55 protein-coding genes, 1 tRNA gene and 1 pseudogene (1 of these 57 running past the window's edge) are annotated in these 57,671 nt (G+C 38.1%); 51 read left to right on the top strand and 6 right to left on the bottom strand.

Features of this window, described 5'->3' with window-relative positions; genetic code table 11:
- Nucleotides 1-30: 30 nt before the first annotated feature.
- Nucleotides 31-156: a hypothetical protein gene (locus BM097_RS16795; RefSeq protein WP_255406608.1), complete on the bottom strand. Its 126-nt coding sequence runs from the start codon at nucleotides 154-156 to the stop codon at nucleotides 31-33.
- Nucleotides 157-351: 195 nt separating this feature from the next.
- Between BM097_RS16795 and BM097_RS01875 the strand changes: the two genes are divergently transcribed.
- The 6 genes and pseudogenes from BM097_RS01875 (at nucleotide 352) to BM097_RS01850 (ending at nucleotide 9,103) form a co-directional block, all read left to right on the top strand.
- Nucleotides 352-912 (top strand): TetR/AcrR family transcriptional regulator, encoded by a 561-nt coding sequence (locus BM097_RS01875; protein WP_090545314.1) that lies wholly within the window; start codon nucleotides 352-354, stop codon nucleotides 910-912.
- A complete protein-coding gene (locus BM097_RS01870; RefSeq protein WP_090545312.1) occupies nucleotides 913-3,366 on the top strand; it encodes a glycoside hydrolase family 2 protein in 2,454 nt (817 codons plus the stop codon). It abuts the gene before it with no gap.
- A 25-nt stretch (nucleotides 3,367-3,391) separates the two neighbouring features.
- On the top strand, nucleotides 3,392-4,858 hold the full coding sequence (locus BM097_RS01865) for a DUF6937 domain-containing protein (RefSeq protein ID WP_090545310.1): 1,467 nt from the start codon (nucleotides 3,392-3,394) through the stop codon (nucleotides 4,856-4,858).
- A gap of 16 nt (nucleotides 4,859-4,874) precedes the next feature.
- A pseudogene (locus BM097_RS17000) lies at nucleotides 4,875-5,402 on the top strand (MFS transporter); the annotation flags it as partial.
- On the top strand, nucleotides 5,382-6,722 hold the full coding sequence (locus BM097_RS16600) for an MFS transporter (protein WP_443197880.1): 1,341 nt from the start codon (nucleotides 5,382-5,384) through the stop codon (nucleotides 6,720-6,722). The pseudogene BM097_RS17000 and the gene BM097_RS16600, both read left to right, overlap by 21 nt.
- 44 nt (nucleotides 6,723-6,766) lie before the next feature.
- Entirely contained in the window at nucleotides 6,767-9,103 is a 2,337-nt protein-coding gene (locus BM097_RS01850) for an alpha-galactosidase (RefSeq protein WP_090545306.1), read from the top strand.
- A gap of 55 nt (nucleotides 9,104-9,158) precedes the next feature.
- On the opposite strand, the gene BM097_RS01845 is transcribed toward BM097_RS01850, so the two are convergent.
- Nucleotides 9,159-10,436, bottom strand: a complete 1,278-nt coding sequence (locus tag BM097_RS01845; protein ID WP_242944634.1) for a chloride channel protein — start codon at nucleotides 10,434-10,436, stop codon at nucleotides 9,159-9,161.
- 127 nt (nucleotides 10,437-10,563) lie between these two features.
- On the opposite strand from BM097_RS01845, the gene BM097_RS01840 reads away from it, so the two are divergent.
- From BM097_RS01840 to BM097_RS01775, 15 genes are all read left to right on the top strand, one after another.
- Nucleotides 10,564-11,505 (top strand): diacylglycerol/lipid kinase family protein, encoded by a 942-nt coding sequence (locus tag BM097_RS01840; RefSeq protein WP_090545305.1) that lies wholly within the window; start codon nucleotides 10,564-10,566, stop codon nucleotides 11,503-11,505.
- A gap of 155 nt (nucleotides 11,506-11,660) precedes the next feature.
- Entirely contained in the window at nucleotides 11,661-12,773 is a 1,113-nt protein-coding gene (locus BM097_RS01835; protein ID WP_090545303.1) for a DUF5692 family protein, read from the top strand.
- Nucleotides 12,774-12,852: 79 nt separating this feature from the next.
- Nucleotides 12,853-13,578 carry an MBL fold metallo-hydrolase gene (locus BM097_RS01830; RefSeq protein ID WP_090545301.1) on the top strand — a complete coding sequence of 242 codons (726 nt, stop codon included), beginning with the start codon at nucleotides 12,853-12,855 and terminating at the stop codon, nucleotides 13,576-13,578.
- Between the two features lies 1 nt (nucleotide 13,579).
- Nucleotides 13,580-14,416, top strand: a complete 837-nt coding sequence (locus BM097_RS01825; RefSeq protein ID WP_090545299.1) for a DNA-3-methyladenine glycosylase 2 — start codon at nucleotides 13,580-13,582, stop codon at nucleotides 14,414-14,416.
- 13 nt (nucleotides 14,417-14,429) lie between these two features.
- Entirely contained in the window at nucleotides 14,430-15,344 is a 915-nt protein-coding gene (locus tag BM097_RS01820) for a cobalamin biosynthesis protein CobD/CbiB (protein WP_090545297.1), read from the top strand.
- Nucleotides 15,345-15,442: 98 nt separating this feature from the next.
- Nucleotides 15,443-15,601, top strand: a complete 159-nt coding sequence (locus BM097_RS16240) for a hypothetical protein (protein WP_177197335.1) — start codon at nucleotides 15,443-15,445, stop codon at nucleotides 15,599-15,601.
- Between the two features lie 19 nt (nucleotides 15,602-15,620).
- Nucleotides 15,621-18,272, top strand: a complete 2,652-nt coding sequence (alaS, locus tag BM097_RS01815; RefSeq protein ID WP_330389528.1) for an alanine--tRNA ligase — start codon at nucleotides 15,621-15,623, stop codon at nucleotides 18,270-18,272.
- 97 nt (nucleotides 18,273-18,369) lie between these two features.
- Nucleotides 18,370-19,389 carry an SGNH/GDSL hydrolase family protein gene (locus BM097_RS01810; RefSeq protein ID WP_090545293.1) on the top strand — a complete coding sequence of 340 codons (1,020 nt, stop codon included), beginning with the start codon at nucleotides 18,370-18,372 and terminating at the stop codon, nucleotides 19,387-19,389.
- A gap of 79 nt (nucleotides 19,390-19,468) precedes the next feature.
- Nucleotides 19,469-19,642, top strand: a complete 174-nt coding sequence (gene rpsU / locus BM097_RS01805; protein WP_028236498.1) for a 30S ribosomal protein S21 — start codon at nucleotides 19,469-19,471, stop codon at nucleotides 19,640-19,642.
- Between the two features lie 101 nt (nucleotides 19,643-19,743).
- Nucleotides 19,744-21,333 carry a peptide chain release factor 3 gene (locus BM097_RS01800; RefSeq protein ID WP_090545291.1) on the top strand — a complete coding sequence of 530 codons (1,590 nt, stop codon included), beginning with the start codon at nucleotides 19,744-19,746 and terminating at the stop codon, nucleotides 21,331-21,333.
- A complete protein-coding gene (locus tag BM097_RS01795; RefSeq protein ID WP_090545289.1) occupies nucleotides 21,333-22,400 on the top strand; it encodes an acyltransferase family protein in 1,068 nt (355 codons plus the stop codon). Before BM097_RS01800 ends, BM097_RS01795 begins: the two co-directional genes overlap by 1 nt.
- A gap of 172 nt (nucleotides 22,401-22,572) precedes the next feature.
- A complete protein-coding gene (gene recA / locus BM097_RS01790) occupies nucleotides 22,573-23,625 on the top strand; it encodes a recombinase RecA (RefSeq protein ID WP_090545287.1) in 1,053 nt (350 codons plus the stop codon).
- A 3-nt stretch (nucleotides 23,626-23,628) separates the two neighbouring features.
- Nucleotides 23,629-24,222, top strand: coding sequence for a regulatory protein RecX (locus BM097_RS01785; RefSeq protein ID WP_090545285.1), 594 nt, complete (start codon nucleotides 23,629-23,631; stop codon nucleotides 24,220-24,222).
- 174 nt (nucleotides 24,223-24,396) lie between these two features.
- Nucleotides 24,397-25,917, top strand: coding sequence for a ribonuclease Y (rny, locus tag BM097_RS01780; RefSeq protein WP_334292392.1), 1,521 nt, complete (start codon nucleotides 24,397-24,399; stop codon nucleotides 25,915-25,917).
- Between the two features lie 54 nt (nucleotides 25,918-25,971).
- Nucleotides 25,972-26,508, top strand: coding sequence for an NUDIX hydrolase (locus BM097_RS01775; protein ID WP_090545283.1), 537 nt, complete (start codon nucleotides 25,972-25,974; stop codon nucleotides 26,506-26,508).
- Between the two features lie 163 nt (nucleotides 26,509-26,671).
- Here BM097_RS01775 and BM097_RS01770 read toward each other — a convergent pair whose 3' ends face one another.
- Both BM097_RS01770 and BM097_RS01765 read right to left on the bottom strand, forming a co-directional pair.
- Nucleotides 26,672-27,703: a 3-deoxy-7-phosphoheptulonate synthase gene (locus BM097_RS01770; protein ID WP_090545281.1), complete on the bottom strand. Its 1,032-nt coding sequence runs from the start codon at nucleotides 27,701-27,703 to the stop codon at nucleotides 26,672-26,674.
- Between the two features lie 18 nt (nucleotides 27,704-27,721).
- Complete coding sequence (locus BM097_RS01765; protein ID WP_090545279.1) at nucleotides 27,722-28,579, bottom strand: shikimate dehydrogenase; 858 nt, start codon at nucleotides 28,577-28,579, stop codon at nucleotides 27,722-27,724.
- 159 nt (nucleotides 28,580-28,738) lie between these two features.
- Here BM097_RS01765 and BM097_RS01760 point away from each other — a divergent pair.
- From BM097_RS01760 to BM097_RS01625, 29 genes are all read left to right on the top strand, one after another.
- Nucleotides 28,739-28,812: transfer RNA gene (locus BM097_RS01760), tRNA-Arg, on the top strand.
- A 35-nt stretch (nucleotides 28,813-28,847) separates the two neighbouring features.
- Entirely contained in the window at nucleotides 28,848-30,113 is a 1,266-nt protein-coding gene (locus BM097_RS01755; protein ID WP_090545277.1) for an SH3 domain-containing protein, read from the top strand.
- Between the two features lie 73 nt (nucleotides 30,114-30,186).
- A complete protein-coding gene (locus BM097_RS01750; RefSeq protein ID WP_090545275.1) occupies nucleotides 30,187-30,909 on the top strand; it encodes a pseudouridine synthase in 723 nt (240 codons plus the stop codon).
- 38 nt (nucleotides 30,910-30,947) lie between these two features.
- Nucleotides 30,948-32,951, top strand: coding sequence for an NAD-dependent DNA ligase LigA (gene ligA, locus BM097_RS01745; RefSeq protein WP_177197334.1), 2,004 nt, complete (start codon nucleotides 30,948-30,950; stop codon nucleotides 32,949-32,951).
- Nucleotides 32,952-33,006: 55 nt separating this feature from the next.
- Complete coding sequence (locus BM097_RS01740; protein WP_090545270.1) at nucleotides 33,007-34,710, top strand: GGDEF domain-containing protein; 1,704 nt, start codon at nucleotides 33,007-33,009, stop codon at nucleotides 34,708-34,710.
- The gene (locus BM097_RS01735; RefSeq protein WP_090545268.1) at nucleotides 34,703-36,382 is read left to right on the top strand and encodes a GGDEF domain-containing protein; all 1,680 of its coding nucleotides are present in this window, start codon (nucleotides 34,703-34,705) and stop codon (nucleotides 36,380-36,382) included. The genes BM097_RS01740 and BM097_RS01735 overlap by 8 nt, the downstream gene beginning before the upstream one ends.
- A 67-nt stretch (nucleotides 36,383-36,449) precedes the next feature.
- Entirely contained in the window at nucleotides 36,450-37,373 is a 924-nt protein-coding gene (gene metA, locus BM097_RS01730; protein WP_090545266.1) for a homoserine O-acetyltransferase MetA, read from the top strand.
- 296 nt (nucleotides 37,374-37,669) lie between these two features.
- Nucleotides 37,670-38,743: a DUF5688 family protein gene (locus tag BM097_RS01725; protein WP_090545264.1), complete on the top strand. Its 1,074-nt coding sequence runs from the start codon at nucleotides 37,670-37,672 to the stop codon at nucleotides 38,741-38,743.
- Between the two features lie 33 nt (nucleotides 38,744-38,776).
- Nucleotides 38,777-39,706, top strand: a complete 930-nt coding sequence (locus BM097_RS01720) for a replication initiator protein A (RefSeq protein WP_090545262.1) — start codon at nucleotides 38,777-38,779, stop codon at nucleotides 39,704-39,706.
- Nucleotides 39,699-40,520, top strand: coding sequence for a ParA family protein (locus BM097_RS01715; protein ID WP_090545260.1), 822 nt, complete (start codon nucleotides 39,699-39,701; stop codon nucleotides 40,518-40,520). Before BM097_RS01720 ends, BM097_RS01715 begins: the two co-directional genes overlap by 8 nt.
- Nucleotides 40,480-41,418, top strand: coding sequence for a ParB/RepB/Spo0J family partition protein (locus BM097_RS01710; RefSeq protein WP_090545258.1), 939 nt, complete (start codon nucleotides 40,480-40,482; stop codon nucleotides 41,416-41,418). Before BM097_RS01715 ends, BM097_RS01710 begins: the two co-directional genes overlap by 41 nt.
- Nucleotides 41,419-41,427: 9 nt before the next feature.
- Nucleotides 41,428-41,550 (top strand): hypothetical protein, encoded by a 123-nt coding sequence (locus tag BM097_RS16790; protein WP_255406607.1) that lies wholly within the window; start codon nucleotides 41,428-41,430, stop codon nucleotides 41,548-41,550.
- A 40-nt stretch (nucleotides 41,551-41,590) separates the two neighbouring features.
- The gene (locus BM097_RS01705) at nucleotides 41,591-42,070 is read left to right on the top strand and encodes a PcfB family protein (RefSeq protein WP_090166008.1); all 480 of its coding nucleotides are present in this window, start codon (nucleotides 41,591-41,593) and stop codon (nucleotides 42,068-42,070) included.
- Nucleotides 42,067-43,812, top strand: a complete 1,746-nt coding sequence (locus BM097_RS01700) for a VirD4-like conjugal transfer protein, CD1115 family (protein ID WP_090545256.1) — start codon at nucleotides 42,067-42,069, stop codon at nucleotides 43,810-43,812. Before BM097_RS01705 ends, BM097_RS01700 begins: the two co-directional genes overlap by 4 nt.
- A 64-nt stretch (nucleotides 43,813-43,876) precedes the next feature.
- A complete protein-coding gene (locus BM097_RS01695; protein ID WP_090545254.1) occupies nucleotides 43,877-45,709 on the top strand; it encodes a PIN domain-containing protein in 1,833 nt (610 codons plus the stop codon).
- Nucleotides 45,710-45,938: 229 nt separating this feature from the next.
- Nucleotides 45,939-46,151 (top strand): Maff2 family mobile element protein, encoded by a 213-nt coding sequence (locus tag BM097_RS01690; RefSeq protein WP_072919409.1) that lies wholly within the window; start codon nucleotides 45,939-45,941, stop codon nucleotides 46,149-46,151.
- Between the two features lie 95 nt (nucleotides 46,152-46,246).
- Complete coding sequence (locus BM097_RS01685) at nucleotides 46,247-47,113, top strand: VirB6/TrbL-like conjugal transfer protein, CD1112 family (RefSeq protein WP_090545252.1); 867 nt, start codon at nucleotides 46,247-46,249, stop codon at nucleotides 47,111-47,113.
- A 12-nt stretch (nucleotides 47,114-47,125) separates the two neighbouring features.
- Nucleotides 47,126-49,648 (top strand): VirB4-like conjugal transfer ATPase, CD1110 family, encoded by a 2,523-nt coding sequence (locus BM097_RS01680; RefSeq protein ID WP_090545250.1) that lies wholly within the window; start codon nucleotides 47,126-47,128, stop codon nucleotides 49,646-49,648.
- Entirely contained in the window at nucleotides 49,648-50,976 is a 1,329-nt protein-coding gene (locus tag BM097_RS01675; RefSeq protein ID WP_090545248.1) for a C40 family peptidase, read from the top strand. Before BM097_RS01680 ends, BM097_RS01675 begins: the two co-directional genes overlap by 1 nt.
- Before the next feature lie 11 nt (nucleotides 50,977-50,987).
- Nucleotides 50,988-51,260 (top strand): DUF4315 family protein, encoded by a 273-nt coding sequence (locus tag BM097_RS01670; protein ID WP_072919416.1) that lies wholly within the window; start codon nucleotides 50,988-50,990, stop codon nucleotides 51,258-51,260.
- Nucleotides 51,247-51,921 carry a DUF4366 domain-containing protein gene (locus BM097_RS01665; protein ID WP_177197333.1) on the top strand — a complete coding sequence of 225 codons (675 nt, stop codon included), beginning with the start codon at nucleotides 51,247-51,249 and terminating at the stop codon, nucleotides 51,919-51,921. The genes BM097_RS01670 and BM097_RS01665 overlap by 14 nt, the downstream gene beginning before the upstream one ends.
- A 10-nt stretch (nucleotides 51,922-51,931) precedes the next feature.
- Nucleotides 51,932-52,234: a DUF4316 domain-containing protein gene (locus BM097_RS01660; protein WP_072919420.1), complete on the top strand. Its 303-nt coding sequence runs from the start codon at nucleotides 51,932-51,934 to the stop codon at nucleotides 52,232-52,234.
- Entirely contained in the window at nucleotides 52,191-52,523 is a 333-nt protein-coding gene (locus BM097_RS01655; RefSeq protein ID WP_072919422.1) for a plasmid mobilization protein, read from the top strand. Before BM097_RS01660 ends, BM097_RS01655 begins: the two co-directional genes overlap by 44 nt.
- Before the next feature lie 71 nt (nucleotides 52,524-52,594).
- Nucleotides 52,595-52,879: a hypothetical protein gene (locus BM097_RS01650; protein ID WP_090545242.1), complete on the top strand. Its 285-nt coding sequence runs from the start codon at nucleotides 52,595-52,597 to the stop codon at nucleotides 52,877-52,879.
- A gap of 77 nt (nucleotides 52,880-52,956) precedes the next feature.
- A complete protein-coding gene (locus BM097_RS01645) occupies nucleotides 52,957-54,129 on the top strand; it encodes a relaxase/mobilization nuclease domain-containing protein (protein WP_090545240.1) in 1,173 nt (390 codons plus the stop codon).
- 101 nt (nucleotides 54,130-54,230) lie between these two features.
- Nucleotides 54,231-54,527, top strand: coding sequence for a SpoVG family protein (locus tag BM097_RS01640; RefSeq protein WP_072919429.1), 297 nt, complete (start codon nucleotides 54,231-54,233; stop codon nucleotides 54,525-54,527).
- Complete coding sequence (locus BM097_RS01635; protein ID WP_090545238.1) at nucleotides 54,518-55,744, top strand: LPD16 domain-containing protein; 1,227 nt, start codon at nucleotides 54,518-54,520, stop codon at nucleotides 55,742-55,744. The genes BM097_RS01640 and BM097_RS01635 overlap by 10 nt, the downstream gene beginning before the upstream one ends.
- 9 nt (nucleotides 55,745-55,753) lie before the next feature.
- On the top strand, nucleotides 55,754-55,936 hold the full coding sequence (locus tag BM097_RS01630) for a hypothetical protein (protein WP_090545236.1): 183 nt from the start codon (nucleotides 55,754-55,756) through the stop codon (nucleotides 55,934-55,936).
- 15 nt (nucleotides 55,937-55,951) lie between these two features.
- A complete protein-coding gene (locus tag BM097_RS01625) occupies nucleotides 55,952-56,257 on the top strand; it encodes a hypothetical protein (RefSeq protein WP_090545234.1) in 306 nt (101 codons plus the stop codon).
- Nucleotides 56,258-56,310: 53 nt separating this feature from the next.
- Here BM097_RS01625 and BM097_RS01620 read toward each other — a convergent pair whose 3' ends face one another.
- Nucleotides 56,311-57,072, bottom strand: a complete 762-nt coding sequence (locus tag BM097_RS01620) for a hypothetical protein (protein ID WP_090545232.1) — start codon at nucleotides 57,070-57,072, stop codon at nucleotides 56,311-56,313.
- Nucleotides 57,073-57,256: 184 nt separating this feature from the next.
- Here BM097_RS01620 and BM097_RS01615 point away from each other — a divergent pair, with 184 nt between their 5' ends.
- Nucleotides 57,257-57,445 (top strand): hypothetical protein, encoded by a 189-nt coding sequence (locus BM097_RS01615; RefSeq protein WP_090545230.1) that lies wholly within the window; start codon nucleotides 57,257-57,259, stop codon nucleotides 57,443-57,445.
- A 37-nt stretch (nucleotides 57,446-57,482) separates the two neighbouring features.
- Here the strand turns inward: BM097_RS01615 and BM097_RS01610 are convergent, their stop codons facing one another.
- On the bottom strand, nucleotides 57,483-57,671 hold the 3' portion of the coding sequence (locus BM097_RS01610; RefSeq protein WP_090545228.1) for a hypothetical protein. Its footprint extends 39 nt past the window's final position; only the last 189 of its 228 coding nucleotides appear in the window; its start codon lies off the right edge, out of view — the gene reads right to left on this strand; it ends in the stop codon at nucleotides 57,483-57,485.

Raw genomic sequence — 57,671 nt, 5'->3', positions numbered from 1 at the left:
CTGTTGTTTTTAATGGAATAGTTCTAACTATTAGAACTGACCGAATGCATACTTAAAGAATGAAACTGGCTCCTTGCCTTCCTTCTTCATTTTCTTAGCATACTTCTCATAATCAGCATATACGCTGTACATTGTGAATGATACTTCTTCGAACATTCTTATTACCTCCTATTTTCTCTTTCTCTTCTTTACGGAGATATATTAAACTCTAAATTGTACTTTGTCAACAAAAATATCATGGATAAATTGTGAAAAATGTATAAACGGTTTTTTATTGAGTTAGTTTCCATATTTTGTTACAATTTAGGAGTAGGAAACGCGATATACAAAATCTAGTTTTTGGGAGAAAATATGAACGAACGCATTTTAGAAGGGGCACTTAAGGTATTTAGAGAAAAGGGGCCTAAATTCACAATGGATGATCTTGCCACAGAAATGAAGATGAGCAAGAAAACAATCTACACTATTTTTAGTGATAAAAATGAGCTTATGTGCAACATGATGGACTATGCCTTCGACATGATTAAAGCTGCTGAGGACAAGGTTTACATGAACGAAAATCTTGGCACAGTGGAGCGAATCAGAGGCATACTTGCGGTTTTACCAGAGTCACATTACGGCTTCGATTATACTGCCATGCATCAGCTTGCAACCAAATATCCTATGGCTTATCAAAAGATGAATGACAGACTTGATAGCGGTTGGGAAAAAACAATGGAGCTTTTGCGCAAGGGCATAGCTGAAGGGGAGATTAGAGATATTGATTTGAATATCTTTAAGCTTATGTACGAGGCTTGCGTCGATAGATTATTAATGGGTGATTATCTTAAATCTAGCGGTATGGATTACCCTACAGCGCTAGCTGAGGTTGTTGATGTTATGGTAGATGGTATTATGAAAAAGGAAAAATAAATGGCACAGAGAATATACTTAGATCGAAAGTGGAGATTTAATGAAAAATTTGACGAGGCTATGATTAATGAGCAGATGGAAGAAAGCACATTAATCAATATTCCTCACACAGTTAAGGAAACACCTTTTTCCTATTTTGATGAAGGCATTTATCAGATGGTAAGTGCATATCAAAAGAGCATTTTCGCTCCTATGCAGTGGAGTGATAAATGTGTTTTCCTAACCTTCGAAGCAGTGGGACATAGCTGCGATATTTATATTAATGGAAAGCATGTTAAGCATCATGATTGCGGCTACACAGCCATCACTATCGATGCTACAGAGGTTCTTAAATACGGTGAAGAGAACCTTATCACTGTTAGAGTTGATTCAAGAGAGACTTTAAATCAGCCACCATTTGGTTATGTTATTGATTACATGACCTACGGTGGAATTTACAGAGATGTTTATTTCGAGATAAAAGAAAAGGTACATTTTACAGATGTATTTTTACAGCCTTCCTTATTGGAGCGCATTTCTACAAGCAAGCGCACACCTAAGCAGATTCAGATGATGAAGGTTCAGGGAATGCTTAAGACAGAGTGCTATCTTTCAAAGTCGGTATATGAGCTTGCAGTAGGAGAGCATGTTTTTATTAAGCAATATCTTGGTGAGGATTTAATCCTTTCACAGCCTGTAGGCGGTCTTGAGGCATACGAGGATGGCTATTTGCTCAATCTTACAACAGCTCCTACTACAGTAAAGCTTTGGGATGTTGAAAGTCCATATCTTTATAATGTAAAGACACAGCTTGTTTTAGATGATGAGGTTGTAGATGAATTTGAAGCTTCAATTGGTTTTAGAAGCTCTGAATTTAGAAAGAATGGCTACTACTTAAATGGTAGAAAGCTCAAGCTTAGAGGTCTTAACAGACATCAGTCTTATCCTTATGTTGGGTATGCCATGCCAGAATCTATGCAAAGATTAGATGCAAAGATTCTTAAAGAGGAGCTTGCTCTTAATGCAGTTCGTACTTCTCACTATCCACAGTCACAATACTTTATAGATGAGTGCGATAAGCTAGGACTTTTGGTGTTTACAGAGATGCCAGGCTGGCAGCACATCGGTGGAAAAGAGTGGCAGGACCTTGCAGTACAAAATACAAAGGACATGGTCCTTCAATATAGAAATCATCCTTCAATCATTCTTTGGGGAGTTCGTATAAACGAATCGCAAGATAATGATGAATTCTATACTAGAACCAATGAAATGGCTCATAAGTACGACCCTACTCGTCCAACAGGCGGTGTAAGAGCACATGCTAAGAGCTCATTATTAGAGGATGTTTATACCTACAATGATTTCGTTCACTCAGGTGATAACAAGGGCTGTTCAAAGAAGAGTGACATTACTTCAAACGATGAAAAGCCATATCTCGTAAGTGAGTACAATGGTCACATGTTCCCAACAAAGCCATACGATCCAGAGGAGCATAGACAGGAGCATGCAATCAGACATGCCAATGTACTTAATGCAATTGCAGGAGAGCCTGATATTGCTGGTTCATTCGGCTGGTGCATGTTTGATTACAACACACATAAGGATTTTGGTTCAGGAGATAGAATCTGCTACCACGGTGTAATGGATATGTTCAGAAATCCAAAGCTTGCAGCATCTATTTATTCGGCCTATTCCGAAAACGATACAGTGCTTGATATTACTACAAGCTTCGATATCGGCGAGCACCCAGCCTGCAACAGAGGCAAGTCCTACATCATTACAAATGCAGATTCAGTAAAGATGTATAAGAACGATGTTCTTGTTAAGGAATATTTCCCTACAGATTCTACCTACGAAAATATGAAGCATGGCCCAATCCTTATAGATGATTTTGTTGGCGATGCTGTAGAAACTGATGGTGAATATACAAAGGGTCAGGCAAGACTTATTAAGCAGGCGCTTAATCAGGTTACCTTACGTGGTTTCAAGGTAACACCAAAGCTTGCATGGATTGCCTTTAGATTGGTGGTATTCCATCATGTAAGCCCAAGCAAGGCAGTTCCAATCTACAACAAGTTCATTGGTGACTGGGGTGGAGAATCTCGCGAGTACAAATTCGAAGCTATAAAGGATGGCAAGGTTGTTAAGACTGTTAAAAAGGCAGCCGTAACAAAGGCTCATATTGAGGCAAAGGCTAGCCATACCTTGCTTACAGAGATACATACCTATGATGTATCGCATATACGAATTAAGATAGCAGACCAGAATGATAATCAGCTTTATTTCTTCAATCAGCCTGTTAGCTTTGAGGTGGATGGACCATTCGAAATTATTGGACCAAAGGTTGTTACACCAGTAGGTGGCGCAACTGGAGTATATATTAAATCAATTGGTGAAGATGGCGACGGTAAGCTTACCATTAAGTGTGATGGCTTGGAGCCAGTGCAGGTTGGCCTGTCAGTCGAATGCTTTTAACCAATTCAGGAGGGTGTTATAAATAATGAAAGATAAGAGTAAAGTAATTTTTGGAAATGTAATTTCAAATAGAGATTACAAAAAAGCATGTAATACCAAAAAGAAAAACATCAAGAAATATGGTGATGATTCTAATGTAGATTACAATATCGTAATTTCGAAGAACGAACATATCGGTGATTCTCTTGGGGTATATGATGTGCTTTTAAAGGACGGACAGTCCCCAGAAAAATTCGATACTGAAAAGGGTGTTATTGTAGGAAATATCCGTATGGGCTTTGGCCATTATCGTATTTCCATGGCTATGGCATCAGCTGCAAAGTCTATGGGCTACACACCATATTGGATGGATTTAAATGGATATCCTCAGACTACATGTACTAAGGTTATCAGCGCTCAGAACGATTTATATTCTTTAGGCTCACGCCTTTCAAAGAATAAGCTTTTCAACAAGTTTATCTGGGAACCAGCAAACTACGAATGGTTTAGAAAGCTTTCTTACAATTCTTCAGATCAGAAGAATGCAGAGCTTATGGCTACTGTTTACAAGAATGTTCCAAAGGATATTCCTGTAATCGGAACTCATGCATGGCCTGCACAGGCTGCAGTTCACGCTGGAATGAAGCATGTAGTTAATGCTATTCCTGATAACTGGCCAATGGCACTTCATTTTGCAGAGGGTGCTGTTCATGCAATCCAGTGTAAGAACGCTTATATGGGTTACCGCATCTGCAACGGTATGGCTGGTGATGCAGTATGTAACCCAATGCCAAATGATGAATTGGTTTACACAGGTCACTATATCGACCATGAGCTTGTTTCTAATATCGAGGCTGACTGCCAGGCTCGTATTGATAGAAAAAAGAATGGTAAGCCAATGCGCTTCCTTCTCACCATCGGTGGAGCAGGAGCGCAGAAGGAAATCTTTGCTGCAATCATCAAATATTTATTACCAGAGATTAAGGCTAACAAGGCTACATTATATGTAAATGTTGGTGATTACAAGAATGTTTGGGATGACCTTATCAATGAAATCCCTGAGATGAAATCAGTAGCTACAGAGCACTTCAACGAATATGAAAAGACAACAAAGTTTGCCGAGGATGCATTAACTGGTGATGTTACTGGTATTCATGGCTTCTATCATGAAAATATTTTTGAAGCAGTTTATTGTACAAACTTACTTATGCGTAGCTGCGATGTACTTGTTACAAAGCCATCAGAGCTTGCTTTCTATCCAGTTCCAAAGCTGTTTATTAAGCGTGTAGGTAAGCATGAAATGTGGGGCGCTATCCATTCAGCAGAAATGGGTGACGGAACTCTTGAGTGTAGAGATATTCCTCATACACTTCAGATGATTGATATGTTTATGAAGGACGATCAGCTTCTTACAGAGATGTGCGAGAGCATCAAAACAAATAAATCAATCGGTCTTTATGATGGGGCATACAAGGTTGTTGAGCTTGCAATGGGGATGAAGAGTAAGAACTAATTAGGAGGAGAGAATAATGGCAGAGAAAAGAAGTTTATCGGGAGTTGAAAAATTTGCCTATGGTATTGGAGCTGTTGGTAAGGATATGGTATATATGCTATCAGCTTCATACGTATTATATTATTTCCAGGACATCATGGGAGTTAACGCAATTGCGATGGGAATCATCCTTTTAATTGCACGTGTTTTTGATGCATTCAACGATCCTATCATGGGTGTAATTGTAGCAAAGACAAAGACTCGCTGGGGTAAATTTAGACCTTGGCTTTTAATTGGTACTATTACAAATACAGTGTTGCTTGTTCTTATGTTTGCGGCACCACCAACTGCATCAGCTAAGGGACTTATCGCTTATGCAGCTGTTACCTATATTATGTGGGGTGTTACATACACAATGATGGATATCCCTTATTGGTCAATGGTTCCTGCTTTCACTGAAAGTGGAAAAGAGCGTGAAGGCTTATCAGCTCTTGCACGTTCATGTGCAGGTGTAGGTTCTGCTCTTGTAACTATTGTTACAGTTATGGCAGTAGCAGCTCTTGGTTCTAAGGCAGCAGCTAATAGCTCTGACAATATTTTAAAGACATTTGATTCTAGCAATACTCAATTTAATGTATATCTTGTAGAGCGTGATGCAGATGGCAATCCAACAACTAACACAGATACAATTGCCTGTGATAATGTAGTTCTTAATGTAACAGGTATTCAGAAAGTATTTGACGGTGTTGTTGACGAAGAAAAAGGATATAACGGCGTAGTATCTCTTAATGGAGATAACACAAATTATAGCTTTACTTACGGTGATAAAACATTTGCAGAGGGTGATGATTGCGATATCAATGTTGCAATGGATAGCGTAGATTCTGGCGAAGTAGCAGTAGCACTTTATGTGCCTACCGATGCTTATGAAGAATATGTAAATAACGAAGCTGAACTTGACAACATTACTATTGATATGACATCTACAATGGAAGTTGAAAGACTTGGTTTCAAGTATTTCTCACTTATTATCGGTGCATTGTTCATTCTCTTCATTGGTATCACATGTGCCTGCATTAAAGAAAAGTCTACTGTAGATATGCAGACAGCATCAATCGGTCAGATGTTTAAGGCTCTTATTCAGAATGATCAGGCAATGACTATTGTTATTACAATCGTTCTTGTTAATACAGCACTTTATATTACATCAAACCTTTTGATTTATTTCTTCAAATATGATTTAGCAGGAAGCAATTGGCAGGGTAATTACACATTGTTCAATACATTTGCAGGTGGTATGCAGATTTTAGCAATGATGATTCTTTTCCCATTGCTTAGAAAAGCATTTACTACACTTCGTATTTTCTATATTTGTGTAATTGCAGAAATTGTAGGATACATTGTACTTCTTGGAATGGCACTTTCAGGTGTGACAAATGTATTTATTTTCTTCATGCCAGGATTTTTAATTATGTCTGGTGCAGGCATTCTTAATGTTGTTGTTACTGTATTCTTGGCAAACACTGTAGATTACGGCGAGCTTAAGAATTATCGTAGAGACGAATCAGTTATCTTTTCTATGCAGACCTTTGTAGTTAAGCTTGCTTCAGGTATTGCAGCTTTAGTAGCTTCTGTTTGTCTTGCTATATTCAATATTCAGAAGGATAGTGCAGCAATCCTTGATTTCGCTGGACTTCAGGCAAAGGTTGCAAATAGTGGATTAATTGAATCTATTGATGCCAGCTCAGTAATTGGACTTAGAATGATTATGACAGTAGGACCTACAGTTGTTCTTATTATTGCATTCTTCTTCTTCAAAGCAAAATATATTCTTACAGATGAAAAGCTTGAAGAGATTTCTGAAGAATTGAGTGCTAGAAAATAAATATTGGTCTTGTAAATTGATACATGACTGGGAGGATTTTTAAGATGATTAAAGCTGATGGAAAGGTATTTACACTTAATACTAAAAACACTACTTACGCATTTCGCGTAATGGAAACAGGTCAGCTGGAACATATGTATTACGGAAGGCTCATCCACTGCGATGAGCCATCTGTGCTTATTGAGAAGCGTGCATTTGCTCCAGGAAATACTGTTACCTACAACAACGAGCATCCAGAGCTTACTCTAGAGGATGTTTGTCTTGAAGTATCTACCCTTGGAAAGGGAGATTATAGAGAGCCAATGATTACGGCTGTTTGTCCAGATGGCAGCAGCACACTTGATTTTGTATATGATAGTTTTGAAGTGATTCAGGGCAAGCCTGAGTTTAAGACACTTCCTAGCTCCTATGATGAAAAGGGTGAGGTAGAGACTCTTGTTGTTACCTTGAAGGACAAAAATCATGGATATACATTAGAACTTTTATATTCTGTATTCGAGGATTGTGATGTTATTACACGTAGCGCTAAGTTTAAAAATACTACAGATTCTTCTGTAAAGCTTACACGTATGCTTTCTATGCTTGTAGATTTTGAACACAGCGGCTATAAAATCACATCCTTCCACGGTAGCTGGACTAGAGAGATGAATAAATCAGATATGGTGCTTCCTGCTGGAAAGTACGTTAATTCCTCATTCACAGGCACTAGCTCAAACCGTTGCAATCCATTGTTTATCATTTCGGATGCTGATTCTACAGAAACCGCTGGCGATGTTTATGGTTTCAATCTGGTTTATTCAGGCAATCATTATTCTGCTACTGAGGTATCGCCTTGGGGCAAGACAAGAGTTGCCTATGGTATTAACCCTGAAAGCTTTGAGTGGACACTTGAAGCGGGAGAGGAATTTGAGGCTCCAGAAGCAGTAATGACATATTCAAAGGCTGGTTTCAGACAGATGAGCCTTAATATGCACGATTTTGTAAGAGAGCATATTACAAGAGGAACCTGGAAGAAAAAGGAACGTCCTATCCTTATCAACAGCTGGGAAGCTAGCTACTTCGATTTTACAGAAGGCTCACTTCTTAAGCTTGCCAAGGTTGCAAAGAACACAGGTATCGAGCTTTTCGTTATGGATGATGGCTGGTTTGGCAATAGAAATGATGATAAGCATGCCCTTGGTGATTGGGATATCATCAACAAGAAAAAGCTTCCAGGCGGCCTGGAAGGACTCGCTAAAAAGGTCAATGATTTAGGTCTTATGTTTGGTCTTTGGGTAGAGCCTGAAATGATTAATGTTGAAAGCGAGCTTTACAAGAAGCATCCAGAGTGGGCTATCGACATACCTGGAATGGATCATGCCCAGGGACGTAACCAGCGTCTTCTTGATCTATGTAATCCAGAGGTTGTTGATTACATGATAGATAGAATGAGCGAGGTTTTTGCAACTCCTGGTCTTTCTTATATCAAGTGGGATATGAATCGCAACTTCTCCGATTATTTCTCTAAGTATTTGCCTGCTGATAAGCAGATGGAGGTTAGCCATAGATATGTGTTAGGCTTCTACAGAATGCTTAAGACTTTAGCAGAGAGATTTCCTGAAATTCTTATGGAGGGTTGTGCTTCAGGTGGAAATAGATTTGACTTAGGCGCACTTTGCTATTTCCCACAGATTTGGGGAAGTGATAATACTGATGCAGTTAGCCGTCTTGCAATTCAGGATGGATATTCTTATGGATATCCTCAGAGCACATACACAGCTCATGTAAGCTCATGCCCAAATCATCAGACCCTTAGAATAACACCACTTGAGTCACGATTTGCTGTTGCTTCATTTGGCGTTCTTGGTTACGAGCTTAATCTTAATGATGCCAGTGCAGAAGATATTTCAGCTGTAAAGGCTCAAATCGAGCTTTACAAGCAGTACAGAAAGACTCTTCAGTTTGGTGATTACTACAGACTTAGAGCTGACAATATCTATCAGTGGAGCATTGTAGATAAGGACAAGAATACATGCGTATCAATGGTAATGCAAAGAGAAATCAAGCCAGGAGAGCAATATCTTAGAATAGGTGCTGCTGGCCTTGATGCTGATACAAAGTATCATTTCTATGGAAGAAAGTTAGAATATAATCTTAAGGGCTTTGGAGATTTGGTTAATACTGTAGCACCAATTCATATCAAACAGGATGGAATGCTACACAATGTAATTGCCAAATTTGTAAAGATGCCAGGTGAAGTAGAAGACACCGTAGCTTATGGAGATACCCTTAACGAAGGTGGTATCAAGCTTGCACAAAGCTACGTAGGCACAGGCTACAACGAACAGGTACGCTACTTCCCAGATTTCGGAGCACGTCTATACTTTATAGAAAAATGCTAATTAGATACTAAAAAAGAGCTGTAGCTTATGAGTTACAGCTCTTATTGTATAGTCTTTAATCGACTTTTTTGTCGATGTAGTTGCTGCGATATTTGCTGTAGACGATTTTTTGGGCACGGTAGAGGCCGGTGTAGCCTGATACCCAGTAGCTGAAGGCAACAGCTAGAAGGAAGTAAGGCATTGGCTCGTAGCCGAAAAGTTCGAAGCAAATTAGTAGGCTGGAAATAGGGCAGTTGGTAACACCACAGAAAAGTGCCCCCATTCCAACTGCAGCAAGTAGTGCTGGTGAAAATCCAATTAGTTGTCCAACTGCAGCGCCAAAAGTTGCACCAATAAATAATGTAGGAACAATTTCACCACCCTTGTAGCCGCAGGATAATGTAAGGGTTGTAAAAATCATTTTTAAAAGGAAGGTGCCTAGACCAATACTTGCTCCTGTAAAGCAGGACATGATGATGGCGGAACCAGTACTGTTGTAGGTTTGGTTTCCAACTATTAGTGTAAGAGCTAAAACGGAAGTACCGCCAATGATAGCTTTGATATAAGGATTTGAAACCTTGCCACTTAGGAAGCTTTCGTATTTATGAAGCATTGTGCAAAACAGCATTGAAGCCAGACCACAAAGGATTGCAAAGATGCATATCATTATGGAGGTTTTTATTGTGAACTTTGGAATCACTTCTATTGGGTAAATCTCAGCCCCAAGCCCAAAGTAATTAGCTACATATCTAGCCACAAGTGAAGAAATAACACATGGAACCAAGGCGGCGTAATGCATGATTCCAACGGATACCACCTCCATTGAAAATATAGCTGCAGCCATTGGAGTTCCAAATAATGCAGAAAAGGCTGCACTCATTCCACACATTATCATTGTCTTTTTGTTAGTTGAATTGAGCTTAAGAACACGACCAATTCCATTTCCTATGGCTCCACCCATTTGAAGGGCAGCGCCCTCACGACCAGCAGAACCGCCCACTAAATGTGTGACGAGAGTAGCAATAAAAATCAGTGGCGCTAATCTAAAAGGAAGATGCTCATCTGATTGAATGGCAGCGATAACAGTGTTGGTGCCGCTATCCTTTTCCTTCAAAATTTGTTTGTACATGAAGGTGATAAAAACAGCTCCTATTGGAAGAAGGAAAATCATCCATTTGTGAGCTTCTCTAAATTTAATAACATATCTCATAGATAGTCCAAAGCCGGTGGCAAACAATCCAACGGAAATACCGATGAAAATAGCTGCAAGAGTCCAGCCTACCACAGACATGGCGCGGTGGCCGTTGTGGTCTACCTTATGCATTAATTTTTCTTTGAATTCATTATTGTCCATTATTGAGTCCTCTTTTTTTAAATTTCTACCTGATATGCTATCATTCTATTTTTTATAGTGCAAGAAATCCATTGACTTTAGTTTTTAAAATGACCACAATTATCTTTAGAAATTGAAAGGAAATGCTATGAAAAACCTATTTATTGTTAATAAAGCCAGCCGAACAGGAAAAGCTGGAGAATTATGGAAAAAAGTAGAAGATTATTTGAAAGAAAAAAATATAAGCTATGAGGTTCATTTTACTGCAGGACCTGGTGATGCTACCAGCTTCGTCAAAGCAGCTACGTCCTCAGGGGAGCAGGTGGCGCTGTTTGTAATGGGAGGAGATGGTACCTTAAATGAGGCGTTAAATGGAATACAGGATTTTGAAAATACTATTTACACACCACTTCCATCGGGCTCTGCCAATGATTTTGCAGCTGGTATTGGGCTTAAGGGGGGTGCTCTTGAAATATTAGATAGAGCACTTAATACAAATGAATATAAGCTTTTTGATATAGGGAAGCTTTCGTATGAAAAGGAGGGTAAGGCTTGCGTGCGATTGTTTGGGGTGAGCGCAGGAATCGGAGTAGATGCTTACGTGTGTCTTCAGGCATTAGACAGCAAGCTTAAGAGATTTTTAAATAGGTTTGGAGCAGGCTCCGCTACCTACGGTATTTTGACGGTGGGAGATCTTTTTACCATGCCATTTTCTGATGCCAAGGTTACTATTTATTATGATAACAAGACCACTACCAGAAATATAAAAAGCACCATATTTGCTGCAGCTATGAATTGCAGGGCAGAAGGTGGAGGTATTCCAATGGCACCTGATGCCAAGGCAGATTCAGGACATCTCACAGCATTTATTGCCCATGATATTTCCAGATTTAAATGTTTTACTTTATTGCCATATTTGGTGAAAGGAAAGCACATTGGAAAAGAAGGATTCGATTTAATAAATTTTGATAAAATGGACATCGTAATGAATGAGAGTATGTGTGTACATGCTGACGGGGAACACATAGGATTTCTTAATAATTTAACGTTTGAATGTATGCCACAAATGTTGAAAATTAGGGGTTTATAAGAAATATGCAACAATACAAATTATAAAAAATGTATTAATTTTTTATAAACTGATATATTGTTATTTTCTTCACATATAGGTATAATAAAAACTGAGGATAGAGGAATTAGTTTTCTCTATTTAAAAATGTAAATAATTATTAAGGAGGCTTGGATATGATTTTCCAAATCACTAATCTTTGGCAGATCCTTGGCTGGTGCCTTGTATTTGCAGGATTGATTATTATGAATGAGCTCGGCCGTCGTACAAAGGTCGGTGGAATGATTATTTTTGTTATCATCCCATGTATTCTTACAGTTTACTTCATCTTAGCACATGTTGGTTTATTCGGCGGTGCTTCAAACCCAACAGTTGCATATATGGACGGTTGGTTCCACTACTTTAAGCTCTACGCAGCAGATATCGGATGCGTCGGCTTCATGATGATTAAATATAAGTGGGGCATTGGTAAAGAAAAATGGTTTGCTTGGTGGCCATGGTTCATCGTTGCAGCAAACATCATGATCGCTAATGTTTCAGATATGGAGTCAGCTCTTGCAGCATACTCAATCACAGGCGACCTTTCAGGTGCTTGGTGGTGTTCAAACGAAGGTGTATTCATCTACGGTGGATGGTGGAACGTTGTTAACGCTATCGCTGGTATGATCAACATCTTCTGTATGACAGGTTGTGTAAAGCTTTACACATCAAACGACAAGAACATGTCAGATATGATCTGGCCAGATATGACAGTATGGTTCATCGTTGCTTATGATGTATGGAACTTCGAATATACATATTTGAACCTTCCTACACATACATGGTACTGTGGTGTTGCACTTCTTCTTGCTCCTACATTTGCTAACGCTCTTTGGAACAAGGGTGCTTGGATCCAGAACCGTGCTAACACACTTGCTATTTGGTGTATGTGGGCACAGGTAGTACCTCTCTTCCAGTTAAAGGGTACATTCGCTGCTGTTCTTCCACGTGTATACGGTGGAGCTACAGAAGCTGGTATCACAACAATGGATCTTTACGAGCAGGCTATCGCTCTTTACCAGGCAGGCCAGGGCAAGACTATTGCAGCTAACGAAGCAATTGCAGCAATGGGAATCACAGCTGATCCTACAATGCAGGGATTCGTAGCTATGATGGCACTTGGTGTTAACGTTCTTTGCATCTCTGTAATCATCAGAAATGCTATCAGAATTGGTGGTAACCCATATTCTAACTGCGTATTCGAAGGAACAAAGGACTTCGAAGAGGCTATGGCTCGTGCAGCTAAATAATTAATTTAAAATTCTGGACATCCACGGTTGTGGATGTCCTTTTTTTATAAGTGTGTTAAAATACCTTAAGGAGGATAATATGGTTAAGGTATATTATTTAATGCACAGCTCATTTGTGGTAGAGCTTTCAGATAGATATTTGCTATTTGATTATTTTGACAAGTCTTCAATTGAAGATAGTGTTCCATATAGAGGCTCTTTGCCAGTCTTTGAGGCAAAGCCTATTTATGTTTTTGCAAGTAATGGTCGAAAAGACCATTATGACGAAGCTATCTTTAATCTAGATAATGTAAAGAAATTCATTTTATCCAAGGATATTAAAATTAAAAAAGGCGTGGTTGAAAAAGAACGCATTCAGTTTGTAAAACCACTTCGTAAATACGATATTGATGATATGAAAATCGAAACACTTCGCTCCAATGATGTGGGGGTGGCGTTTTCAATATCAGTAGGCGGACAGAATATTTACTTTGCTGGCACTCTTAATTGGTGGAACGCCGAAGGCAGAGGAGAGCTATATGGAGAGCAATATGGCCGTGAATACAGAACATATTTAAGGCCAATCCGAAATCGCAAATACGATATAGCTTTTGTTCCTATGGACGCACGTATGGGCGAGGATGGTTATTTCCTGGGAATGGATTATTTTGTAAAAAACATCGATAGTGATGTGATCTTTCCGATGAATATGTGGGGAGAGTATCAGTGGATTCAGCGATTTAAAACACGCCCAGATATAGCAAATCTCAAGGATAGAATCATTGAGATTGATCGTGAGAATATGATTTTTGAAATAGAGGAATAATATGGTATTCAGCAAGAAACTTACAGCAGAAGAGTTTAATCCAGAAATAATCATGAATTCAGGGCAGGTCTTTAGAATGAAGCGTGAGACAAAGGGTGCCGATGGCATGCCAGACACATACAGCGCTTGCTCTGGCGATAATGATATTTACTTTTATTTAAATAAAGAAAAGGATTCCTGGGATTTTGCGTGTGAAGAAAATCAGTGGGGATTTTGGCAAAACTACTTTGATTTTGATACAGATTATGTTAAGTATAACGAGCTCATAAGAAAAAGCTCTGACAAGTTTTTAAAGGAAGCCTTGATGGATTCCTTTGGAATGCGTATTTTGCGTCAGGATTTGTGGGAAGTTTTTATTTCCTATGTAATTTCTCAAAATAATAATATTCCAAAGATAAAGAAATCAATTCAGTGTCTTTGCGATAGATATTCTGATGGTATACATTTTCCAAAGCCAGAGGTACTGGCCTATATCCCAGAGGCGGAGCTTATGGATGGAACAGCCCTTGGCTATAGGGCGGATTATATTATCGGCATATCAAAGCAGGTGGTTGAAGGCAGCCTTGATATAAAAGCTATCAGTAAGCTTCCTTACCAGGATGCTATGGCTACCCTTCTTAAAATAAAGGGCATTGGCCCAAAGGTTGCCAATTGTATAATGCTTTATGGCTTCCATTTTATGGAAAGCTATCCTATTGATACCTGGATGAAAAAGATTATTACTGAGGATTACAGTTCTTATTCAAAGGATGAATATCTTAAGTATATAAATGAAAGCTACGCTGGTTTTCAAGGCTATGTCCAGCAGCTTCAGTTTTACCATAAACGCAATAAGTAAATGGGGATGAACAATGTTTAGATGTCACTTGATTGGGCTATTACTTGGCACAATTTTAGATTTTGTTTTTGGAAGGATTTATGGCATTTGGAATCCTTTTGATTCAGTAAAAAAGCTTATAAAATACCTAGACAGGGCGTTACTTGGGGATGAAATCATTCTTTTAGAGCCTGCAAAGCAGCGTAGTTTAGGAATGTGGCTAGTGATGCTGGTGCTTGTACCAGTCATTGCGATTATCACATTTTTTACAATGCTTTGTTATGAAATTGCAACACCTGTAGGCGTATTGTTCGAGGCCTTTGCTACATATTTATGTATCGATGCTAAATACCTCTACATAGGGGGCAGGAACATTATGGATGATTTCTATGGAGATGGCCTAAAGTCTATGAAAGGTACCTACGAAGCTCTATCTGGTAAAACAGGTTCCTTTGAGGATGAGCAAATGGCTACCAAAGAAGCTATTACCTATATTGCAAATCAGGCTTCAGATGCAGTGATTTCTCCTATATTTGTAATGTTTCTATTCGGGCCTGTAGGAGGCTTTGTTTACCGAACAGTAGATTTCATAGATTCTGAAATCGGCCATAATACATATAGATATAAGGATTTTGGGTACAGCATCGCAAAGCTTAACAGGATTGTAGATTACCTTCCTGGCAGGTTTGCAGGTGCGTTGAGTGTTTTTGCAGCAAAGCATATTACATCTGGCGTTGATGGCAAGAATGCCAGGTTTATCAATCTTCGAGATAGTTATAAAGCAATTTCTGCATTTGCAGGAGCTTTAGGTATTAAGCTAAAGGATGATACCATCGGAGATGATGATAAAGTTGCTGAAGCTAAAGATATCAGAAGAGCATTAACTCTTTTGGCTAGTGATTTTTTTCTACTACAGGCTATTTTGGTTATTTTCTTATTAATTTTCTGAAATACTGGTGGAATTTAAAAAGGCTTTGGATTATAATTTAGCTAAGTATGTAATATGATTTAATTAGTTAAAAATTTTGTAATATAGGAGGAATTGCCATGTCAGCATTTTTGTCTAGTTTTGCAAGTTATCTGATTAAAATGATCATACTCGTTGCATTAGGCATTTGTGGAGGCTTTATTGGAATTAAGCTTCGCCAGTCTAGCGACAGGAAGAAGGGCATCTCAGATGCCGTAACAGATTCTTCCGAGGAATAATTTTTGGAGGACTATTGTTTTGAATAACGGTGTTAATGATTTACGACGCGCCTACTTGGAATTCTTTGAGAGCAAAGGCCACCTTTGTCTCAACAGCTTTTCTCTTGTGCCACAGAATGATAACAGTTTACTTCTTATCAACGCTGGTATGGCTCCACTTAAGCCATACTTTACAGGACAGGAGATTCCACCAAGGAGACGCGTTACAACATGTCAAAAATGTGTTAGAACAGGTGACATTGATAATGTAGGTAAGACGGCTCGCCATCTTACTTTTTTTGAGATGCTTGGTAACTTTTCTTTCGGAGATTATTTTAAGCATGAAGCTATTGCTTGGTCTTGGGAATTTTTAACAGAGGTTCTTAAGCTTGATCCTAATCGTCTTTATCCATCTATCTATGGAGAGGATGAGGAAGCATTTGAAATTTGGACAAAGGAAGTTGGAGTAGCTCCAGAACGCATCACACGTTTCTATCGTGATCCTGAAACAGGTGAATGTGATAACTTCTGGGAGCATGGTGCTGGCCCTTGTGGTCCTTGCTCAGAAATTTATTACGATCGTGGAGAAAAATACGGTTGCGGTAAGCCAGATTGTAAGGTTGGTTGCGATTGCGATCGCTTTATGGAGGTTTGGAACAACGTATTTACACAGTTTAATGGTGATGGCCACGGCGGTTATGAGGAGCTTGCTCAGAAGAATATCGATACAGGTATGGGTCTTGAGCGTCTCGCAGTTGTTATGCAGGATGTTGATTCAGTATTCGATATTGACACAATGAAGGCTATTCGTGATAAGATTTGCGAAATGTCAGGAAAGCAGTATCAGGTAGATGCTCTTGATGATGTATCAATCCGTCTTATCACTGATCATATTCGTTCATCTACTTTCCTTGTATCTGATGGTGTTACACCTTCAAACGAGGGTAGAGGTTATGTTCTTCGTCGTCTTATCAGACGTGCTGCAAAGCATGGTAGAGCACTTGGCATTGATGGTCTTTTCATGGCAAAGCTTTCTGAGACAGTTATCAATGAATGTAAGGATGGCTATCCAGAGCTTTGGGAGAAGAGAGAATTCATCTTCAAGACTCTTACAGCAGAGGAAGAGCAGTTCAACAAAACTATCGACAAGGGTCTTGAAATCCTTGCAAAGATGGAAGAAGAGCTTAAGGCATCTGGAGCTAAGGAGCTTTCAGGTGAGAATACATTCAAGCTTTACGATACTTACGGATTCCCTGTAGACCTTACAGCAGAAATCCTTGAAGAAAAGGGCTTTGGCTACGACGCAGCAGGCTTTGAGGCTTGCATGGAGGAACAGAGACAGAAGGCTCGTGCAGCTCGTAAAGAGACAAACTATATGGGTGCTGATGCATCTGTATATGATGATATCGATTTAGCTGTTACATCTGAGTTTGTAGGCTACGACAAGACTACATCAGAATCAACAGTTACAGTTCTCACAACAGAAACTGAAATCGTTGATACTATTACAGAAGGAACAGTTGGAACAATCATTGTTCCTGAAACTCCTTTCTACGCTACAATGGGTGGTCAGATTGGTGATACAGGTATCATCTCTACACCAAACGGTGAGTTTGAAGTAAAGGATACTATCAAGCTCAAGGGTGGTAAGATTGGCCATGTTGGTGAAATGAAGTCAGGTATGATTAAGGTTGGCGATAAGGTTACACTTAAGGTTGACGCTGCTCGCCGTGCTCGTATCTGCAAGAACCATTCAGCTACTCACCTTCTTCAGAAGGCACTTCGTGAGGTACTTGGTACACACGTAGAGCAGAAGGGTTCATACCAGGATGCTGATAGAACACGTTTCGATTTCTCTCACTTCTCAGCTATGACAGATGAAGAAATCGCAAAGGTTGAAAAGATGGTTAATGACAAGATTGCTGAAGGACTTGCAGTTACTACAGCTATCATGTCAATTGATGAGGCTAAAAAGAGCGGAGCAATGGCTCTCTTTGGTGAGAAATATGGCGACGAGGTTCGCGTTGTAAAGATGGGAGATTTCTCTACAGAGCTTTGTGGTGGTACACACGTATCTAACACATCAGAGATCTCTGCATTCAAGATTCTTTCAGAGAGCGGTGTAGCTGCTGGTACACGTCGTATCGAAGCTATCACAGGCGCTGCTGTATTTGAATACTATGCTGATATCGAGGCTAAGCTTAATGCTGCAGCGGCAGCTCTTAAGTGCAAGCCAGCAGATGTAGAAGAGAAGATTGCACATCTTCAGAAGCAGCTTAAGGAGACAAATTCTGAGCTTGAATCTATGAAGGCTAAGGCTGCACAGGCTGCAGTTGGCGATGTTATGGATTCAGTTGTAGAGGTTAAGGGCGTTAAGCTTCTTGCAACATCAGTAGCTGGTGTTGATATGAACGGACTCCGTGACCTTGGTGATGACCTTAAGAATAAGCTTGGCGAGGGTGTTGTTGTTCTTGCATCAGATTGCGATGGCAAGGTAAATCTTGTAGTTATGGCAACTGATGATGCTCAGAAGGCAGGAGCACATGCTGGTAACCTTGTTAAGGCTATTGCACCTAAGGTTGGCGGTGGCGGCGGTGGCCGTCCAAACATGGCTCAGGCTGGTGGTAAGAACCCAGCTGGTATTGCTGATGCACTTGCAGAAGCAAAGAGCGTACTTGAAGGAATGCTTTAAGATAGTATAGAGGCTCATTAATATGGGCCTCTTTTTCACATTTTGGACAATACTTTTAAATAATATATTGGAGTATATCTATAATGGAGGATAAAAAATGAAAACCAATTCTAGAAGGTTTTTCCGTAAATTGTTTGCTTTTTTAGCGGCAGTTATTATTTTCGAAAGCTTTAATACTCAAGGTCAGGTTGAGGCCAAAATCATCGTTCCACAGACCAAATATGTATTTGATGCGAAATACTATGCTCAGTCAAATCCTGATATTGTGGCAGAGCTAGGAAATAGTTCAAGCAAACTATTAAAGCATTATGTTACAAAGGGAAAATGGGAAGGAAGAGCAGCCTACGAAGGAGCACCAACCTTCCAAGCCAACGATACAATAGTTCCTGAAGCAAATACTGCAATGAACCCTAATATGGTAATGGATACTGGGGCACCTTTAGTAGCACCAGCAGAAGAGCAGCCTGTAGATGATGGAATATATAAGGCTTTATTTATAGGAAATTCAATCACCATACATCCAGCCTGCAGCTATTGGTGGGGCTCTTGGGGTATGGCCGCTACAGCACCTGAAAGGGATTATGTACATCAGACAGTAGCAGGACTTAGAAATATCTATCCAATGGTAGATTATGACATCATCGGTTTTTCTACTTGGGAAAGAGACAATGTACGTTCAAAGATGCTTCCAAATATTGATGGGGCTCTCACAAAGGATTATGATTTAGTGGTAATTCAGGTAGGAGAGAACATCAAAAACACCAGAAACTTTGAGGAAGATTATGAAATCCTTGTTCAATACATTAAGAAAAGCGTGCCAACAGCAAAGGTAGTACTTGTAGGTGATTTTTGGCAGATGTCGGGAAGGGATAGCATTAAAAAGCGTGTTGCTGATAGACAAAGCTGCGATTACATCGATCTTTCCGGTATCAGAAAAAATGGAAGCTACATCTCTAGCATTGGTACTAGAGTAGGTGGCGATGACGGTAGAACACATAAAATTTTCGATAGTGCAGTAGCAATTCATCCTAATGACAGAACTATGGAATATATTGCAACTCACATCGTTGATACTGTTATTAATGAAAATATTCAAAATATAGTTGACGAATATTGATTTTATGCTATAATGCTTGTTAGTGCTTTAAAGAATAATAAGTACAAGTCCCCAGATGGAGGGAGGTTAGGATTAGACTATGTCATATGTTACAGTTAAAGAAAACGAATCATTAGACAGCGCTCTTCGTAGATTTAAGAGAAACTGTGCTAAGGCTGGTATCCAGCAGGAGATTCGTAAGCGTGAGCACTATGAGAAGCCTTCAGTAAAGCGTAAGAAGAAGTCTGAGGCTGCTAGAAAGCGTAAGTTCTAATTTACGTTCGAGAATTTATGAAATCATGGCCTGTACCAGTTGATGTTGGTACAGGCTATTTTTCGGTTTATACGAATTAGAGATTATTTTTTGGAGGTTTTATGGCACGTTCAGTTGAAGAAGAAATTAAGAGACGTCGTACCTTTGCGATTATTTCCCACCCTGATGCTGGTAAGACTACACTTACCGAAAAGTTTCTTTTATATGGTGGTCAGATTAATCTTGCAGGTTCAGTAAAGGGAAAAGCTACAGCAAGACATGCAGTATCTGACTGGATGGAAATCGAGAAGGAGAGAGGTATTTCCGTAACTTCTTCTGTACTTCAGTTTGAATATGATGGATATTGCATTAATATCCTTGATACACCTGGACATCAGGATTTCTCGGAGGATACATATCGTACCCTTATGGCTGCAGATTCTGCAGTAATGGTTATCGATGCATCAAAGGGTGTTGAGGCTCAGACAAGAAAGCTGTTTAAGGTTTGTGTCATGAGACATATTCCAATTTTCACTTTCATCAACAAGATGGATAGAGACGCCAATGACACTTTTGAGCTTCTTGATGATATCGAAAATGAGCTTGGAATCGCTACAGTTCCTGTAAACTGGCCAATAGGCTCAGGTAAGGAATTTAAAGGTGTATACGATAGAAATACTAGATGTGTGCGCATGTTCTCAGATACTCAAAAGGGTACTAAGCAGGGCGAGGAGCGCATTATTTCTGTGGATGATCCAGCTCTCAAGGAAGAGATCGGTCAGGAAAAATATGATCAGCTTATGGAAGAGCTTGAGCTTTTAGATGGTGCAGGTGCCGAGTTCAATCAGGATCAGGTTACAGCCGGTGAGCTTTCGCCAGTATTCTTTGGTTCTGCTCTTACAAACTTTGGTGTTGAGACTTTCCTTGAGCACTTCCTTCAGATGACTTATAGCCCACTTCCTCGTAAGAGTGATGTAGGGGAGATTAGCCCATTTTCTGAGGATTTCTCAGCATTTGTATTTAAGATTCAGGCTAATATGAACAAGGCTCACCGTGACCGTGTTGCTTTTCTTCGTATTTGTTCTGGTACCTTTGATGCTTCAAAGGATTATTTGCATGTTCAGGGCGGTCGTAAGGCCAAGCTTTCTGCTCCACAGCAGATGATGGCTGATGAGCGTAAGATAGTAGATAAGGCTTATGCAGGCGATATTATCGGTGTGTTCGATCCAGGTCTATATAGCATTGGTGATACCTTTACATCTGCTAAAAAGCCATTTAAGTTCGAGGGTATTCCTACTTTCGCACCAGAGCATTTTGCACGTGTTCGCCAGATTGATACCATGAAGCGTAAGCAGTTCATGAAGGGAATCACTCAGATTGCGCAGGAAGGTGCTATTCAGATATTCCAGGAATTTAATACTGGTATGGAAGAAATCATTGTAGGTGTTGTAGGTGTACTTCAGTTTGATGTATTAAAATATCGATTAAACAACGAATACAATGTAGAAATAGCTCTTGAAAATCTTCCATACGAGCATATCAGATGGATTGAGGGAGATTACGATCTCAATAAGATTTCTGGTACATCAGATATGAAGAAGATTAAGGATTTAAAGGATAGACCACTATTACTTTTTGTAAATTCATGGTCCGTTGGTATGGTTTTAGACAGAAACGAAGGACTAGTATTATCGGAGTTTGGTACTAATTAATGACAATTAACGAAGCTGCTATTGATAGAAAAAATAACCTGAATATAATTCGACTTGTTGCAAGTCTTATGGTACTCTACATGCACTCCTTTGCGGTGTGTGTAGGGGTGCAGGATGAGGATATATTCTACACCCTCACCAATCATAAGGATTTGGCAGGTGGAATTGCAGTGTATATCTTTTTTATCATTAGCGGCTTTTTAATTTGCAGAAGCTTTGATAGGACAAGCAGTGTATTTAAATATGCCAAAGCGCGATTCTTAAGAATATGGCCATTACTTTTTGTTGTAGTAATGGTACTTGCGTTTATTGTTGGGCCTATTGTTTCTGTATATACATTCTCCCAATATTTTGAATACGGTGATTTAAAGGGTTTTCTTTTAAATCTTATATTTATATCTACTGATACAAATCTTCCAGGCGTTTTTCCTAATCACTATATACATAGTGTTAACGGATCTCTTTGGACTTTAATGTACGAAGTGATTTGGTATATCTTAGTGGCAATTACAAGCATTATCTGGAAGAAGAGACGATGGTTTGCCCCTGCTATGTATGTTATATTGGCAGGAATATATTTTGGAATTACTTATGGTCCTCTGGGAAGCTTACCTGTTTTGTCTTCTGGATATATGCTTAATATGTCTAAGCTTGGTATGTTCTTTACTATTGGAATGACAGCGTATCTATATTCAGATAAGATTATTCTTTCTGTAAGGGCATTAGGCTTTGCAATATTAGGCCTTGTCATGGGTATTTTATTTTGCAATTTTATATTTACTTTTAGCATTTGCGGAGCTTACATAATTTTTTATATTGCCTTCCAAAAACGTTTTATAGCAAAGTGGTATGACAAGGTAGGAGATTTGTCTTACGGAATATATATTATGACATTTCCTATTCAGCAGATATTAGTAGAATACTTGGGAAAGCCATCTAAAACTTACCACACATTAACCATGAATCCATATTTAAATATGGCATTAACACTGGCCATTGTTGTTCCACTTTCATGGCTTAGCTGGCATTTTATTGAAAGACCATGTTTGAAATTAAAAAATAAATAGCTTGACGATATGTAAACGACAGTGTATATTAAATGGCGGTGACTGATGTCACCGTCTTTTTTGTTATTTTTTGTTTTTCAATTTTTATCCCATTTTTTGTTGACTTTTTATTTCATATTAACTATTATTATACATAAAGAACGAACGGTTGTTCCGAACGGAGGTTTTATAAATGGCAAATGAAGATAAGCTTAAAGCGTTAGATGCTGCGATTTCGCAGATTGAAAAACAGTATGGTAAGGGCTCAGTTATGAAGCTTGGTGAAGGGGCTAATATCCAGGTAGAAACAGTTCCTACAGGCTCAATCAGTCTTGATATAGCACTCGGTCAGGGTGGTTTCCCTAAGGGCCGTATTATTGAAATTTATGGACCAGAATCATCTGGTAAGACAACACTTGCACTTCATGCAGTAGCAGAGGTTCAGAAGGCAGGCGGTATCGCTGGTTTCATCGATGCAGAGCACGCTCTTGATCCTAAATATGCTAAGGCTATCGGTGTTAATATTGATGATTTATATATTTCTCAGCCAGATAATGGTGAGCAGGCTCTTGAAATTACAGAGACAATGGTACGCTCTGGTGCCATGGATATCATTGTAGTGGATTCAGTAGCCGCACTTGTTCCTAAGGCTGAAATCGATGGTGATATGGGTGATTCTCATGTAGGTTTACATGCTCGTCTTATGTCACAGGCCATGAGAAAGCTTACTGGTATTGTTGCTAAAACAAACTGTGTAGTTATTTTTATCAACCAGCTTCGTGAAAAGGTTGGTGTTATGTTCGGTAATCCTGAAACTACTACAGGTGGACGTGCTCTTAAGTTCTACGCTTCTGTACGTATCGATGTTCGCCGTATCGAGGCTCTTAAGCAGAATGGAGAGGTTATCGGTAACAGAACTCGTGCAAAGATTGTAAAGAATAAGGTAGCACCTCCATTCAGAGAGGCAGAATTTGATATCATGTTTGGCGAGGGTATCTCTCGTGAAGGTGATATTCTTGATGTTGCTGCTAATCTTGATATTGTACAGAAGTCTGGTGCATGGTATGCATACCTTGGCGAGAAGATTGGTCAGGGTCGTGAAAATGCCAAGACATATCTTAAGCAAAATCCAGATGTATGTGAGGAAATTGCAGATGCAATCCGCGACCACTATTCAGAAACAGATGAGTCTGAAGTAGGATTAGTTGGTGGCGACAAAAAGGAAGATACTCCTACAGAGGAATAAAATATGGAAGTATTATCTCTTGTTAAACTAACAAAGGGAAGAGCAAAAATCTGTCTCGCTGGCGGGACAGATTTTGTTCTTTATAAGAAGGAATATGAAAGCTATGGCATAGAAGAGGGAAAGGAATTATCTGATTTAGAATATCAGGAAATAGTCACGGAAATACTTATTCCTCGTTGCAAAAAGCGTGCCTTGCATTTATTGGAAAAGCAGGACAGGTCTGAAAAGAATCTTCGTGATAAGCTTAAAGAGGGCGGCTACAGCGAAGAGATAATTGACATAGCTATCGATTATATCAATGATTATGGCTACCTGGATGATGCCAGAATGGCAGCTAGTCATATTCGTTTTTATCAGGATTCCAGAAGCAAGCAGAGGCTGAAGCAGGACCTTATTGGAAAGGGCATTGCTTCTGAGGTTATTGACCGTGTTTTAGAGGAGGAATATACCGCCGATGAAAGCAGTCTGATAGAGCGTCTTATAGAAAAAAAGCACTATGATAAAGAAAATGCTTCATACGAGGATAGAGCTAAAATGTACCGTTTTCTAGCAGGAAGAGGCTTTTCGTCTGATAGTATAAATAGGGTATTAAAATAGTTAGTACATACACTATATATGGTGTTCATAGTCTTGACATACGCCTTGTATAAAGTTAAACTAATTATGTTGAAGTTTATAAATGAGAGCAGTATAGCTTTTATTTTATATTCCAATTAGAAAATTCAATAAGGAGGTGCTCCTGTGAACGCAGTAACGATTATTGTTGCAGTTATCGTTGCCGTTGTAGCAGTTGTTATCACACTGGTTGTTTCTAATCAAATTCATGAGAAGCAGGGCAGAAATAAAGTAAATTCTGCTGAAGCAAAGGCTCGTGAAATTATTGATGAAGCAGTGAAGAATGCGGAGGCTAAAAAGAGGGAGGCTATGCTTGAGGCAAAGGAAGATGCCATGAAGCAGAAGAATGATCTCGATAAGGAAATCCGCGAGCGCCGAGCAGAAATTCAGAGAAGCGAGCATAGATTATCTCAGAAGGAAGATAATCTTGATAAAAAGCTCGATGCAGTCGAAAAAAGAGAGGCTGAATTTGCTCGCCAGGAACAACAGCTTAACAAGCAGCGAGAGGAAGTTGCAAAGCTTAATCAGCAGCGTGTGCAGGAACTAGAGAGAATCTCGGGACTTACCTCCGAACAAGCAAAAGAACAACTTTTAAAATCTGTAGAAGAAGACGTCAAATTAGACGCAGCAAAACTTATTAAGGAAAGCTTAGCTCAGGCGAAGGATGAGGCTGATAAGAAGGCTAGAGAGATAGTAGTAAGTGCTATCCAAAAGTGTTCAGCAGACCATGTTGCTGAGACAACTATTTCAGTTGTACAGCTTCCTAATGATGAGATGAAGGGACGTATCATTGGTAGAGAGGGACGTAATATTCGTACTCTTGAAACTATGACTGGCGTAGAACTTATTATTGATGATACTCCTGAAGCGGTTATTTTGTCTGCATTTGATCCAGTTAGACGTGAAATCGCACGTATTGCATTGGAAAAGCTCATTGTAGATGGTCGTATTCATCCAGCTAGAATTGAAGAGACAGTTGAAAAGGCTAAGAAAGAAGTTGAACAGCAAATCCGCGAGGAAGGCGATGCAGCTGCACTTGAGGTTGGTGTTCAGGGTATTCATCCAGAACTTCTTAGACTTCTCGGTAAGATGAAATTTAGAACCAGCTACGGACAGAATGTATTAAAGCATTCCATCGAGGTTGCACAGTTGTCAGGATTACTTGCTGCAGAGCTCGGTCTTGATGTTAGAGTCGCAAAGCGTGCAGGTTTATTGCATGATATTGGAAAGGCAGTAGATAGAGAGCAGGAGGGTACTCACGTACAGCTCGGCGCAGATCTTTGCCGCAAGTACAAAGAGTCTCAGACAGTTATCAATGCTGTTGAGGCACATCATGGCGATGTAGAGCCAGAAACACTCATAGCTTGTGTTGTACAGGCAGCTGATACTATTAGTGCAGCAAGACCTGGTGCTAGACGCGAGGCTATGGAAACTTATACAAACAGATTAAAAGAACTTGAAGAAATTTCTAACAGCTTTAAGGGTGTAGAAAAGTCTTTTGCTATTCAAGCAGGTAGAGAGATTCGTATCATGGTGGTTCCTGAACAGGTTTCAGATGCCGATATGGTCATCATGGCAAGGGATATTTCAAAGCAGATTGAATCACAGCTAGAATATCCTGGACAGATTAAGGTAAATGTAATTCGTGAATCACGAGTTACTGATTATGCAAAGTAAATTATTTTGCGGCTGGTTTATCCAGCCGCTTTTTTTGAAGAAAGAGGTAATGTTATGGAGAAAATTGAGAGAGTTGATCGTAAGCTTGTGCACAAAGGCTCTATTCTTGATATATACGAGGATACAGTTCGTTTACCAAATGGTAATGAAGAAAAATGGGATTTCGTTAGTCATAGAATGGGTGCAGCCTGCGTGTTGGCAGTACGACCAGATGGCAAGCTTATTATGGTGCGTCAATACAGAAACGCTTTAGATAGATTCACACTTGAGGTGCCTGCAGGAAAGCGTGATTCCCTTAATGAGGACACAAGCATTTGTGCAGCCAGAGAGCTAGAGGAAGAAACTGGATATCGCGCAGGAAAGCTGGAAAAACTATTATCTCTTAAATCTACAGTAGCTTTCTGTGATGAATTAATAGATGTATATTTAGCTACCGATTTGAAGAAAATTGGAGAGCAAAACTTAGATGAAGCAGAAGACATTGATATAGAATTTTATGAGCTAGAAGAGCTTATGGATATGTGCTACGCCGGCAAGCTACAAGACGCCAAAACAGTGGCCGCTATTATGGCTTATGCAGCAAAAAAATAGCCTTCCCCCTTTGGGGGAAGGTGGCTGCGTAGCAGACGGATGAGGGTCTTTTTTAGATATTTCCCTCATCAGTCACCTGCGGTGACAGCTTGTCTCGCCTCCCGGCTCGGTCGTTGCTAAACAGGCTCCACTGGAGCCTAGCAACCCCAGAGGGGGAAGCCTTTTAGTTTCGCTCAGCTATTGTGTAGAGCAGGTGTCTTGTATCTTCCCATCCAAGGCATGGGTCTGTGATAGATTGTCCGTAAGTCTGATGGTCGGAGATAGGCTGGCAACCCTCCACCAGATAGCTTTCAATCATCACGCCTTTAACTAAATTCTTAATAGCATCAGAGTGATTACGGTTGTGCATCACTTCTTTTACAATTCTTATTTGTTCTTTATATTGTTTGTTTGAATTAGAATGATTTGCATCTATGATGCAGGCAGGATTTACTAAATCCATTTCTTCGTACATATTGTGGAGACGGATTAGGTCTTCGTAGTGGTAGTTTTGAGTGCTATTTCCGTGCTTTGAAACTGCTCCACGTAAAATTGTGTGGGCCAGAGGATTTCCTGTTGTAGTTACCTCGTAGCCTGAGAAGGTAAAGTGATGTGGATGCTGCGCCGCATATACGGAGTTAAGCATTACGGAAAAATCACCAGATGTTGGATTTTTCATTCCCGAAGCCACGTCAAAGCCAGAGACTGTAAGTCTGTGATGCTGGTCTTCAACGGAACGAGCACCAATAGCTACGTAAGAAAGTAAATCATCTACATATCCCCAGTTCTCAGGATAGAGCATTTCGTCTGCTGCTGTAAGATGTGTTTCTGTCATGGCACGTATGTGCATTTTTCTCATTGCAATTAGACCTGCAACCATATCAGGAGCTTCATTAGGGTCGGGCTGAGAAGCAATTCCCTTGTAGCCACTGCCTGTTGTTCTTGGCTTGTTGGTGTAAATACGTGGTACCACAAGAACTTTATCCTTAATATCATCTGCAACTCTGGCAAGCTTTTCTATGTATTCACAAACAGCATCTTCGTTATCAGCGGAGCAAGGTCCGATAATACATAAAAATCGGTCATCTTTACCTGTAATAATATCAGCTACTTCCTTATCACGATTTGCCTTGATTTCTTTGATATCATCAGGGACAGGAAGCTGTTCTTTAATCTCCTCAGGAGTAGGCATTTTTTTAAGATAATTGAAGCTCATTGTTTTTAAAAATCCTTTCTATATATCAAAGCAGGTGGCTTTGATTAATTCTATTGGCATATCTTGACCAGTCCAAAGCTTGAAGGCGGCAGCCCCCTGGTATAGGAGCATGTATTTTCCGTTCATTGTTTTGCAACCCTTGGACTTTGCATCCTTTAAAAGCTTTGTTTCAGGTGGATGATAAATTACATCGCAAACATTAAGTGATGGACGTAGAAATTCTATTGGAACTAAAGATGAATCGTCATCGCCCATGCCAACATTTGTACAGTTGATAAGTATATCACTTTCATCAATACAAAACCTCATAATTTCTAAATTGTTGATATCATAGACTGAAACATCGCAATTAGTAGACTTTGAAAGCTTGTCGGCGTATTCTACAGTATTGGCAAAAGTAGAATTGTTACGTTTTAATATATAGATTCTTTCAACTCCTTCAATGGCAGCCTGGGTGACGATAGAAGTGGCAGCACCTCCAGCACCAAGTACGGTGATTGTTTTACCTACATAAGGTATATCACTGTCTGTCATTGATTGTAGAAAGCCGATTCCATCAGTGGTATAGCCCTTTAATTTGCCATTTTCACAGACGCAGGTATTCACTGATTGAGATAGTTTCGCAGCATCATCTATTTCATCTAAATATGGGATAATAGCAGTTTTTAAAGGCATAGTAAGGTTGAAGTTCATACAATTTAAGGCCTTTAAACCTTCAACTGCTGTGCCAAGATTTTCTTGATTTACATCAAAGGCCATATATGAATAATCCAGGCCTAGAGCCTCAAAAGCGGTGTTATGCATGGCAGGTGAAATGCTGTGAGAAACAGGACTGCCAAGTAAGCATATTAATTGTGTGGAACCTGATGGATTCATATAAATTCTCCTTTATAAAAATTGAGTTAATTTTATACCACTTTAGTACTTTTATCAACTAAAGTTTGACCAAAAAAATCGAAATTCTATTCTTTTATTGCCCTAGAAAATTTGATGTGAATTGTAAGATGTGATACAATAATTCGGCAGATAAATTAAGTAGGCGTAGCGTAGTTGGATAACGCATCGGACTCCGACTCCGAAGACCGCCGGTTCGAATCCGGCCGTCTACAGTTAAACAAATACGCATAAATACATTGGAGGACCCATGAATTTTCAAGACTTAAAAACAAAAATTAAAAATATAGCAATTGTATGTGGAGATTTCGTTTTTAAATATAGAAGATACTTTTTAGCGGGATGTATATTCATAGCAATGATGTTAGTTCTTTTCCTTGGAACCACATCAAAGGAGCAAACAGAAAAATTAAATACAAAATCTACAGCAAATGTCACTAAAGAATTTAAAAAGAATAAGAACACTGAATTAAATGCATTAATTAATGATTATTATGTAGCTTATGCTGATGGCAATACAGATACATTAGCATCCATCGCCACTCCAATCAGTGATCAGGAGATTAGCTACATTAAGTTTTATAGCCAGTATATCGACAGCTTTAACAATATTGAGATATACACAAAGCAGGGACTTAACGCTGGTTCATATCTTGTTACTACAGAAGTAGAGCTTAAGTATGCAAATATTGATACTCCAGCTCCTGGACTTGATTTCTTCTATGTTGAGACAAATGATGATGGAAAGCTTTTCATCAACAACATTTACGGTTCATTCAACCAGAATAACAATATCTACGAAATGGACTCAGAGGTTTCTGATTTAATTGGTGTATTTATTCGTCAGCAGGACTTATTAGATATGGAAGCTGATATTCAGGATGCTTACACAAAGGCACTTGAAAGTGATTCAGCACTTAACACATTCATGAACGAAACACTTCCAGCTGCACATGCACAGTGGCATACAGATTATGATGCTGAAGTTGCTGCCGCTGAAGAGGCTGCTAAGAAGGCTGAAGAAGAGGCCGCTGCAGAAGCAGAAGCTGAGGCAAAGAAGCAGGCTGAAACAGAGGAAGAGGCTAATTCTTATTCAGGAAAGATTAATTCGAAGGCAAACGTAAGAGAAGCCGCTGATAAAAATAGTAATCGTCTAGGTTCTATCGAAAAGGGAACAGCTATTAAGATTTACGGTGAGGAAGGCGATTTCTACAAGTTTGATTACGATGGTAAGAAAGCATATATCACAAAGGATGCTGTTACATTAGATTCAGAAGCTAATTCAGAGGACACAGCTGAAGAAGAAACAACCAACGCAAGTGCTATTGCTGAGGGTACAGAGGTTACACTTAGCTCAACCATCAATATCCGTTCTCAGATGGATTCATCTTCATCAAAGGTAGCTGTAGCATACGCAGGAGAAAAGGTTACTGTTGTTATGAGCTACGCAGAAGGTTGGACAAAGGTTAAATATGGCAAGAAGGAAGGCTATATCAGAACAGACCTTTTACACTAATATAATTTGATTTTTGCATGTTATGGAGACCATGTAGGTGGTCTCCATTATATTTATTGTTAGGAGGAATCCTTTGGAGGAAAATATTAGACTTAACAAGTTTTTAAGTGATGCTGGAGTCTGTAGTAGGCGAGCAGCAGATAAAGCTATTGAGGCTGGTAAGGTTTTGGTAAACGGCAAGCCTGCTGTCATGGGGCAGAGGATAATTAGCACAGACCAGGTGGTATTTGAAGGACAAATAGTATCAAATGACAATAAAAAGCCAGTGCTTATTGCATATAACAAGCCAGCAGGCATTGTGTGCACAGCTGAAAAGCGTGAGAAGAATAATATTATCGACCATATAAATTATTCTGAAAGAATCTATCCAATTGGCAGATTGGATAAGGATAGCACAGGCTTAATTTTGCTCACAAATCAGGGAGATTTGGTAAATAAGATTATGAGAGCGGTGAACGCTCATGAAAAAGAATATGTAGTTTCTGTAGATAAAGAGATTACAGGAGATTTTATCAAAAAAATGTCTGATGGTGTTTATCTTGACGAGCTAGAGGTTACCACTAGAAAATGCAAGGTAAGAAAGCTTTCTAAGAATGAGTTTAATATCATTCTTACACAGGGCTTAAACAGACAGATTAGAAGAATGTGCCAGATGCTTGGCTACAAGGTTAAGACTCTTAAAAGAATTAGAATAATGAATATCGAACTAGGCAATTTAAAGGAGGACACATACAGGGATGTTACTGCCGAGGAAATTGCAATTTTGAATAAAATGCTAGAAGGTTCTAGAAATTAATAGCTTTGCCAACTAAAAAGGCAGATTAGGAGAGAATAATGGAATTACAAGAATATAAAAAGCTAATCGATGAAATCGATTATCACATGGATAGATACTACAATCAGAACGAGCCAGAAATTAGCGATTATGATTACGATCAGCTTATGATTAAGCTTAAGGAAGCAGAAAAGGAGCATCCAGAGTGGGTTACTCCTGATTCGCCATCTCAAAAAATAGGTGGCGTGGCTATGCGTGAGGCTGGTGTTAAGGTTACCCATGACGTGCCTATGCTTTCCATCGAGGATGTTTTTGATAAGGCAGATGTGACTGCATGGGTAGATAAGGTAAAGGCTGTTCATCCTGATGCAAAGTTTTCTGTAGAGGCTAAAATCGATGGCCTTAGCATGACTCTTAGATATGAAAAGGATTCAAAGAATCGACTAAAGCTTACACTTGCCGAGACTAGAGGTGATGGCCTTATAGGTGAAGATGTTACTGCAAATGCTCTTGTTATCCCAGATGTTAATCAGTACTTGGATTTGCCTTACGATTCACTTCAGCTTCGTGGTGAGGTATATATGTCCCATGAGGATTTTGATAGATTTAATAGTGAGCAGGAGCTAAAAGGTGCAAAGCTTGCTGCCAATCCAAGAAATCTTGCTGCAGGAACATTAAGACAGTTAGATGCCAATATCACAAAGGAACGTGGCTTAAAGATGTTTGTATTCAACGTTCAGCAGGGACCTCAGGAGCTTACTATCAGCCACTGTGATGGAATGGATATATTGAATTCCCACGGTGTTCCAACTGTATTCCATAAGAAGTGTGAGACTGCAGCTGAAATACTTAGCGTAATAGATGAAATTGGTGATTTGCGTGGTGAGTTCCCATTTGATATTGATGGTGCGGTGGTAAAGATTGACCAGGTTGCTTATAGAAACGATTTTTCTACTAGTGCTAAATATTCAAATGGTCACATTGCTTACAAGTACCCACCTGAAGAAAAGGAGACCAAGCTTTTAGATGTTGAATTATCTGTAGGTCGTACAGGTCGTGTAAATCCAACAGCTATTTTTGAGCCAATTCGTTTATGCGGTACATCTGTTAGCCGAGCAACTCTTCACAATCAGGATTTCATAGATGATTTGGATATAGGTATCGGAGATACGATAGTTGTATATAAATCTGGAGAAATCATTCCAAAGGTAAAGGAAGTAGTACATTCTAAGAGACCTGCTGGTGTTAGCACCTACAAAATTCCAAATGTCTGCCCAGTTTGTGGTGGCCCTGTTTCAAGGGACGCAGATACAGCAGATATGAAGTGTACTAATCCTAGTTGTCCAGCTCAGCTTGTCAGACATATTATAAATTTCGTATCAAGGGATGCCATGGATATCAAAGGCTTTGGCGACGTATACGTAGAGGATTTGGTTAATCAGGGATATATCAAGGATATTGCGGATGTATTTACTCTAAAGAATCATCGTGATGAATTAATCGAAAAGGGCATTATTGGAAAAGAGAAAAATACTGACAAGCTTTTAGGCGTAATAGAAGCAGCCAAGGCTAATGATGCTAATAGATTGTTTACAGGCTTCGGAATCCCTAATGTTGGTAAGGCAGCTGCAAAGACCTTGTTATCACAGTTTAAGGATATCGAAAGGATTATGGAGTTAACCATAGAGGAGCTTACTCAGGTTAACGATATTGGAGAAATCAGCGCTAAATCAATTTATGATTATCTTCACAATCCTGTAAATATCGAAATTATTGCCAGATTAAAGGAAGCAGGTGTAAATATGGTAGAGGCCGAAAAGGAAGGTGCTACCGACAAGCTTTCAGGACTTACCTTTGTAATCACTGGAACACTTCCTAATATGGGCAGAAAAGAGGCTCAGGAGTTGATAGAGCTTAACGGCGGCAAATGCTCAGGCTCAGTCTCAAAAAAGACCAGTTATTTAGTTGCAGGTGATGCTGCAGGAAGCAAGCTTGACAAGGCTAATTCCTTGGGCGTAACAGTTCTTGACGAGGAAGGCTTGCTTGCATTGATTAATGGGTAAATTATAAGCTTTATTCCATAGAATACACACAGTTATAGTGTATAATTTATTTACTATGGAAAAGAAACGACAAATTCGAATTACAAAGATTTTCGTGCTCCCATTGTTGCTTATGCTTTTCTTTATAGTGTTAGTCACCTTTGGGAGTACTTGGTTCACAACGTCTTCAGTTAACAATATCAGCTGTTTAGATGATGGCTGGTCTATTTCTCGTGAGGATAAAACTGTTGAGAACGTAAATCTTTTGGATTATAAAATTGGTAATAGCAAAAAGGGAGAGGTAATAACTATCTCTAAAACTGTTTTTGCAAATTCTGGTGAATCAAGCCTGATGTTTAAAAGCTTTTTGACCACGGTAGCAGTGTACATGGATGGGGAGCTTATATATACATATGGGCTTGATTACTTAAATAATAATGATTTTATTCCTAAAAAGTACAATATTGTCACATTAGGAAGACCAGGATATCACGACCTAAGCATTAAATATGTGGTTGGTGATGATAATTTTTCGGAGAAATTTCCTCCTATCTATTACGGCTCGAAGTATGAATTAATTGGATATTTCTTTAATTATAAGCGTACATCATTTTTTATAGGCGCATTTCTATTAATCTATTCGTGCCTATCTTTTTCCCTATGGATTTATTTATCGTTAATTAATAAAGGCTCTTCACAGCTGATTATCGGTGCCTTTTTCTCGCTTTTACTAGGCTACTACGTATATGCGTATAATGACATAACCTGCATAATCGGTAATCATGCTATGCTGTTTTCTGTTTTAGAGTATATGACATTTTATCTAATGCCATTAGCTCTAACAATTCTTTTATATTCACTTCATGCAAACGTTGCCAATCACCGACAGAAGATTTTTATAATTATAAATATCGTATATCCGATAGTGTTTATGGATATGCATTTTACTAATTACGTTCATATACATAGATTTTTACCTATCGTAGGGGTGCTTGCTGTACTGGAAGTACTATGTCTTCTTCCTGCATTAGTACATGGCGTTATCATGAAACAAAAGGAGAGGATGATAGATGAATATTACCCAGGAGTAGATGCTGAGGTCTATTTGCTTATTGGCTGTATAGTGCTAATGGTATTCTCTTTATTTGAAATTACCAACTTATACATATTTAAGGTCAACGAGGTTATTACAAAACCAGATATTTTATCATCCCTTAACTTCATGGAATTGGGCATGCTGTTTTTCATGATGTGTCACTTTATCTACTATTTTATGAATAGTATTGATCATATGAGTGAGAATCGTATAAAGGCCCAGCTTGAAGGCCTTGCTTATAAGGATGCTCTTACTGGTCTTATGAATAGAGCAAGATGTAGCCAATACTACGCCACTCTGACAGGGGATTACGCCATGGTTAGCTTGGACTTGGATAAGCTCAAGTATGTGAATGATACCTTTGGTCATCTTGAAGGTGATAGGATGATAAAGAGCTTTTCTGAATTACTTATGCAGTCCTTTGACGGGGCAAGCATTATAGGTAGAACTGGAGGCGATGAGTTTATAGCTGTGTTCGAAAATCCTACAGCTGATGTATGCGATAAATCTATCAGAAGGCTTGAGGCTGCCATGGATAAGTTTAACAAGGAGGACGACATAATTTCTCTTTCAGCTTCTTACGGCTATGCTTATAGCTATGAAGTAAAAAGCAAAAAACATCAGGATGTATTTTATCTGGCGGATCAGAGAATGTACAAAATGAAGGAGGAGCACCATGGTTAAAAAGTTTGGTTATTTAATGATTTCCTTCTTGGTATTCATAGTTCTGATTAATATAGGTCAGTGGTTTATCAAGCCAGCTAATGACTCGGATATAGTAGTTCTGGATGAAGGCTGGACGGTGTACTATAACAACACAGAGTATGAGGATGTTAAGCTTTCGGAGTTTAGAAAGCTAGTTGGAAAAGGCACAAGTAAAGGCGACAATATTATATTTATACATGATGATGTTAGCTTAAAATATTATACTGTGCCAACTTTTATGTTTGAAAGCAGATTTAGCGCCTGGAATCTTTATCAGGACGAAACCCATATTGATGATGATTTTCTGGATGCTTATAAGGAAGGAAAGTTTATTGGATGCAATTACAATTTTATAACCTTGCATCGGTCATATAAAGATGTGCGTCTTATGCTTGCCGTTTTTGTGAACGAGGATGGAGCCTATAATTACTATGAAGCACCAGTAATTGGAGATTATCTGGATGTATTATTCTACGAAATATATAGGCATAGCTTCTTCTTTTTGATAGCAGCCTTTCTTATCGTATTTGGTTTAATCTTTTTTGCGATAGCTGTTGCGTTTAGAAGTGACATGCCTGAAATAAATATGCAGATGTATTCAGCGTTGCTGTTTCTTGTGCTGGGTACTTGGTTTATGGCTCAGTTCGAACTCTTTGATCTTTTCGTGGACACCAATGGTCATCAAACGGAGATTGAGTATATATCTTTATATATGGTTGTTCCCCTCATGTATATGGTTATGGGATGCATGAGAAATTATTTGAAGAAAAAAATCTTTTGGGCATTTTCCTTTGTGGGAGCCATGATTCCATTAGTTTTGATTGCCTTGCATTTCTTTGGAGTGGTTTATATAAATAGACTGCTTTTTGTATATCAGCTTGATGCAGTGGTCTTGATTGTATTTATGTTTGTAATGATCCTTATGATAGACCTACGTAGTGAGAAGTTGCCGGGAACCCAATTAATTCAGGTAATAGGACAGGCCTTATTGGCATTAGCATTTGTTTTTAACATGCTATTTTTCTATCTTGAAGTAATAGGAGTATCTGAGCAGATAATGTTATCAAAAAAGGTTGTTCCACTTGGAGCGATGTGCATGGTTTTTGGCACAATGGTAAATTATTATCTATTCATTTCAGAATCCTTCTCAAGAAAAAGTGAGTTTGCATCGTTAGCACATCTTGCCTACGAGGATGAGCTGACTAGAATTGCAAATCGCTCTAAGTATGAGAAATACATGGAAAATCTATGGGCTAAGGGAGAAGATTTTCTTGTAGTAAGCATCGATTTAAATGGGCTTAAAACCGTTAATGATAATCAAGGTCATCTTATGGGTGACAAATATCTAGTTGAATTTGGTACAGTCCTTGAAGATTGCTTTGGAAATGAAGGCTTTATCGCAAGAATAGGAGGGGACGAATTTGTAGCAATCCTTACAGGGGATAACATGTCAAAGGTGGATGAATTAATAGAAAAAATGAATAGGTCTTTAGACAAGCTGAATGCTGAGGATGCTACCCTTTACAGAAGTGCAGCGGTTGGCTATGCCTATAGACATGAAGCTCCAGATAAAGAATACCATTCTGTATATCTGCTGGCAGATGAACGCATGTATGAGAACAAAAAATTAACTCATGGCGCAAGGCGGTAGGTTGTGATATTATAAGAAAAGTTACATTAGATTTACTGTGTTGTGAGAAAAAAGGAGAATAATAAGTATGCCAATTAGAACACAAAATGATTTACCTGCCAAGGCCATACTTGAAAATGAAAATATTTTCGTTATGGACGAAAATAGGTCAACTCATCAGGACATCAGACCTATTAGTATTGGAATTTTAAACCTAATGCCTCTCAAGGAGGATACAGAGCTTCAATTACTTCGTTCTCTTTCAAACACACCACTTCAGGTAGATGTTACTTTCCTAACAGTAGGTGGGCATGAGAGCAAAAACACCAGCAAGACTCATTTAGATACATTCTACGAGCACATTGAGGATGTATATGATAGATTTTTTGATGGATTAATCATTACGGGCGCACCTGTGGAACAGATGCCTTTCGAGGAAGTAGATTATTGGGAGGAGCTGTGTAAGGTCTTCGAATGGACCAAGACACATGTCACATCCACACTTCATTTGTGCTGGGGCTGCCAGGCTGGTCTTTATTATCGCTACGGTATTCCTAAATTCGATTTAACTGAAAAGAAATTTGGAGTATTTCCGCACAGAGTGCAGAATCGTAAGATTCCTCTTGTGCGTGGATTTGATGATATTTTTTATGCACCACATAGCCGTCACACAGGCGTGCGCACAGAAGATATTGAGGCCTGTGAAGATTTAGTTGTCTGCGCCAAAGGTGAAGAAGCAGGCGTGTTCCTTTGCATGTCTAAGGATGGCAGCAATATCTTTGTAATGGGGCATCCAGAGTACGACCGTTTCACTCTTGATAGTGAATACAAGCGTGACCGCGACAAGGGCTTAGACATTGCCCTCCCAGAGAATTATTACCCAGATGATGATCCAGATGAAAAGCCTCTGCTTCAGTGGCGAAGTCACGGGAATATTTTGTATAGTAATTGGTTGAATTATTACGTATATCAGAACACCCCTTATGAGTGGAATAAGATATCCGAGAAGTAGCGTAAATACTGGGCTTGCGAGCATGTTTTAAATTGCTTTAAAACGCATTATAACGCTTTAATATGTTTGATATTACAAGGTGTGAAAATGGCGTAAAATGGGCATTCTTAAGATTGGGCCTAGGAAAAAATGGTGTGAAAATGGTGTAAAAATGGTGTATAAATTTCATACACCATTTACCTCAAAAAACGTGATAAATACAGTACATAGAGCAGTTATTCAATTGAATAATTGCTCTTGTTTTTTGCCCATTTTTGGGGTGAATTAATCAATTTTTATAGGAGGTATACACCATTATGATGAACTACGAAGAATTTAAAGAGAAGTTCACAGAAGACCTTAAGACGAACCTTGAGGCAAAAGGACATGATATCGCCAGTATAGATATCGCTCCTTCACAGAAGCTTAATCAGGATGGTTATGATGCAATTTCTGTTAAGCTTGAGAATTCCATGATGGGACCTAGTGGTAATTTCTCAAATCTGTTTGCAGCTTATGAAAAAACAGATGATTACGATCTGGTCCTGAACCACGCGACAAGGATGATGGATGACGCTATTTCTAACATGCCAAGCTATGATGCAAATCAGCTTACAGATTATGATTTCATCAAGGACAAGTTGGTACTTGAAGCAGTAAATGCTGAAAAGAATGCATCACTTCTTGAGAAGGTTCCTCACAAAGATATGGAGGATATAGCGATTGTATATCGCGTATTACTTGGACAGATGGATGATGGAATAGCATCTGTCGTTGTGACAAATGAGATGCTTGAAAAGATGGATATTACAAAGGATCAGCTTCATCAGGATGCTCTTATTTCATCGCCAGAGATTAGACCAGTTGAGGTTAATACTTTATTTGGAACAATTGCAGAGCTTATTCCTGATGCAGGATTTATGATTCAAGCTGGTGGACCAGAGGATCAGATTCTCGTTGGAACAGTGGCAGATAAGCATCATGGAGCTGGTGTTATTGCTTATGAGGGCTTCTTGGATGAGCAGGCAAAAAAGATGGGAGAAGACTTCTATATTATCCCTTGTTCAATCCACGAGGTGCTTTTAGTACCTGAGTCTATGGCTCACGATATAAATGCTCTTAAGGATATGATTTCCGATGTGAATTCATGTGAGGTTCCACCAGAAGACATCCTTTCGGATAATCTATATCACTATGATTCAAAGGAAAAGGTATTTGAGCTGGCAGAGAACTTCAAAGAGCGAATAGCTACAAAGGAGCATGCGCCTGATAAAGAGGCTGAGAAAGAATCTGCTGTTGGTAAGCTTAAGAAGACCCAGGATAAGGTCAAGGAAGCTCCAAAGAAGGAGCATAAACCAAAGTCTAAGGACAAAGGTGAAATGGCTATATAAGCCAAATAAAGTGAATATACGAGGTGGGATTTAATGTCTAAAAAGTATTTTTATGGTCGGCGGCAAGCTGACCTTTTTTCATTTATAAGAATTCCAAAGTTATTACTAACAGGAAAAAAATATCGCAAGCTTTCCTGTGAGGCTAAGGTACTGTATGGTTTCCTGTTGGATAGGATGAGTTTATCTGCAGAAAATGAATGGTTTGATGATGAAGGTAGAGTCTTTGTTTATTGCACAATCAGTGAAGCTGCTGAAGAGGTTATTGGTTGTGGAGAGAAAAAGGCCTGCAGTGTGTTCAAAGAGCTTGAGGAAATTGAATTAATTGAAAGAAAAAGGCAGGGGCTGAATAAGCCAAATCTCATCTATGTATTGGACTTTTCAGAGGAAGTGTCGGATGGACACTTCCGGAATTGTCCAAATGACATTTCAAGAAATGTCGATAAGTCAAATCAAGAATTGTCGGAAAGACAAACAAATAATACTAAGTTTAATAAAACTGAATTTAGTGATACTGAGTCTAGTCTAGTCTTGTCTAGTGATGAAGGTTATGTAGATGAAGGACCAGACAGGACGGGACAAGACTTTGATAACTACTCTGCAATCAGAAGTTATATTGCAAATCAGATAAGCCTGGACGCTTTGAGAGTTGATTATTCAGATAATCCTCTTGTTGATGAGCTTTATGAGTTGATTGTTGATGTAGTTACGTCATCTAAGAAGGAAATCGTTATTTGTGGAGAGAAAAAGCCAATGAGTATTGTTAGATCACAGTTTATGAAACTGAATATGTTTAATATCGCATTCGTGCTGGAACGTCTAGAAGAAACAAAACCGAAAATAGGTAACATCAAATCGTATCTTTTAACGACCTTGTATAACTCGCTATTAACGACATCTTCTTACTACAGGACTCGTTGCAATAATGAAATATTTAGGAATGAAGGAGGGCAAAACAATGAGTAAGCCAATTGTTATGGCGCTTGTAAATCAGAAAGGTGGGACTGGGAAAACCCAAAGTACAGAAAATCTTGGAATTGGTCTTGCTGCAGAAGGAAAAAAGGTTTTATTGGTTGATTTGGACCCACAGGGTTCACTTACCATCAGCCTTGGGTATCCACGAACAGATGAGATACCGGTAACAGTAAAGGATATTATGGCAAAGGTGCTTAATGAAGAGCGGATAGCTGTTGATGAAGGGATTCTTCATCACAAAGAAGGTGTCGATTTGCTTCCAGCAAATATCGAGTTATCTGGTATGGAATTATCGCTTGTCAATTATATGAGTCGTGAAAGAGTTTTGAAAGAATATATTGATTCCGTAAAAACGAATTACGATTATGTGCTAATTGATTGTATGCCTTCACTTGGAATGCTTACCGTAAATGCGTTAGCCGCTGCAGATCAGTTGGTAATTCCAGTTCAGGCACAGTATCTTTCAGCAAAAGGCTTAGAACAGCTTTTACAGACTGTTAGCAAAGTAAGACGACAGATTAATCCAAAGCTTAAGATAGATGGAATTCTCCTAACTATGGTGGATAACAGAACAAACTATGCTAAGGATATCAGTAATCTTATTCGAGAGACTTATGGCAGCAAGTTAAAGGTTTATAAGACTGAGATTCCACATTCAGTTAGAGCAGCTGAAATAAGTGCTGAGGGAAAGAGTATTTATGCTCATGACCCTAAGGGAAAAGTTGCAGAGGCTTATAGAGAGTTAACCAAGGAGGTATTGAAGAATGAAAGAGCGCGCAAACATTCAATTGACCAGTTACGATGATATCTTTGGCGGGTCAGCTAAGGAAGAAACAGCCAAAGTACCTGATGGTGATGTGGTTGTGCAATTGCCTCTTACAGAGCTTCACGCATTTGAAGGACATCCTTTTAAAGTGAAAGATGATGAAGATATGGCAAAGACGGTTGAATCTATTCAGGAGTTTGGCGTTTTACAGCCAGCTATTGTTAGACCTGATGGAGATGGTTACGAGATTTTATCAGGTCACAGAAGACATCATGCGTGTGAGATTGCTGGTCTTGAAACAATCCCTTGTATTGTTAGGGATTTGGATGATGATGCCGCAACCATTTTGATGGTTGATAGCAATTTGCAGCGTGAGGAAATACTTCCTAGTGAAAGAGCCTGGGCTTATAAGATGAAGTTGGATGCGATGAAAAGACAGGCAGGTAGACCTTCTAAAGAAAATGCGTCCCAAATTGGGACACATTTACGAAGTGATCAAATTATGGCTGAAGAAATAGGTGTTAGTCGAAATCAGATTGCTAGATTTATTCGTCTGACAAATCTTTGTCCAGAGCTGATGGATATGGTTGATGATAAACAAATTGGATTTAATCCAGCTGTGGAATTATCGTTCCTAAATCCAACTCAGCAAAAAGACTTGTTAGAGGCTATTGAATACTCACAGTCTATTCCATCACTTTCTCAGGCTCAGAGAATCAAAGCATTAGCCATAGAAAATAGAATAACTCAGGAAGGAATGAACATCATTCTTTCAGAAGAAAAAAAGCAAGATGTAGACAGAGTTACTCTTAAGAATGATGTTCTTAAGAAATACTTTCCTAAGTCTTACACACCTCGCCAAATGGAGGATACTATTATAAAGCTGCTTGAACAATGGCAGAAGAAACAACAAAGAAATAAAGATATGTGTTTGTAGGAGGCAACTATGATTCCAGTAGAAGTAGATTTAAGTTTTGATGAAAATCAAAAGAAAGCTGATAGGCTTTCAAAGTATCAGGAATTAATAAAACAGGATAAAGAGGAAGAAGAAACAGATGCTAAGAATTAATATTTAGTATCTGTTTTTTTATTGGAGAGGAGGTGAGATTTTGCAGGAAGAGATTGAAGAGAAAACAGTCCGGCTGGCTATAACAGGTACTAGAATGTCCATTAATGGAATAATGGCTGGTATTAGGCTTTATATGCGGCATAGAGCTAATAAGAAGCTAGAAAGTATTGATAGCCATATACAGGGAAAGCAATCTATTGATGAGCTTATAAAGCAGAATCAAGGTGTTACCAGTATGGAGATTGGTGATAAAGGTATTAAAACCTTTGAAAGAATAGCCAAGAAATATGGAGTGGATTTCGCAGTTATTAAAGATAAGAATCAAAATCCACCAGTATATACAGCTTTCTTTAAGGCTAGAGATACAGATGCTTTGGAAGCCGTAATGAATGAGTATGGAGCCAAGATGGTTAAGAAAGAACAGAGGCCTAGTGTTCGAGAAAAGCTTAAGCGTCTGGTTCAGAAGGTTAAGTCACAACCAAAGAAAACACGAACTAAAAAGAAGGAGCACGTTAGATGACAAAGCAGCAGAAGAAATTAATTCTGCTGAATGTTCCTTATGTGTTGATGGGATTATTCGCAACAAATCTAGGTGAAGCCTGGAGAATATCAGAAGGTATTGGAATATCGGAAAAGATTGATGGATTATTTCAGTCTCTTCCGATTGCCTTCTCTAATTTCTTACTAAGCTTTTATCCATTTGATTTGGTAGTCGGTATTGTTATTGGTGTTGTGATGAAGGTTGCTGTTTATGTGAAGGGAAAAAATGCTAAGAAATATCGTCATGGTGCAGAATATGGTTCAGCACGATGGGGAAATCAGCAGGACATAGAGCCTTTCGAGGCACCAAAGTTTGAGGATAATATCATCCTCACCCAGACAGAGCGACTGATGATGAGTAGTCGCCCCAAACAGCCCAAATATGCAAGAAATAAGAATGTTGTAATTACAGGTGGTTCTGGTTCAGGTAAGACTAGATTCTTCTTACTGCCAAACCTTTTACAGATGCATTCCAGCTATGTAGTTACAGACCCTAAGGGTGATGTTGTTATTAAATGCGGTAAAACTCTTTTGAAGCATGGCTATAGATTAAAGATTTTTAATACCATCAATTTTGCAAAAAGTATGCATTACAATCCCTTCGAGTACATTCACTCTGAAAAGGACATCTTAAAGCTTGTTAATGCGCTTATTACTAATACAAAAGGTGATGGTAAAGAAGGAGATCAGTTCTGGACCAAAGCAGAAACTCTACTTTATACAGCACTCATTGGATATATCCATTATGAGGCTCCTGAAGAGGAACAGAACTTCAATACCTTGCTTGATTTCTTAAATGCCTGTGAGGTCAGAGAAGATGATGAGGATTATGAGAATCCAGTAGATATTATGTTTAATGAGCTAGAGAAAAGGAATCCAAATCATTTTGCAGTAAGGCAATATAAAAAGTTTAAAATGGCTGCTGGCAAAACGATGAAAAGTATTTTAATTTCATGTGGTGCCAGATTAGCTCCATTCGATATTGAAGAGCTTCGTGAGATTACAACTTATGATGAATTGCAGCTTGATACATTAGGAGATCAAAAGACTGCATTGTTTCTAATCATGAGTGATACAGATGCTACATTCAATTTTTTGATTTCACTTATCTACACACAGCTTTTTAATCTGCTTTGTGAGAAAGCTGATGATGTTTATGGCGGAAGACTTCCAGTGCATGTACGTTGCCTTATAGATGAGACAGCAAACATCGGTCAGATTCCAAACCTAGAGAAGCTGGTGGCCACAATTCGAAGCCGTGAGATAAGTGCTTGCTTATTTCTACAGGCAAAATCACAGCTGAAAGCTATCTATAAAGATCACTGTGACACTATCATTGGTAATATGGATTCACAGCTTTTCTTAGGTGGTTCAGAGCCTTCCACATTGAAAGACTTAAGCCAGGCATTGGGAAAAGAAACTATTGATATGTATAACACTGGAGAAAGCAGAGGTAACAATCCTTCGTTTTCAACCAACTATCAAAAGGCTGGTAAAGACCTAATGACTATGGATGAGCTTGCAGTGCTTGATGGAGATAAATGCATCCTGCAGCTTCGTGGTGTAAGACCATTTTTGTCAGACAAATATGATGTTACCCATCATCCGCTATACCAAGAGACTGGGGAATATGATTCTAGGAATAACTTGGATATCGAGAAGTATCTTAAGCAGGGTATGAAGTTTAAGAAGGATGAAGTTTTTGATGTTGTAAAAATTTAAAATGATGCACCTCTTCATTCGCAAATACGGTATAATACAAACGTGCTAAAGGAGGAGAGGTGCAATGTTAAAATATCCAATAACGGTTTCAATAGATACAAATATTTTTGACTCTACACAATATGATTTATCTGAGAATAGTAAGCTGAGCATATTATTAAATTATGTGAATAATGGAAAGATTAGTGTCGTTTTAAGTAATGTAGTATATGGGGAAGTTCAAGCTCATGCAAAAAAATTTGGAACTGAAATATATACAAAAATTAATCAAAATAAAACAAATATACGTAAGCAATTAAGTGACAATATTTTACGAACTGTAAATTTAGAATCTTTTTTGGATATACCAACAGAGGAAGAGCTAATCAAACGTTTTGAAGAGAATATTTTGGCATATATGAATAAGGTATGTTCAGAAATATTAGATTTTTCATTTGTGGATTTAAACGAGATTTTTAAGGATTATTTTAATATTGAATTCCCATTTGAAGATGGAAGAAAACGAAAGGAATTTCCAGATGCTTTTATAGTAAATCAAATAAAAAATAGATTTCCAGATAATGATTCAGTAATTATATTAAGTAGTGATGATGGGTTAATAAAAGGTTTACAAAGAAATAGAAAATACACAATCCTCAATTCACTAGATGAATTGTTTAATATGATTACAGCTGATGAAAAGGAACTAGAAAATGTTAAACGTTTACTCCAGAATTTAAATAATCGTATTGATGAAGAAATAACTAATTATATTAAAGAGCATCAAGATATTAACGTAATAGGTACTTATCATGATGGTAAGGGACTGGTTTATGGCCATGATTATTTTGAAACATACTTAAATAGTATTAATAACGTTAAGCATTATGTTCATATCATTGATGCAATAGAGGAAGATTGTGCCATTGTAACCCTTGTTCTTAAAGCAGATATTGAAATGAACTGTTATTATAAAGACTATGATAATGCGCCATTTGATAGTGAAACTGATGATTACGTTTTTGTTGATACTGTTCATGTTATAGAAAAGCACAGTGTTAATCATGCTTGCAGAATAAAAATATATTTTAAGGATAATAGTATTAGTGTATTGCCATTTACATTACATTTAGGAGGTGATAGTAGACAAAGTGTTGAGGAAATAGATGACTACGAAGAAGATGATGATGATTATAGGCTAGATATTATAAATCAAGATAGAGAAAGCTTTGGATTACATCCGTTGGATCAATTTGATGATTACTTGGAAGAAAAAGTAAGAGACTCAGATATGAATAATACAATTATCGAAGCGTTCAAAGACTATACTAAAGTTAGTAATTTATTTGAGAATCTCGCGGGCATTTGTGATGATATAATAGATATAATGAATAAAGGTACCTCTGAACAAAAACAAAAAATATTAAATGGCCTTGATAGATATTTAAATAAGGAAAAAATAACAAAGTATATTATGCCGGACACTTATTCTGAAGAATGTATAAAAGAATGGCTAAATAAGCTTTATGATTTTTCATCAAGTATTTCAGAAGAGATTACAGAGGTTCCAGATGATTTGGAATTAGGTAAGTCTTATTTAATAAAAGGAATTGATGATCAGTTAGAAATATCATTGGCACCGTTTAATAATCATGTTATGTCTGAAAATGATAAAGAATGGATTGATATCAATGTAAAGACAAATAATGGAAAAGAGGCTTCTGGGAATATAGAATTGACGGTTGGATTCCATGAAGTCGATTTTGATATGAATGCAGGTGATGCGTCACCAGATGAAATTGAGTTTCGATATGACGATATTATAATTTTGATTAATGATTTTGTAAGAGAACAAAATGAAATAAAGCAAGAATATGAGAAATTATATGAAGCTTTAGAGAAAGCAACAGAAAATTAATAAATTTACATAGACCAGCGATTCTGGGGACGCCCAGAAAGTTCTGGTCTATTATTATGCCCAAAATCAGGTGCGCAGGATTAAGGCATGAGATGAAACTATAAACTATATTTTTAAGAAGAAAGGAAAATTCGGAAGCTCGCTACTTCCGAATGAAGGTGAAAAAATGATGGAGAGATTCCGGATGAAGGACAATGGATGATGGTGAGTTTTCGAACCAGGTATCAAAATGGCATTTTTTAATTCAGGTGTAGACGTAATGGGAACTTTAGTAACAGCAATCGGCGCAGGCCTTGGAGTTTGGGGCGCGGTAAACCTTCTTGAAGGATATGGCAATGACAATCCGGGCGCTAAGTCGCAGGGAATGAAGCAGTTCATGAGTGGTGGTGGAATCATCCTCATTGGTATTAAGCTCATTCCACTTCTTTCAGGTTTGTTCTAAGAGCTGGTATTAAAACTAAATATTGAACCTGAAATTGGGGCTGAAGGCATTGCTTTCAGCTCCTTGTATTTGTAGTAAAGACAGGAGAACAACATATGGATTTAATATTTGACGCAATGGCGGACTATGTGAAGAGTAAGCTTATTGACGGTGTTATGTGGGTTCTGACGGGTCTTTTTGATAGTGTTAATGATGAAGTAGCAAAAGTAGCTGGACAGGTATCTACTGGTCCAGCAGATTTTGTTCCAGGTGTGTATCCACTGATTAAATCAACTTCTGAAACCGCTCTTTTGCCGATAGCAGGAATAATCATGACGTTTATTGCCTGTTATGAGTTGATACAGCTAGTGGTAGCGCATAATAATCTAGCAAACTTTGAGACATGGATATTTATCAAATGGTTGTTAAAAACATCTGTGGCGGTTTTGGCAATTACTCATTGCTTTGACTTTACAATGGCAGTCTTTGATGTTACTTACCATGTATGCCGAGACGCAGGTGGTTTTATCACACATTCTACAGCGGTTACAGGACCACAGCTGGCTCAATTGAGATCAACCTTAGAGAGTATGGGTATAGGAGAAATCCTACCTATATACGCTGAAATCACAGTTTTGGGAGCTGGCTTTAAGATACTTTCATTAATCATATTTGTAGTTATCTATGGACGTATGATAGAAATCTATTTGCTTGTTAGTATGGCTCCGATTCCATTTTCAACATTTGGAAATAAGGAGCAGAGTCATATAGGACAGAACTATGTGAGAAGTTTGCTTGCTATTGGATTCCAAGGATTCTTAATCCTTATTGTAGTAGGAATCTATGCAGTGCTTATTCAGAACATTACGATTTCAGATGATATTGTAGGTACTATCTGGGGCATTATGGGATACAACATACTTCTGGTATTCAGTTTGTTTAAGACTGGCACACTATCAAAGAGAGTATTTTCAGCACAGTAGAAAGGAATAGATATGGCAGTAAATGTAAAAGTCCCCAGCGATTTAACAAGAGTGAAGGAAAAGGTGGCTTTTGGGCTTACAAAGAGGCAGGTGATTTGTTTTACGCTTGCAGCTATGATTGGTATCCCAACATTCTTCCTGGTTAAGAAGTTACAGGTAGATATAAGTGTTCCTACCTTTGTGATGATGGCGGTTATGATGCCGCTATTTTTTGTGGCTATGTTTGAGAAGAACGGAGATACATTTGAAATCATTATTCAGAGAGCATTGGAGTTTAAGCTTAAAAAGAATCAGGAGAAACAGCTTTATGATAGGATGTATGCTAATGGCATTTGCCTTGTGGATGGAGATCTTTATACCAAGACTGTTGAATTTAGTGATATCAATTATAAACTCGCTTCTGATATGCATAAGGATTTGATTTTTGAACAGTGGAAGACATTCCTAAATTACTTTGATACGAGTGTAGAGTTTGAATTAACCTTTGCTAACGTATATGCGAACGCTAAAGAACTAAGGGAACATTTAAGCATAGATCGTAAAGACGATAATATGGATTCACTTAGGGCTGAGTATTCAAAGATGCTTATAGATCACAAAGGATGTCTTGATGATGTGCTAGTTAAGACTAAGTATCTAACTTTCGGTATAAGAGCTGGCTCACTAAAAGAGGCAAAGGGGCGACTTCATAAGATTGAAGATAAGGTGATAGAGAACTTTGAACAGATGGGAGTTAAAGCAAAGATCTTAGATGGACAGCAGAGGATTGATATCTTAAATCAAATGAAATTTGGAGCAGGAAGTCTTGAGGATAATATTGATTATCCTATGAAGAATATCTTCAAGAAACCAGGCTACTATGGTCAGGTGAGTTGTTTCTCTTATGATGCTCCTGAAATATCTGATCAGTTCTTTGAGCAGCTTCTTGATTTAGACTGTCAGCAGTTTATCAGTATTCATTTACAGTCTGTAAATCAGAATGAAGCCATCAAAGGAGTTAAAAGAAAGATTACTGATATTGATTCAAACAAGATTGATGAGCAGAAGAAAGCAGTAAAGGCTGGATATGATATGGATTTAATTCCTAATGACCTTAATCTGTATGGTGCTGATGCCAGCTCAATGCTTTCTAATCTGCAGAGTCAGAATGAAAGAATGTTCAATATGACATTCGTATTAATGACTACTGGTAGCACAAAAGACAGCCTAAAGAACAATGTTAAGCAGCAAAAGAGTATAGCTCAGCAGTTTAGCTGCGAGACGTATCCTCTTGAATACAGACAAGCTAAAGCTATTAAGAGCGTACTTCCTCTGGGATGTAATCTTATTAAAAAGGATAGACAGGTAACCACTTCATCGGTTGCTGTGTTTATCCCTTTTTTAATTCCAGAGCTTTTAAAGCAGGATGAGAACGATTTGTACTATGGCCAAAATGCACTTACAGGAGAGCTTATTTTTGCTGATAGAAAGAAGGCTAATAATCCAAACGGTATGTTCTTTGGAAAGCCAGGTTCAGGTAAATCACTGGCTGCAAAAAGAGAGATAGCCAATGTAGTGCTATCTAGTAATGACGACATCATTATCAGTGATCCAGAGCGAGAGTACACACCTCTAGTAGAGCTCTTTGGTGGGCAGGTAATCCATATTAGTCAGAAGTCTACTCAGTATATTAATCCTATGGATATTAATGATAACTATTCTGATGGTGAGGATGCTGTTTCACTTAAAGCAGAGTTTCTACTGTCACTTTGTGAGTTGATTCTTAATCAAAGGGATGGTCTTACTGGTATCCAAAAGACGATTATTGATAGATGTATTAGGAATGTATATGCCCAGTTTTATGAGAATCCTATACCAGAGCGTATGCCTCTTCTAGAGGATCTCTATAAGGAGCTTATGAAGCAATCTGAGAAAGAAGCTAAAGAGGTAGCTACTTCCCTTGAATTATATGTTAAAGGCTCTCTAAACGTGTTTAATCACCGTACAAACGTAAACATTAATAATAGAATAGTTTGCTATGACATTAAGGATTTAGGAAAGCAGCTTAAGAAGGTAGGTATGCTTATTGTTCATGACCAGGTATGGGGCCGAGTAACTATGAATCGTGATATAGGAAAGACTACCAGATACTATATGGACGAGTTCCACCTTTTGTTAAAGGATGAACAGACAGCTGCTTATTCAGTAGAAATCTATAAGCGATTTAGAAAGTGGGGAGGTATCCCTACAGCACTTACTCAGAATGTTAAGGATGTATTAGCTAGTCCAGAGATTAGTAATATTTTCGAGAACTGCGATTTCATCTATATGCTTAATCAGGGCGCTGAGGACAAGCAAATCCTGGCGGAAAGTCTTGGAATAAGTGATGCCCAACTTAAGTATGTAACCAATGCTCCTTCTGGTAGAGGATTGATGTTCTTTGGTGATGTGGTTCTTCCATTTAAGGATAACTTCCCTAAGGATAACGTACTGTATAAGTATCTCACAACAAAACCTGAGGAGCTTGCGCAGATTAAACAGAGGGGAGGCATGTAATGTATGACTACAATAAGGATGAAAACGTAGGTGGAGATGCACTGGATTATGGAAGGTCTGCAGTAAGTGAAGCTCATGAATTAACAAAAAAACTTATTAAGAAGAAAATCAAACGAGCTCAGATTCAAAGAGAACAGGCTAAGGCTGCAGCAGAAGCTGGAAAACAATCAGCAAAAGCTACTGCAGAAGTATCAAAGAAGGCAGCGGAGGAAGCAGCTAAAATCGCCAAGGCATTATTTGATGCCGGTAGGAGATTGGTATCTTCATTAGTGGAGCTGATTATAGAAAATCCTATTATCGCGGTTATCTTAGTAGTTATTGTGGTATGTATTATCGTTCTTCACGTAGTGAAGGTAGATTTGCTTAGTCTGTTCGGCTCCATGAGTGAATCAGTAGTTGCTGGAACCTATACAGCGTACGATGAGGATATTATAGGTGTTAATTCTGATTATACAAAACTAGAGAAGGAACTTAGGAAAACAATAAATAATACAGAGTCAGATTTTCCTGGCTATGATGAGTATGAGTATCAGCTTGAAGAGATTGGACACAATCCCTACGAGCTGATTTCTTATTTAACAGCAGCTTATGAGAATTTCACTAGGTGTGATATGAAGCCTGTAATAAAGGAACTATTTGATGCACAGTATAATCTCACCTACACACCTAGAACAGAAACAAGGTCTAGAACAGTTACCAAATATGGAATAGAAAATGGAAAAGTATATTCCTATCAGGAGATAGAGTACTATACGGTTTCTATTTTGAAAGTAAAGCTAAATAACAAAGGCCTGGGAAGTGTAATTGCTTCAAAACCATTAAGTGATGTCCAAAGAGCCAGGTATAATTTGTTACTTGAGACAAAAGGTAATAAGCCGGATTTGTTTGAAGATCTGTATACAGATATAGAGATACCAGATGATTTAGAAGTGCCACCTGAAGCTCTAACTGATCAGACTTTTGCAGCAATGATTGCTGAGGGTGAAAAGTATTTAGGTAGAGCATACGTGTGGGGCGGATCTAGTCCAAGACAGGGATTCGACTGTAGTGGATTTGTTTGCTGGGTGCTTAACCATTCAGGTTGGAGTGTTGGAAGAACAGATTGTAATGGACTTAAAGCAAAATGTACTGTCGTTTCTGCAGAGGAAGCAAAACCAGGTGATTTGATTTTCTTTAAAGGTACGCAGAAGAACAAAGCTGGTGCCACTCATGTAGGAATCTACTGTGGAAATGGAATCATGTTACATTGCGGTAATCCAATCCAGTACACATCTATTGAAAGCAATTACTATAGAAAACACTTTTTATGTTATGGCAGATTGCCATAGATGGAGGAACTATGTTTGAAAGATTAGATAAAGTCAGAAGTGATTTGAAAAGAGCTGAGGCCAAAAGAGATGAATGGGATAACAAAGTGAAGAATCTCCAAAAGAAATGTGCTGAGATAGAAAAGACCTGTATTCATGACATGATGGTTGCAGCAGAGTTAACCCCTGAGCAACTGGCTAACTTGATTGCATACTCGAAGGATAATTTGCCTGGGAATAAACCTATTGAAGAAATCGCAAATACGAATGTTGTAAAGGAGGATGATTTCGATGAAGAATATTAAAACTAAAATAATGATGCTTGCTCTTGTAGGCGTGCTTGCAGCAGTATCTGCACCAATAAGAGCAGAAGCTCATGTTCCAGATAATGTAGACACATCTGTAATTGATGAAGATTATGAAGAATCTGAGGATGAAGAGGTTGACGAAATGGGGCCTCTTACCCCAGATGGAAATCTTTCTATTGTGGATGATTATGGAACTAAAGAAAAAACTGGAAAGCAGTTTATTACGGTTACTACAAAAGATGGAAACATCTTTTATATCATTATCGATAGAGATGATAATGGCGAAAACACAGTTCATTTCCTTAATCTTGTTGATGAGCAGGATTTAATGGCTCTTTTAGATGATGATGAAAAGAAAGAATTAGAAAAAGCGAAGGAAGCTGCTGAGGCTGCAAAAGTACAAACATCAAAACCTGATAATGAAGATACGGAAACTGATGAAGAGCCAGTAAAACCAGAAAAGAAATCAAGCAAAAGCAATATATTTGTTATTTGTATTTTGCTAGGAATGGCTGGTGTAGGTGGTTTTTATTTATACAGTAATAAGAGCAGTTTCATAAAGAAAAAGACTGGTCCAATCATTGATGATGGAGAGGAATATATTGAAATTCCTTCAGAGTCAGAGGATAAGGATTACGATGATGTGCCTGTGGAATAGGAGGTAGCCTATGGATGGACTTGATATTGCAAATGAGAGACTTTCTAAAGAAGAGGAACTTTCTGATATTGAGGAAAATATCCTAGAACAACATACGATTTTTTCAAAAAAGAATTATCTCAAGGCTGCTGAAGATGCCATTGAAGGAAATGATAATAACTTTGATGGCATCATAAACAATCTTCCAGAGGATAGCATCTCAGAACAAACCTACAAAAAAGGAAAAGAGTATGAAGAGAAAAGGAAGATAGCTTTGGAGGCAGAGAAAAGTGCAAAGATACACAAACCGCGTAACTGTGAGATTGACAGATGATGAGCTTCAAAGAATGAAATTCAAGATGAATGAGTTGGAAATCTCTAGCATGAGTGCCTACATGAGAAAGATGATTCTAGATGGATACTGCGTTAAGATTGATACTAAAGATTTAAATGAATTAGTGTATTTACTTCGCATGTGTTCTAACAATCTTAATCAATATGCAAAGAAAGCTAATGGACTGGGAGTAGTTTACCAGCAAGATATAAAAGAGCTACAAAAGCGTCTTGATGAAATTTGGAATGGCACAAGGGATATCATGCAGAAATTTGCAGCGATTGATTAGTGACATCATTGCATGTTTTAATTTGCTAGATTAGACTTTAGAAAAATGATTGATTTGGGAGGTTGAGGCTTATGTTTATTTTAAGAGTTTTATTGAAATTGATGTTGGTTCCAGTGATGGCACTTCTTACTATGGGATCACTTTTAGCTAAGGTTTCTATAGAAGTTGGTGCAAGAGTAGGAGCTATAATTATCAATATTTTCCTTGTAATAGGAATCGTAAACCTTATTGGTCATGACATCCCATTAGCTGCAATTAGTGGAGTCATTATCGTGTTAGTTCTAGGTATTTTATTCTTTGTAGCAAATCTACAATTAATATGTGATTCTCTTCGGGATAACTTAAGACGAATCTAAAGAAATATTATAAGAATCATTAAGGCAGTCTTTTCCGTAAATGGAGGAGGCTGCTTTTTTGATAGAAAGGGAATCTTATGGCAGCTACAAGACTGATGGCATTACATGTGACAAAGGGTAAAGATTTGGCTACGTGCTTACAGGAAAGAATGGACTACACAGAAAACGAGCTGAAGACAGAACAAAAAAAATACGTCACAACCTTTGGCTGTGATATTGAAACAGCAAACGAGGAGTTCTTGCTTTCTAACAAATTATACCACGACAGGGTTCGTTCAGTTCGTAAAGACGAAGTCATTGCTTATCAGATAAGACAGTCATTTAAGCCAGGGGAGATAACTCCAGAAAAAGCAAATGAGATTGGTTATGAGCTGGCCATGAGATTTACTAAAGGTAAGCATGCTTTTACAGTTTGTACTCATACAGATAAGGCTCATATTCATAATCACATCATTTTCAATTCCATAGCTTTGGATGGGAAGAAGAAATTTAGAAATTTCTATTATTCATCTAATGCTATAAGAAGAATTTCAGACATTCTATGTTCTGAAAATGGATTATCAATTATAAATCCAACTTCTTATGCTGAGAGAAAAAACAAAGGCAACTTCTATCGCATCAGGAAAATGGATAAGAAAAAGTTGGAGTTTATTAAGGATGTTGAAAACAAAGTTTTGAATGGAAAAGGTGCTGGTTATATAAATTGGGCAAAGAGGTTTAATGCAAAACAGATGGCAAAAACAATTCTCTTTTTACAAGAGCATAACATTGAATCATATGTGCAGCTCAAAGAAATCACTGATGAGCATTCAGAAAGAATGAAAGAACTGAATGATTCCATGAAAAGAAAGGAAGCTCTTTTGGCAGAAAATAAGAAGCTTCAGAAGGCTGTAATTGACTATGCGAAAAACAGACAGGTGTTTGTAGATTACAAAAAGAGTGGCTACAGCAAGAAGTTTTGGGATGAACATGAGTCGGAGCTTTTGCTTTATAAAGCGGCTGAGGAAGTTTATAAAACTCTTCCAAAAGGTGTTAGACCTAAATTGCCAGAGCTTAGAAAAGAATATGGAGAAATCCTGGCAGAAAAGAAAAAAGAGTTTTATGAGTATGCAAAAATTAAAAAAGATATGAATGAGTACTTTATCGCGAAGCGAAATATAGAAATTCTTTATCAGAAGGATGATGAAGAAATTGAAAAAGAGGGTAGACGAAGTCGTACCCGAAACTCTCATTCGCAGAATGAGTTGTAAAAGCCGCATAACGCATTTGTCAGACAAATGCATTGCTTGCCACGCGAAAATATTGGCCTTAGGCCAACACTAGAATGGAAAAATTAAGGAGGACTATGAACATGAAAATTAATGTAAAAACAAATAAGCTAGAAGCTTCAACTAATAACGTCAAGGGACTTTGTTCAGTAACATTTGGAGATAGTTTTGTTGTAAAGAATCTTTCGGTTGTGGAAAGCAAGAAGGGAGATCTTTTTGTATCAATGCCTTGTTTCAAAAGCAAGACTGTTGATGAAGAGGGCAATCCTATTTTTAAGGATATCGCATTTCCGATAACCAAGGAATTTAGAGAAGAGCTCTATAAGCAGGTGTTGGATTCTTACGAATCTGGTGAAGTAAAGGAGTTTGAATGGAAGTAAAAGAGATCACGGAAAAACTCGAACAGGGGCTCCGTGATCTTTTTAATTCTGAGAAATACAAAACCTATCTTACTACAATGTCAAAGTTTCATAACTACAGTTTCAATAACACTTTGCTAATAGCAATGCAGCGACCAGATGCTAGTTTGGTTGCTGGATATGGCGCATGGCAGAAAAATTTTGAGCGCCATGTAAAGAAGGGCGCCAAAGGAATCAAGATTATCTCGCCAGTGAAAGTGAAGGTCGAAGTGGATGATGACAAGACTGACAAAGACGGAGCAAAGAAAACTATAGAAGTAACAAAGTTTAAGGTTTCTACGGTATTTGATGTATCAGATACCGAGGGAAAAGAGCTTCCAAAGATTGGTGTAGATATGCTTTCAGGCCAGGTAGAAAAGTTCAATCAGCTCACCAAAGCAGTAGCTGATATTTCAAAAGTGCCTATTGAGTATAGAGACATTGAAGGTGGCGCCAAGGGATTCTATTCTCAGAAAAATAATAAAATTGTTGTCCAGAAGGATATGACTCAGGCTCAAACTTTAAAAACGTTGATACATGAGTTGGCTCATTCCATCTTGCATGGAAATCTTGAAAAGGGTGATGAAAGTGAAGCTCATAAAAAGGATAGAAGAACAAAAGAGGTCGAGGCTGAATCTGTAGCTTATGCAGTTTGCCAACACTTCGGTGTCGATACTTCTGATTATTCTTTTGGCTATATTGCAGGCTGGAGCTCAGGAAAAGAAATGGAAGAGCTTAAATCTTCAATGCAAACTATCAGACGTACTGCAAATGAAATCATCCATGGCATTGAAGCTGAAATTAGAATAGAAGAAAATGCCAAGGAATTTGAAACCACTAATGATGAAGTGGCTTTCAAGATTGGAAAAGAATATTTAGCAGTTCAGAAAACTGATGGCGGCTTCGATTACACAATCTATGATGAGAGTAAGCGTGTAAAAGATGGAGGCGTAATTGATAGACCTAATGCATCTATTGCTATAGTGGTAGCTGATATTGTTGTAAGTGAATTGATGGATACTTCTGCAGGAGTTAAGAAAATCGATTTTGATTCACTTCAAGAGGATGCCCACTATGCTGCTGCCTATGATATGGAAAATGCTATTGCAGATAAGAAGCCATCTGTGTTAGATCAGCTGAAAGAGAAGTTTACTGGAAAGAATCATCGTGAAAAGAAGCTTGATGACGTGAGTCTTTAGGAGTGTGCTATGGAGACATATTATATTGAATTATTTGATGGTAAGAAGCGAGTGTCAAAGGAAAAACTCAGGGTGGAGGATTATGATGAAGTTCTCAAAAGGGTTGCGGAACTAATGGATACGCCTTATAGGATTGAGATTTTTGATGCTGCGGCTTATAGGAATAGACATAAGGACGATTTGGTTTTGTGAGGAGGATTTTGAAAAATGACAAAGAAGGAAATGGCTGTTGTGGTTGAGGCGTATGAAGGACTTAGAGAAGCCATGGAAATAATATCAGATTTATTTGATTTAGGTCATTCAATTGTTACATTAACTACAGATTCTCCGTTTGGAAAGATTGATAAGTTGCTCGATCTGTTTTATGGGTATATACCAGCAGCTCATGAGGACCTTGAGGTTGAAGAAAGAATGTATCATATTCTTTTACATGATAAGTGGCTTACAACTGATGAGAAGATTGAGGCTATAGAAAATTTGAGGAAGGAATGTAAGGGAAAGAAAAGAAAGTAATTATGCTGGGGGCAGCAGTGACTGCCCCTATTAAATAATACAGAGATGGCTGTTTATTTGTTACCGTCAGGATTAATAACTTTATATTTGGAAGCTATCGGGTCATAATCATTTTTTTGAGCTTCCCAATCGAGTTTTACATCTAAATCGAATATTTCTTCAGCACTCATATTTATAATATCTTTTGAAGAAAATCCTTTTGGTGGATTATTAGTATATTTATCCCTTAAAGTGGTATCTGCATAAACTAGCTGATAATGATTTTCAATATAATTATCCAAGTCATATAATAAAAAATCTGCTTTCGGAAGGCCCGCTTTTCCATAAGAATCTTTTTTGAAATATTTGATTAATATATCGCCTATGCTTGTGATTAAATCTCTATCAATATTTGTTTGAGTATCAAAATCTAGTTTGTCATACTCTTCATATGAAATGTCATATAGGTTTAATATTGCTGTTATAAAATTAGTTATTCCTGTTTTCTTATTTTCTTCTAATTCCATTCTTGAAAATGGGTATTCATTTACATCTAAATAAGAGTAGAACATTTTTCTAAATTTTTCATCCAAATCATCAAATTCCATATGAATTTGACCAGATAAAAATCTAGGATCTATATCTAATTTTTGGGCTATTGAGTTTAAGTACCGTGGTGTAATACGACCTTCGTTTAATGATCTTCTAATCGTTTTTTCGTTACAATCTACGATTTCATCACGAACTAGTTTAGCAATTGAATAATTCTTTTGTTTTAATATTTCTAGAAATACTTCTTTATTTATTTTTTCTTTATATATTTGACCTCTTGGCATGATATTCTCCTTTTATACGCAACGGACATTTTAAGTTAAAGTGTCTGTTGATGCGGACATTATAGCTTGATATTATAATACCAACGACGTCGGAATTATTCAATCGACAATATATAGAATGTTGTCCGCATTGATATTGTAACAAGACATATTAACTGCAATTAGATTAAAACGGAGGAATAGAATGAAAGACGAACTATTGAAATTAGTAGAAGAAGCCACGTTGGAGGCTGGAAAAAATTCAAAATTGAATATTGAACTGTCAGGAAAATCAGGAGCAGCCTGTACTGCTTTTTTAGGATTACTAGCGGCTGGTACGGCAATTTATGGAATATATTGCTGGCATGATGCACAAATAAATTCATTAGCATAATAGTCGGCAAAAGGCTCCCGTGTGGGAGCCTTTTGCATTACCAAGGATTATTAAAGTCGTCATTAAAGCCATTATTAAAAGTGTCATTGTCATCAGGCCAACCAGAGGTAAAATGAATATCTCCAGAGTCCATATCCATAGACATGTTATCACCCATTCGCATGTGCATGTGGCCTTCATCATCGATGCCAGTATTTCCACCAGTAGAGTGGATAAAATCTCCATC

Source organism: Pseudobutyrivibrio sp. OR37, assembly GCF_900113655.1.
Taxonomy (GTDB): Bacteria; Bacillota; Clostridia; order Lachnospirales; family Lachnospiraceae; genus Pseudobutyrivibrio.
Note: the sequence above shows the minus strand (reverse complement) of the source record. Positions and strands in the feature narration are given on the sequence as shown.

Coding starts and splice junctions, on each gene's coding strand:
- BM097_RS01660 (WP_072919420.1), top strand. CDS start 51,932: ATGGATGGACTTGATATTGCAAATGAGAGACTTTCTAAAGAAGAGGAA.
- ligA (WP_177197334.1), top strand. CDS start 30,948: ATGGAATTACAAGAATATAAAAAGCTAATCGATGAAATCGATTATCAC.
- BM097_RS01630 (WP_090545236.1), top strand. CDS start 55,754: ATGGAGACATATTATATTGAATTATTTGATGGTAAGAAGCGAGTGTCA.
- BM097_RS16600 (WP_443197880.1), top strand. CDS start 5,382: ATGGCAGTAGCAGCTCTTGGTTCTAAGGCAGCAGCTAATAGCTCTGAC.
- BM097_RS01715 (WP_090545260.1), top strand. CDS start 39,699: ATGAGTAAGCCAATTGTTATGGCGCTTGTAAATCAGAAAGGTGGGACT.
- BM097_RS01680 (WP_090545250.1), top strand. CDS start 47,126: ATGGCAGTAAATGTAAAAGTCCCCAGCGATTTAACAAGAGTGAAGGAA.
- BM097_RS01645 (WP_090545240.1), top strand. CDS start 52,957: ATGGCAGCTACAAGACTGATGGCATTACATGTGACAAAGGGTAAAGAT.
- BM097_RS01625 (WP_090545234.1), top strand. CDS start 55,952: ATGACAAAGAAGGAAATGGCTGTTGTGGTTGAGGCGTATGAAGGACTT.
- BM097_RS01775 (WP_090545283.1), top strand. CDS start 25,972: ATGGAGAAAATTGAGAGAGTTGATCGTAAGCTTGTGCACAAAGGCTCT.
- BM097_RS16790 (WP_255406607.1), top strand. CDS start 41,428: ATGATTCCAGTAGAAGTAGATTTAAGTTTTGATGAAAATCAAAAGAAA.
- BM097_RS01640 (WP_072919429.1), top strand. CDS start 54,231: ATGAAAATTAATGTAAAAACAAATAAGCTAGAAGCTTCAACTAATAAC.
- BM097_RS01700 (WP_090545256.1), top strand. CDS start 42,067: ATGACAAAGCAGCAGAAGAAATTAATTCTGCTGAATGTTCCTTATGTG.
- BM097_RS01755 (WP_090545277.1), top strand. CDS start 28,848: ATGAATTTTCAAGACTTAAAAACAAAAATTAAAAATATAGCAATTGTA.
- BM097_RS16795 (WP_255406608.1), bottom strand. CDS start 156: ATGTTCGAAGAAGTATCATTCACAATGTACAGCGTATATGCTGATTAT.
- metA (WP_090545266.1), top strand. CDS start 36,450: ATGCCAATTAGAACACAAAATGATTTACCTGCCAAGGCCATACTTGAA.
- BM097_RS01820 (WP_090545297.1), top strand. CDS start 14,430: ATGTTTAGATGTCACTTGATTGGGCTATTACTTGGCACAATTTTAGAT.
- BM097_RS01740 (WP_090545270.1), top strand. CDS start 33,007: ATGGAAAAGAAACGACAAATTCGAATTACAAAGATTTTCGTGCTCCCA.
- BM097_RS01785 (WP_090545285.1), top strand. CDS start 23,629: ATGGAAGTATTATCTCTTGTTAAACTAACAAAGGGAAGAGCAAAAATC.
- BM097_RS16240 (WP_177197335.1), top strand. CDS start 15,443: ATGTCAGCATTTTTGTCTAGTTTTGCAAGTTATCTGATTAAAATGATC.
- BM097_RS01675 (WP_090545248.1), top strand. CDS start 49,648: ATGTATGACTACAATAAGGATGAAAACGTAGGTGGAGATGCACTGGAT.
- BM097_RS01735 (WP_090545268.1), top strand. CDS start 34,703: ATGGTTAAAAAGTTTGGTTATTTAATGATTTCCTTCTTGGTATTCATA.
- BM097_RS01810 (WP_090545293.1), top strand. CDS start 18,370: ATGAAAACCAATTCTAGAAGGTTTTTCCGTAAATTGTTTGCTTTTTTA.
- BM097_RS01710 (WP_090545258.1), top strand. CDS start 40,480: ATGAAAGAGCGCGCAAACATTCAATTGACCAGTTACGATGATATCTTT.
- BM097_RS01670 (WP_072919416.1), top strand. CDS start 50,988: ATGTTTGAAAGATTAGATAAAGTCAGAAGTGATTTGAAAAGAGCTGAG.
- BM097_RS01770 (WP_090545281.1), bottom strand. CDS start 27,703: ATGAGCTTCAATTATCTTAAAAAAATGCCTACTCCTGAGGAGATTAAA.
- BM097_RS01665 (WP_177197333.1), top strand. CDS start 51,247: ATGAAGAATATTAAAACTAAAATAATGATGCTTGCTCTTGTAGGCGTG.
- BM097_RS01840 (WP_090545305.1), top strand. CDS start 10,564: ATGAAAAACCTATTTATTGTTAATAAAGCCAGCCGAACAGGAAAAGCT.
- BM097_RS01825 (WP_090545299.1), top strand. CDS start 13,580: ATGGTATTCAGCAAGAAACTTACAGCAGAAGAGTTTAATCCAGAAATA.
- BM097_RS01650 (WP_090545242.1), top strand. CDS start 52,595: ATGTTTATTTTAAGAGTTTTATTGAAATTGATGTTGGTTCCAGTGATG.
- BM097_RS01720 (WP_090545262.1), top strand. CDS start 38,777: ATGTCTAAAAAGTATTTTTATGGTCGGCGGCAAGCTGACCTTTTTTCA.
- BM097_RS01845 (WP_242944634.1), bottom strand. CDS start 10,436: ATGGACAATAATGAATTCAAAGAAAAATTAATGCATAAGGTAGACCAC.
- recA (WP_090545287.1), top strand. CDS start 22,573: ATGGCAAATGAAGATAAGCTTAAAGCGTTAGATGCTGCGATTTCGCAG.
- BM097_RS01695 (WP_090545254.1), top strand. CDS start 43,877: ATGTTAAAATATCCAATAACGGTTTCAATAGATACAAATATTTTTGAC.
- BM097_RS01615 (WP_090545230.1), top strand. CDS start 57,257: ATGAAAGACGAACTATTGAAATTAGTAGAAGAAGCCACGTTGGAGGCT.
- BM097_RS01635 (WP_090545238.1), top strand. CDS start 54,518: ATGGAAGTAAAAGAGATCACGGAAAAACTCGAACAGGGGCTCCGTGAT.
- BM097_RS01870 (WP_090545312.1), top strand. CDS start 913: ATGGCACAGAGAATATACTTAGATCGAAAGTGGAGATTTAATGAAAAA.
- BM097_RS01850 (WP_090545306.1), top strand. CDS start 6,767: ATGATTAAAGCTGATGGAAAGGTATTTACACTTAATACTAAAAACACT.
- BM097_RS01830 (WP_090545301.1), top strand. CDS start 12,853: ATGGTTAAGGTATATTATTTAATGCACAGCTCATTTGTGGTAGAGCTT.
- BM097_RS01865 (WP_090545310.1), top strand. CDS start 3,392: ATGAAAGATAAGAGTAAAGTAATTTTTGGAAATGTAATTTCAAATAGA.
- BM097_RS01795 (WP_090545289.1), top strand. CDS start 21,333: ATGACAATTAACGAAGCTGCTATTGATAGAAAAAATAACCTGAATATA.
- BM097_RS01620 (WP_090545232.1), bottom strand. CDS start 57,072: ATGCCAAGAGGTCAAATATATAAAGAAAAAATAAATAAAGAAGTATTT.
- BM097_RS01685 (WP_090545252.1), top strand. CDS start 46,247: ATGGATTTAATATTTGACGCAATGGCGGACTATGTGAAGAGTAAGCTT.
- BM097_RS01725 (WP_090545264.1), top strand. CDS start 37,670: ATGATGAACTACGAAGAATTTAAAGAGAAGTTCACAGAAGACCTTAAG.
- rpsU (WP_028236498.1), top strand. CDS start 19,469: ATGTCATATGTTACAGTTAAAGAAAACGAATCATTAGACAGCGCTCTT.
- BM097_RS01800 (WP_090545291.1), top strand. CDS start 19,744: ATGGCACGTTCAGTTGAAGAAGAAATTAAGAGACGTCGTACCTTTGCG.
- BM097_RS01765 (WP_090545279.1), bottom strand. CDS start 28,579: ATGAATCCATCAGGTTCCACACAATTAATATGCTTACTTGGCAGTCCT.
- BM097_RS01835 (WP_090545303.1), top strand. CDS start 11,661: ATGATTTTCCAAATCACTAATCTTTGGCAGATCCTTGGCTGGTGCCTT.
- BM097_RS01875 (WP_090545314.1), top strand. CDS start 352: ATGAACGAACGCATTTTAGAAGGGGCACTTAAGGTATTTAGAGAAAAG.
- BM097_RS01690 (WP_072919409.1), top strand. CDS start 45,939: ATGGCATTTTTTAATTCAGGTGTAGACGTAATGGGAACTTTAGTAACA.